53 protein-coding genes, 1 tRNA gene and 2 rRNA genes (1 of these 56 running past the window's edge) are annotated in these 57,671 nt (G+C 40.2%); 31 read left to right on the forward strand and 25 right to left on the reverse strand.

What is annotated here, in order from left to right; genetic code table 11:
- Positions 1-107: 107 nt before the first annotated feature.
- The 4 genes from J536_RS13115 (at position 108) to cysK (ending at position 4,857) form a co-directional block, all read left to right on the forward strand.
- A tRNA-Ala gene (locus tag J536_RS13115) sits at positions 108-183 on the forward strand.
- A 360-nt stretch (positions 184-543) separates the two neighbouring features.
- Positions 544-3,434 (forward strand): 23S ribosomal RNA (locus J536_RS13120).
- Between the two features lie 186 nt (positions 3,435-3,620).
- Positions 3,621-3,735, forward strand: a 5S ribosomal RNA gene (gene rrf, locus J536_RS13125).
- Positions 3,736-3,858: 123 nt separating this feature from the next.
- On the forward strand, positions 3,859-4,857 hold the full coding sequence (cysK, locus tag J536_RS13130; protein ID WP_005065649.1) for a cysteine synthase A: 999 nt from the start codon (positions 3,859-3,861) through the stop codon (positions 4,855-4,857).
- 55 nt (positions 4,858-4,912) lie between these two features.
- Here cysK and J536_RS0104490 read toward each other — a convergent pair whose 3' ends face one another.
- The 4 genes from J536_RS0104490 to J536_RS13145 form a co-directional block, all read right to left on the reverse strand.
- Entirely contained in the window at positions 4,913-5,521 is a 609-nt protein-coding gene (locus J536_RS0104490) for a lytic transglycosylase domain-containing protein (protein WP_080630986.1), read from the reverse strand.
- Between the two features lie 280 nt (positions 5,522-5,801).
- The gene (locus J536_RS13135; RefSeq protein WP_005065652.1) at positions 5,802-6,035 is read right to left on the reverse strand and encodes a DUF2798 domain-containing protein; all 234 of its coding nucleotides are present in this window, start codon (positions 6,033-6,035) and stop codon (positions 5,802-5,804) included.
- 4 nt (positions 6,036-6,039) lie between these two features.
- Positions 6,040-6,606, reverse strand: coding sequence for a flavodoxin family protein (locus J536_RS13140; protein WP_005065655.1), 567 nt, complete (start codon positions 6,604-6,606; stop codon positions 6,040-6,042).
- A gap of 18 nt (positions 6,607-6,624) precedes the next feature.
- The gene (locus J536_RS13145) at positions 6,625-7,110 is read right to left on the reverse strand and encodes a DUF2938 domain-containing protein (RefSeq protein WP_005065657.1); all 486 of its coding nucleotides are present in this window, start codon (positions 7,108-7,110) and stop codon (positions 6,625-6,627) included.
- An 81-nt stretch (positions 7,111-7,191) separates the two neighbouring features.
- On the opposite strand from J536_RS13145, the gene J536_RS13150 reads away from it, so the two are divergent.
- From J536_RS13150 to J536_RS13165, 4 genes are all read left to right on the forward strand, one after another.
- Positions 7,192-7,596, forward strand: a complete 405-nt coding sequence (locus J536_RS13150; RefSeq protein WP_005065659.1) for a helix-turn-helix domain-containing protein — start codon at positions 7,192-7,194, stop codon at positions 7,594-7,596.
- Positions 7,597-7,746: 150 nt separating this feature from the next.
- Positions 7,747-9,006 carry an esterase-like activity of phytase family protein gene (locus J536_RS13155; RefSeq protein WP_025469756.1) on the forward strand — a complete coding sequence of 420 codons (1,260 nt, stop codon included), beginning with the start codon at positions 7,747-7,749 and terminating at the stop codon, positions 9,004-9,006.
- A gap of 211 nt (positions 9,007-9,217) precedes the next feature.
- The gene (locus J536_RS13160; protein WP_005065662.1) at positions 9,218-11,596 is read left to right on the forward strand and encodes a YgiQ family radical SAM protein; all 2,379 of its coding nucleotides are present in this window, start codon (positions 9,218-9,220) and stop codon (positions 11,594-11,596) included.
- 314 nt (positions 11,597-11,910) lie between these two features.
- Entirely contained in the window at positions 11,911-12,411 is a 501-nt protein-coding gene (locus tag J536_RS13165) for a DUF2726 domain-containing protein (RefSeq protein ID WP_005065664.1), read from the forward strand.
- Between the two features lie 147 nt (positions 12,412-12,558).
- Here the strand turns inward: J536_RS13165 and J536_RS13170 are convergent, their stop codons facing one another.
- Positions 12,559-12,912 (reverse strand): RidA family protein, encoded by a 354-nt coding sequence (locus J536_RS13170; RefSeq protein WP_005065666.1) that lies wholly within the window; start codon positions 12,910-12,912, stop codon positions 12,559-12,561.
- Positions 12,913-13,105: 193 nt separating this feature from the next.
- On the opposite strand from J536_RS13170, the gene J536_RS25150 reads away from it, so the two are divergent.
- Positions 13,106-13,222 (forward strand): hypothetical protein, encoded by a 117-nt coding sequence (locus J536_RS25150; protein WP_002121660.1) that lies wholly within the window; start codon positions 13,106-13,108, stop codon positions 13,220-13,222.
- Between the two features lie 4 nt (positions 13,223-13,226).
- On the opposite strand, the gene dinB is transcribed toward J536_RS25150, so the two are convergent.
- From dinB to J536_RS13190, 4 genes are all read right to left on the reverse strand, one after another.
- A complete protein-coding gene (gene dinB, locus J536_RS13175) occupies positions 13,227-14,282 on the reverse strand; it encodes a DNA polymerase IV (RefSeq protein ID WP_005065667.1) in 1,056 nt (351 codons plus the stop codon).
- 1 nt (position 14,283) lies between these two features.
- Complete coding sequence (locus J536_RS13180) at positions 14,284-15,042, reverse strand: GH25 family lysozyme (protein ID WP_005065669.1); 759 nt, start codon at positions 15,040-15,042, stop codon at positions 14,284-14,286.
- Positions 15,043-15,118: 76 nt separating this feature from the next.
- Positions 15,119-16,510: a multidrug transporter subunit MdtD gene (gene mdtD, locus J536_RS13185; protein WP_005065671.1), complete on the reverse strand. Its 1,392-nt coding sequence runs from the start codon at positions 16,508-16,510 to the stop codon at positions 15,119-15,121.
- A 171-nt stretch (positions 16,511-16,681) separates the two neighbouring features.
- Positions 16,682-17,305: a TIGR00730 family Rossman fold protein gene (locus J536_RS13190; protein ID WP_002121666.1), complete on the reverse strand. Its 624-nt coding sequence runs from the start codon at positions 17,303-17,305 to the stop codon at positions 16,682-16,684.
- Between the two features lie 326 nt (positions 17,306-17,631).
- Here J536_RS13190 and J536_RS13195 point away from each other — a divergent pair, with 326 nt between their 5' ends.
- The 6 genes from J536_RS13195 to J536_RS13220 all read left to right on the forward strand — a co-directional run bounded on the left by J536_RS13195 (position 17,632) and on the right by J536_RS13220 (position 26,202).
- Positions 17,632-19,221, forward strand: a complete 1,590-nt coding sequence (locus tag J536_RS13195; RefSeq protein WP_002121643.1) for a TerC family protein — start codon at positions 17,632-17,634, stop codon at positions 19,219-19,221.
- A 72-nt stretch (positions 19,222-19,293) separates the two neighbouring features.
- Positions 19,294-19,761 carry a YchJ family protein gene (locus J536_RS13200; RefSeq protein WP_005065674.1) on the forward strand — a complete coding sequence of 156 codons (468 nt, stop codon included), beginning with the start codon at positions 19,294-19,296 and terminating at the stop codon, positions 19,759-19,761.
- Positions 19,762-19,806: 45 nt separating this feature from the next.
- A complete protein-coding gene (locus J536_RS13205; protein WP_002121256.1) occupies positions 19,807-20,451 on the forward strand; it encodes a trimeric intracellular cation channel family protein in 645 nt (214 codons plus the stop codon).
- Positions 20,452-20,533: 82 nt separating this feature from the next.
- Positions 20,534-21,853 (forward strand): MFS transporter, encoded by a 1,320-nt coding sequence (locus J536_RS13210; protein ID WP_002121171.1) that lies wholly within the window; start codon positions 20,534-20,536, stop codon positions 21,851-21,853.
- 152 nt (positions 21,854-22,005) lie between these two features.
- On the forward strand, positions 22,006-24,225 hold the full coding sequence (gene parC, locus J536_RS13215; RefSeq protein ID WP_005065677.1) for a DNA topoisomerase IV subunit A: 2,220 nt from the start codon (positions 22,006-22,008) through the stop codon (positions 24,223-24,225).
- A gap of 297 nt (positions 24,226-24,522) precedes the next feature.
- Complete coding sequence (locus tag J536_RS13220; RefSeq protein ID WP_002121274.1) at positions 24,523-26,202, forward strand: long-chain-fatty-acid--CoA ligase; 1,680 nt, start codon at positions 24,523-24,525, stop codon at positions 26,200-26,202.
- Positions 26,203-26,242: 40 nt separating this feature from the next.
- On the opposite strand, the gene J536_RS13225 is transcribed toward J536_RS13220, so the two are convergent.
- Positions 26,243-26,635, reverse strand: coding sequence for a hypothetical protein (locus J536_RS13225; protein ID WP_005065679.1), 393 nt, complete (start codon positions 26,633-26,635; stop codon positions 26,243-26,245).
- Between the two features lie 106 nt (positions 26,636-26,741).
- Between J536_RS13225 and J536_RS13230 the strand changes: the two genes are divergently transcribed.
- Positions 26,742-27,140: an MAPEG family protein gene (locus J536_RS13230; RefSeq protein ID WP_005065682.1), complete on the forward strand. Its 399-nt coding sequence runs from the start codon at positions 26,742-26,744 to the stop codon at positions 27,138-27,140.
- Positions 27,141-27,267: 127 nt separating this feature from the next.
- Positions 27,268-27,792, forward strand: a complete 525-nt coding sequence (gene ppa, locus J536_RS13235; protein ID WP_002121243.1) for an inorganic diphosphatase — start codon at positions 27,268-27,270, stop codon at positions 27,790-27,792.
- A gap of 106 nt (positions 27,793-27,898) precedes the next feature.
- Here the strand turns inward: ppa and J536_RS13240 are convergent, their stop codons facing one another.
- Positions 27,899-29,185 carry an OprD family outer membrane porin gene (locus tag J536_RS13240; RefSeq protein WP_002121245.1) on the reverse strand — a complete coding sequence of 429 codons (1,287 nt, stop codon included), beginning with the start codon at positions 29,183-29,185 and terminating at the stop codon, positions 27,899-27,901.
- A gap of 736 nt (positions 29,186-29,921) precedes the next feature.
- On the opposite strand from J536_RS13240, the gene J536_RS13245 reads away from it, so the two are divergent.
- On the forward strand, positions 29,922-30,110 hold the full coding sequence (locus J536_RS13245) for a hypothetical protein (protein ID WP_032063099.1): 189 nt from the start codon (positions 29,922-29,924) through the stop codon (positions 30,108-30,110).
- Between the two features lie 38 nt (positions 30,111-30,148).
- Positions 30,149-30,961 (forward strand): TorF family putative porin, encoded by an 813-nt coding sequence (locus J536_RS13250; protein WP_017385855.1) that lies wholly within the window; start codon positions 30,149-30,151, stop codon positions 30,959-30,961.
- Positions 30,962-31,002: 41 nt separating this feature from the next.
- Here J536_RS13250 and J536_RS13255 read toward each other — a convergent pair whose 3' ends face one another.
- Positions 31,003-31,881, reverse strand: coding sequence for a dihydrodipicolinate synthase family protein (locus tag J536_RS13255; protein WP_032037741.1), 879 nt, complete (start codon positions 31,879-31,881; stop codon positions 31,003-31,005).
- A 15-nt stretch (positions 31,882-31,896) separates the two neighbouring features.
- Positions 31,897-32,673, reverse strand: coding sequence for an aldolase (locus tag J536_RS13260; protein ID WP_032037740.1), 777 nt, complete (start codon positions 32,671-32,673; stop codon positions 31,897-31,899).
- Between the two features lie 111 nt (positions 32,674-32,784).
- On the opposite strand from J536_RS13260, the gene J536_RS13265 reads away from it, so the two are divergent.
- Positions 32,785-34,218 (forward strand): PLP-dependent aminotransferase family protein, encoded by a 1,434-nt coding sequence (locus tag J536_RS13265; protein WP_005065689.1) that lies wholly within the window; start codon positions 32,785-32,787, stop codon positions 34,216-34,218.
- A 24-nt stretch (positions 34,219-34,242) separates the two neighbouring features.
- Here the strand turns inward: J536_RS13265 and J536_RS13270 are convergent, their stop codons facing one another.
- The 3 genes from J536_RS13270 to J536_RS13280 all read right to left on the reverse strand — a co-directional run bounded on the left by J536_RS13270 (position 34,243) and on the right by J536_RS13280 (position 36,672).
- On the reverse strand, positions 34,243-34,788 hold the full coding sequence (locus J536_RS13270) for an NADPH-dependent FMN reductase (protein WP_005065691.1): 546 nt from the start codon (positions 34,786-34,788) through the stop codon (positions 34,243-34,245).
- Between the two features lie 103 nt (positions 34,789-34,891).
- Entirely contained in the window at positions 34,892-36,379 is a 1,488-nt protein-coding gene (locus J536_RS13275; protein ID WP_032063100.1) for a YifB family Mg chelatase-like AAA ATPase, read from the reverse strand.
- A gap of 65 nt (positions 36,380-36,444) precedes the next feature.
- A complete protein-coding gene (locus J536_RS13280) occupies positions 36,445-36,672 on the reverse strand; it encodes an accessory factor UbiK family protein (protein ID WP_005065695.1) in 228 nt (75 codons plus the stop codon).
- Between the two features lie 278 nt (positions 36,673-36,950).
- Here J536_RS13280 and glnK point away from each other — a divergent pair, with 278 nt between their 5' ends.
- The 6 genes from glnK to J536_RS13310 all read left to right on the forward strand — a co-directional run bounded on the left by glnK (position 36,951) and on the right by J536_RS13310 (position 42,416).
- The gene (gene glnK / locus J536_RS13285) at positions 36,951-37,289 is read left to right on the forward strand and encodes a P-II family nitrogen regulator (protein ID WP_000780326.1); all 339 of its coding nucleotides are present in this window, start codon (positions 36,951-36,953) and stop codon (positions 37,287-37,289) included.
- A gap of 57 nt (positions 37,290-37,346) precedes the next feature.
- Positions 37,347-38,741 carry an ammonium transporter gene (locus tag J536_RS13290; RefSeq protein ID WP_032063101.1) on the forward strand — a complete coding sequence of 465 codons (1,395 nt, stop codon included), beginning with the start codon at positions 37,347-37,349 and terminating at the stop codon, positions 38,739-38,741.
- Positions 38,742-38,864: 123 nt separating this feature from the next.
- Positions 38,865-39,323 (forward strand): transcriptional regulator NrdR, encoded by a 459-nt coding sequence (gene nrdR / locus J536_RS13295; protein WP_000543541.1) that lies wholly within the window; start codon positions 38,865-38,867, stop codon positions 39,321-39,323.
- Positions 39,324-39,338: 15 nt separating this feature from the next.
- Complete coding sequence (gene ribD, locus J536_RS13300) at positions 39,339-40,424, forward strand: bifunctional diaminohydroxyphosphoribosylaminopyrimidine deaminase/5-amino-6-(5-phosphoribosylamino)uracil reductase RibD (protein WP_005065700.1); 1,086 nt, start codon at positions 39,339-39,341, stop codon at positions 40,422-40,424.
- Positions 40,421-41,713 (forward strand): DNA adenine methylase, encoded by a 1,293-nt coding sequence (locus J536_RS13305; protein ID WP_002121221.1) that lies wholly within the window; start codon positions 40,421-40,423, stop codon positions 41,711-41,713. The genes ribD and J536_RS13305 overlap by 4 nt, the downstream gene beginning before the upstream one ends.
- Before the next feature lie 43 nt (positions 41,714-41,756).
- Positions 41,757-42,416 (forward strand): riboflavin synthase, encoded by a 660-nt coding sequence (locus tag J536_RS13310; RefSeq protein ID WP_002121149.1) that lies wholly within the window; start codon positions 41,757-41,759, stop codon positions 42,414-42,416.
- 60 nt (positions 42,417-42,476) lie between these two features.
- On the opposite strand, the gene J536_RS13315 is transcribed toward J536_RS13310, so the two are convergent.
- The 4 genes from J536_RS13315 to J536_RS13330 form a co-directional block, all read right to left on the reverse strand.
- Positions 42,477-42,695 carry a hypothetical protein gene (locus J536_RS13315; protein WP_005065703.1) on the reverse strand — a complete coding sequence of 73 codons (219 nt, stop codon included), beginning with the start codon at positions 42,693-42,695 and terminating at the stop codon, positions 42,477-42,479.
- A gap of 132 nt (positions 42,696-42,827) precedes the next feature.
- Positions 42,828-43,466 carry a hypothetical protein gene (locus tag J536_RS13320; RefSeq protein WP_002121184.1) on the reverse strand — a complete coding sequence of 213 codons (639 nt, stop codon included), beginning with the start codon at positions 43,464-43,466 and terminating at the stop codon, positions 42,828-42,830.
- A 38-nt stretch (positions 43,467-43,504) separates the two neighbouring features.
- Positions 43,505-43,912, reverse strand: a complete 408-nt coding sequence (locus tag J536_RS13325) for a DNA polymerase III subunit chi (protein WP_002121193.1) — start codon at positions 43,910-43,912, stop codon at positions 43,505-43,507.
- Positions 43,905-45,353, reverse strand: a complete 1,449-nt coding sequence (locus J536_RS13330) for a leucyl aminopeptidase (protein WP_005065706.1) — start codon at positions 45,351-45,353, stop codon at positions 43,905-43,907. Before J536_RS13330 ends, J536_RS13325 begins: the two co-directional genes overlap by 8 nt.
- 143 nt (positions 45,354-45,496) lie before the next feature.
- Here J536_RS13330 and lptF point away from each other — a divergent pair, with 143 nt between their 5' ends.
- The 4 genes from lptF to J536_RS13350 all read left to right on the forward strand — a co-directional run bounded on the left by lptF (position 45,497) and on the right by J536_RS13350 (position 50,541).
- Positions 45,497-46,597: an LPS export ABC transporter permease LptF gene (gene lptF, locus J536_RS13335; protein WP_002121169.1), complete on the forward strand. Its 1,101-nt coding sequence runs from the start codon at positions 45,497-45,499 to the stop codon at positions 46,595-46,597.
- The gene (gene lptG / locus J536_RS13340) at positions 46,597-47,667 is read left to right on the forward strand and encodes an LPS export ABC transporter permease LptG (RefSeq protein WP_002121203.1); all 1,071 of its coding nucleotides are present in this window, start codon (positions 46,597-46,599) and stop codon (positions 47,665-47,667) included. The genes lptF and lptG overlap by 1 nt, the downstream gene beginning before the upstream one ends.
- A gap of 126 nt (positions 47,668-47,793) precedes the next feature.
- On the forward strand, positions 47,794-49,341 hold the full coding sequence (gene gpmI, locus J536_RS13345; RefSeq protein WP_005065710.1) for a 2,3-bisphosphoglycerate-independent phosphoglycerate mutase: 1,548 nt from the start codon (positions 47,794-47,796) through the stop codon (positions 49,339-49,341).
- Positions 49,342-49,356: 15 nt separating this feature from the next.
- Positions 49,357-50,541 (forward strand): S41 family peptidase, encoded by a 1,185-nt coding sequence (locus J536_RS13350; RefSeq protein ID WP_002121269.1) that lies wholly within the window; start codon positions 49,357-49,359, stop codon positions 50,539-50,541.
- 3 nt (positions 50,542-50,544) lie between these two features.
- Here the strand turns inward: J536_RS13350 and J536_RS13355 are convergent, their stop codons facing one another.
- Genes J536_RS13355 through J536_RS13365 form a run of 3 tightly spaced genes read right to left on the reverse strand, consistent with a single transcriptional unit; the run spans position 50,545 to position 54,196 of the window.
- On the reverse strand, positions 50,545-51,957 hold the full coding sequence (locus J536_RS13355) for a sigma-54-dependent transcriptional regulator (RefSeq protein WP_005065713.1): 1,413 nt from the start codon (positions 51,955-51,957) through the stop codon (positions 50,545-50,547).
- 24 nt (positions 51,958-51,981) lie between these two features.
- Positions 51,982-53,550, reverse strand: coding sequence for a sensor histidine kinase (locus J536_RS13360; RefSeq protein WP_005065716.1), 1,569 nt, complete (start codon positions 53,548-53,550; stop codon positions 51,982-51,984).
- Between the two features lie 10 nt (positions 53,551-53,560).
- Positions 53,561-54,196: a response regulator gene (locus J536_RS13365; RefSeq protein WP_002121174.1), complete on the reverse strand. Its 636-nt coding sequence runs from the start codon at positions 54,194-54,196 to the stop codon at positions 53,561-53,563.
- A gap of 212 nt (positions 54,197-54,408) precedes the next feature.
- Between J536_RS13365 and pbpG the strand changes: the two genes are divergently transcribed.
- On the forward strand, positions 54,409-55,455 hold the full coding sequence (gene pbpG, locus J536_RS13370) for a D-alanyl-D-alanine endopeptidase PBP7/8 (protein ID WP_005065720.1): 1,047 nt from the start codon (positions 54,409-54,411) through the stop codon (positions 55,453-55,455).
- A 107-nt stretch (positions 55,456-55,562) separates the two neighbouring features.
- On the opposite strand, the gene thrC is transcribed toward pbpG, so the two are convergent.
- Both thrC and J536_RS13380 read right to left on the reverse strand, forming a co-directional pair.
- Positions 55,563-56,702, reverse strand: coding sequence for a threonine synthase (thrC, locus tag J536_RS13375; RefSeq protein ID WP_002048893.1), 1,140 nt, complete (start codon positions 56,700-56,702; stop codon positions 55,563-55,565).
- 54 nt (positions 56,703-56,756) lie between these two features.
- A protein-coding gene (locus J536_RS13380) for a homoserine dehydrogenase (RefSeq protein WP_002121263.1) crosses the window boundary here: on the reverse strand, positions 56,757-57,671 show its 3' portion. Its footprint extends 387 nt past the window's final position; 915 of the gene's 1,302 nt are visible here — the last part of the coding sequence; its start codon lies off the right edge, out of view — the gene reads right to left on this strand; the stop codon is at positions 56,757-56,759.

A 57,671-nucleotide genomic window follows, 5' to 3' on the forward strand; every position in this document is an offset into this window, starting at 1 on the left:
CACACGCTTGATAAGCGTGGGGTCACAAGTTCAAGTCTTGTCAGACCCACCATGACTTTGACTGGTTGAAGTTATAGATAAAAGATACATGACTGATGATGTAAGCTGGGGACTTAGCTTAGTTGGTAGAGCGCCTGCTTTGCACGCAGGAGGTCAGGAGTTCGACTCTCCTAGTCTCCACCAGAACTTAAGAGAAGTTCGGATTACAGAAATTAGTAAATAGAGATTTCGGTCTTGGTTTATTAACTTCTGTGATTTAAGTATCACGGTATTAAGCATGACCTGACGAAGGCGTGTTTATTCATTAACAGATTGGCAAAATTGAGTCTGAAATAAATTGTTCACTCAATAACAAAGAGAGAAGAAGTAATTCTGATCTTAGAGTTAATTGAGAACTAGCAAATTAACTGAATCAAGCGTTTTGGTATATGAATTTAGATTGAAGCTGTACAGTGTTTAAGTACACAGGCAACAGATAGTAGTGATGAAGAATCGCACGGACAACACTCACTTGTAGGTGTTGACGACTGTTTGGGGTTGTATAGTCAAGTAATTAAGTGCATGTGGTGGATGCCTTGGCAGTCAGAGGCGATGAAAGACGTGATAGCCTGCGAAAAGCTCCGGGGAGGCGGCAAATATCCTTTGATCCGGAGATTTCTGAATGGGGAAACCCACCTACTTTAAGGTAGGTATTGCAACATGAATACATAGTGTTGCAAGGCGAACGAGGGGAAGTGAAACATCTCAGTACCCTTAGGAAAAGAAATCAATTGAGATTCCCTCAGTAGCGGCGAGCGAACGGGGATCAGCCCATTAAGTTATGTGTGTTTTAGTGGAACGCTCTGGGAAGTGCGAACGTAGAGGGTGATATTCCCGTACACGAAAGGGCACACATAATGATGACGAGTAGGGCGAGGCACGTGAAACCTTGTCTGAATATGGGGGGACCATCCTCCAAGGCTAAATACTCCTGACTGACCGATAGTGAACCAGTACCGTGAGGGAAAGGCGAAAAGAACCCCTGTGAGGGGAGTGAAATAGATCCTGAAACCGCATGCATACAAGCAGTGGGAGCACCTTCGTGGTGTGACTGCGTACCTTTTGTATAATGGGTCAGCGACTTATATTCAGTAGCAAGGTTAACCGTATAGGGGAGCCGTAGGGAAACCGAGTCTTAATAGGGCGTTTAGTTGCTGGGTATAGACCCGAAACCAGGCGATCTATCCATGAGCAGGTTGAAGGTTGGGTAACACTAACTGGAGGACCGAACCCACTGTCGTTGAAAAGCCAGGGGATGACTTGTGGATAGGGGTGAAAGGCTAATCAAGCCTGGTGATAGCTGGTTCTCCCCGAAAGCTATTTAGGTAGCGCCTCGGACGAATACCATAGGGGGTAGAGCACTGTTTCGGCTAGGGGGTCATCCCGACTTACCAAACCGATGCAAACTCCGAATACCTATGAGTACTATCCGGGAGACAGACTGCGGGTGCTAACGTCCGTAGTCAAGAGGAAAACAATCCAGACCGCCAGCTAAGGCCCCAAAATCATAGTTAAGTGGGAAACGATGTGGGAAGGCATAGACAGCTAGGAGGTTGGCTTAGAAGCAGCCACCCTTTAAAGAAAGCGTAATAGCTCACTAGTCGAGTCGGCCTGCGCGGAAGATGTAACGGGGCTAAAACTATGTGCCGAAGCTGCGGATTTGACATTAGTCAAGTGGTAGGGGAGCGTTCTGTAAGCCGATGAAGGTGTATTGAGAAGTATGCTGGAGGTATCAGAAGTGCGAATGCTGACGTGAGTAACGACAAAACGGGTGAAAAACCCGTTCGCCGAAAGACCAAGGGTTCCAGTCCAACGTTAATCGGGGCTGGGTGAGTCGACCCCTAAGGCGAGGCCGAAAGGCGTAGTCGATGGGAAATTGGTTAATATTCCAATACTTCTGTGTAATGCGATGAGAGGACGGAGAAGGTTAAGTCAGCCTGGCGTTGGTTGTCCAGGTGGAAGGATGTAGGTATGTATCTTAGGCAAATCCGGGGTACTCTATACTGAGATCCGATAGCAAGCTGTACTTGTACAGTGAAGTGGCTGATACCATGCTTCCAGGAAAAGTCTCTAAGCTTCAGTTACACAGGAATCGTACCCGAAACCGACACAGGTGGTCAGGTCGAGTAGACCAAGGCGCTTGAGAGAACTCTGCTGAAGGAACTAGGCAAAATGGTACCGTAACTTCGGGAGAAGGTACGCTGTTGTTGGTGATGGAACTTGCTTCCTGAGCTGACGACAGCCGCAGAAACCAGGCCGCTGCAACTGTTTATTAAAAACATAGCACTCTGCAAACACGAAAGTGGACGTATAGGGTGTGATGCCTGCCCGGTGCTGGAAGGTTAATTGATGGGGTTAGCGTAAGCGAAGCTCTTGATCGAAGCCCCAGTAAACGGCGGCCGTAACTATAACGGTCCTAAGGTAGCGAAATTCCTTGTCGGGTAAGTTCCGACCTGCACGAATGGCATAATGATGGCGGCGCTGTCTCCAGCAGAGGCTCAGTGAAATCGAAATCGCTGTGAAGATGCAGTGTACCCGCGGCTAGACGGAAAGACCCCGTGAACCTTTACTGCAGCTTGACACTGAACTTTGACCTTACTTGTGTAGGATAGGTGGGAGGCTTTGAAGTTGGAACGCTAGTTCCAATGGAGCCGTCCTTGAAATACCACCCTGGTAATGTTGAGGTTCTAACTCTGTCCCGTTATCCGGGACGAGGACCGTGTCTGGTGGGTAGTTTGACTGGGGCGGTCTCCTCCTAAAGAGTAACGGAGGAGTACGAAGGTGCGCTCAGCGTGGTCGGAAATCACGCGTAGAGTATAAAGGCAAAAGCGCGCTTAACTGCGAGACCCACAAGTCGAGCAGGTACGAAAGTAGGTCTTAGTGATCCGGTGGTTCTGTATGGAAGGGCCATCGCTCAACGGATAAAAGGTACTCTGGGGATAACAGGCTGATACCGCCCAAGAGTTCATATCGACGGCGGTGTTTGGCACCTCGATGTCGGCTCATCTCATCCTGGGGCTGAAGCAGGTCCCAAGGGTATGGCTGTTCGCCATTTAAAGAGGTACGCGAGCTGGGTTTAGAACGTCGTGAGACAGTTCGGTCCCTATCTACCGTGGGCGCTGGAAATTTGAGAGGATCTGCTCCTAGTACGAGAGGACCAGAGTGGACGAACCTCTGGTGTACCGGTTGTGACGCCAGTCGCATCGCCGGGTAGCTATGTTCGGAAGGGATAACCGCTGAAAGCATCTAAGCGGGAAGCCTACCTCAAGATAAGATTTCCCTAGGAATTTATTCCTCTAAAGAGCCGTTCGAGACTAGGACGTTGATAGGTTGGATGTGGAAGCATAGTGATATGTGAAGCTGACCAATACTAATTGCTCGTGAGGCTTGACTATACAACACCCAAGCAGTTGTATATGAAGCATCAATCGATTCATAAACATGCAAAGCAACTTGATTTAGTTATACTACTAGCTAAAATGAACAAATAAAGTAAGATTCAATCAGCCCATCTGTAAAGATTTGGAAAACGCAACGTATCACACAGTGAATAAAACGAAGCAAGTATCCATACCAGTTGTGCTGGCGACCATAGCAAGAGTGAACCACCTGATCCCTTCCCGAACTCAGAAGTGAAACCTCTTAGCGCTGATGGTAGTGTGGGGTTACCCATGTGAGAGTAAGTCATCGCCAGCTCATTATTCTAAACACCCCCGTTCCAATGAATGGGGGTGTTTTTTTATTGGGGGAATTTGTATCGTCAATTCTTTATATGATTATAATGGAAGAAATTCATATCAAGTCTAATAAGGATATAACATGTCTACCGATCAACAATTCCCAACACCCAATAATTTAGGTATTGCAGTTTATACAAATAATGCAGAAGCTATTGGTAATACTCCTTTAGTTCGCATCAACCGTTTAATTAAAACTGGTGCAACTGTATTAGCGAAAGTAGAAAGTCGTAATCCTGCCTTTTCTGTGAAATGCCGTATTGGGGCTGCACTTATTGCAGATGCAGAAAAAAGAGGTGTGTTGAAAGAAGGCATGCATATAGTTGAACCAACTAGTGGTAATACAGGGATTGCATTGGCTTTTGTTGCGGCAGCGAAGGGGTATGCAATTACTTTGACTATGCCAGCCAGCATGAGTCTTGAACGTAGAAAAGTATTAAAAGCTTTAGGTGCTAATTTAGTTCTAACTGAACCGGCGAAAGGGATGAAAGGGGCGGTTGATGAAGCGGTACGATTAGCAACTGAACAGCCAGATGTTTATTTTTTGCCACAACAATTTGAAAATCCAGCCAATCCACAAATTCATGTGGACACAACTGGCCCAGAAATTTGGCAAGCAACAGGTGGGCAGGTTGATATTTTAGTTGCTGGCGTAGGTACTGGAGGTACGATAACGGGTATTTCTCGTTATTTTGAACAGGTCCAAAATAAGCCATTGTACTCAGTAGCAGTTGAACCTGCTGAGTCTCCAATTATTACTCAAACTAAAAATGGTGAAAGTATTACGCCTGCACCCCATAAAATTCAGGGGATTGGTGCAAACTTTATTCCAAAAAATCTTGATTTAGATTTGGTTGATGAAGTCTTACCAGTGAGTAGTGAAGAAGCAATTCAATGGGCGAGAAACTGTGCAACTCAAGAAGGTATTTTGGTAGGTATCTCAAGTGGAGCTGCCTTGGCTGCTGCAGCTAAAATTGCAGAGCGTCGTGAAAATGCTGGTAAAACAATAGTTGTTATTCTTCCTGATAGCGGAGAACGTTATTTATCTTCTGTTTTATTTGAAGGTTTATTTGACGAATAAAATTAACTATGTAAAAAAGCCCATTAATAGATGGGCTTTTTTATTTGATCTGAATTTATAATGCACTTTTTAAATTTTTCTGATGACGTTTCACAGATCGAGCATATTTTTTTGCTTTGTGTCGTGTCCAGAAGCTTCGCTCATATCCAGTCGGTCCCACATTATAATAAGCTGTTGCTTTGAACCAACTATCAGCTGACTGATAATAGTGATTTAAGATATAAGCCCCACATTGGATATTAGTAGTTTCATCATACAAATTCCCAGCACAAGTTTGTTGCCAATAACTCGGAATAATTTGAGTTAAACCGACAGCACCAGTAGGAGAGCGAGCATTACTATTGTAACTAGACTCTTGCCTGATGACTGCTGCGAGTAAAAGAGGGGGGACATTATATTGGTCAGCACTTTGAATAATCATTGGAGATAGCCGATTGGCTGTACTCGCTGGAACAGAATAAGCTTTTTGTAAGCCAGACGAGAGTTTATTGGAGCGCCAAGAAAATGAGCCACTGTTAGGTCCTAAGCTTGTACACCCTGTCATTATTGTCATCAATGCAATAATAAAAAATTTGAAGCTAAGGCGGTGTAATTCTGATGGTTCAAAATGATCTTGAGCTAAAGATGAGGTAAGCAAAATACAAAACCAATAATCAAATTTCAAATAAAATGATGGTATTCAGCCGTACTTATCGGATCAATATAAGTTCTGTTGCTCAGCACATCTATAAAGTAAGAATTTTGTATAATTAAAATGAAAAAACCCCGACATCCTGTCGAGGTTTCTTCGTATTCAGCTTTATGTAGTTAACTCCTGTCAACTACCGCTTCCTGCGTTCTTATTCTTCTTCAATGAGACATCCTGTCTCTCTATGATTTATATACTATGAAAAAATACTAAAGCTGAATATCCGCAAATCACCGCAAGTTTTGTACGTTTTAACTTACAGTCGTTTTTTTTCAACTTTCTTAGATATGATGTCGACTAATTTCTGGGCTATAGGAGCACAAATCAATACACTTGGGAAAGCTAATATCCATGCAATGATCCAAGCCGATAACCATAATGAAACGAAGTGATGATTTAGCCCTACAGCCTTGAAAGTTGAAATACCTGAAACTATAAAAGACATCATTCCTGATAAAATTAAGAGGAATAAAAGTTTCTGTGCTTTCATGGCCTTATATTCCTTGATAAGCATTTAAGGTCAATGCAAAATTTTCTCCAAATTGTTGAGCAGTTTTAATATCTCCTTCATCAAAACCATCTGCATTACTGCCATGTTCAGCTTGAGCCATTAAGCCTGACCATGAACCGAGACGGTTGGCTGCTTGCGTATAAGGAATGCCTTTGTGCTGTTCAGGCATGATTGGATTACCGACCCATAACATGCCGTGTTGCATACAAAAGGTGAAAATCGAAATTAACGTCGATTGTTTATCACCAGCAGGAAGGGAGGAAACGGTAAATCCAGCCGCTAATTTTCCTTTAAAACTTTGTTTTTTCCATAATGGACCAGTTGCATCCATGAGTTGTTTTAATTTGGAAGATACACCACCTAAATAAGTGGGGGATCCCCAAATTAAGCCGTCATATTGGATGAGAATTTCTGGGCTGTTGATAATATCTTCAGTATTGAGTAAATCTGCTTTCATATTTTTATGGCTCAAAATACCAGTTTGAATTTGCTGAGCAATAAATTGGGTGTGGCCTTGGCGGCTATGGTAAATGATGGCAATAGTTTTCATGAGTAGTCTCCTCTTTATTTAAATTTGAAATAGTTTTGCAGTGAGATATAAGCCACAACCAAAAACAATATGGTTCATCAAACTTTTTAGACAGTTTAAAAAAGGATGAGGTGTTTTTGATGAAGCAAAGCCACCACCCATCGCAGGTTGCATAATAAAAAATGGAATGAGGACGGTGACTACACCAAATAGAAGTGCTGAATAAAACTGAGGTTGGCTAAGCCAAGTTGAACCAATAATGAAAAGAAAACTCAATGCAAAGATAATCCCAACACTATAGTGAGCAATCCAACCCAATAAATACTCATGCTTAATTGAGGGGCTTTTTGCAATAGATTGATGAATAAGTTTCCCTTGAAATATCCAACCAACCCAGCGACCGAGGAAGGCAAAATTTAAGGTCGGAATTTTGAATATCTTTAATATGAACAGCCAGATATCCATAAATATAGTTGCACCAATACCAAGACATAAAGCTTGAAAGAACAACGTAGAGGTATTCATTTTTACACCTTGCTTTTATACGTATGAAACGTGATAAATTTATTGTGCAAGTTCAAGTTCACTTGAAGTCAAGAGGTTATTATGGATATTGGTGAAGTTTCTAAGAAGGCAAAAGTCACAACTGCAACGCTACGCTTTTATGAAGAGAAAGGACTAATTAAATCGATAGGGCGGCAAGGCTTACGTCGACAATATGGCAAGAAGGTAATTGATCAATTGGCATTAATCTCTTTAGGTCGCGCTGCGGGTTTTTCTTTAAATGAGATCGCTGCAATGTTTGGACAAGATGGTAAGCCTGAGCTTGATCGGCAAAAATTAAAAGATAAAGCTGAACAATTAGAGCAAATGGCAAAACGATTGCATTTTATCAGCCAAGGATTAGAACATGCTGCTGTATGTCCTGCTGAAAATCATATGGAATGTCCAACTTTCCAAAAATTTTTAAAAGCAGCAATTGCTGGAGAATATCAGCCAACAAAACTTTAATCAGTTTTCAGCAAAGAAGTCGAATTTTTAAGGTTGTATTAAATAGTTAGTCTTGTCATATTTTTGCCATAAAGATTTCATCTTTTTGAAGTAAAAATTTCATATAAGCTTGATTAAATTTGCTTAATTTTTTACCAAATGTATAAAACCATGAGCAAAAAAACATTAGCGGTATTATTATGCTGTGCCAGTTTAGGATTGGCGGCATGTAATGATGATAACGACCACGAACAAACTTCACCTACTGAAAACGTTACCGAACCAACCTTAATTTCTTTTGCTAAGTTACCTGTAGAAACTTATGCTGCTGGTCCAGACTCTGGCGCATATGTGAAAGGTGCAAATGGAATTTATCCTCCATTTAAAGGTCAACCTGTACAAGGCTTTTCTGCTGCATTAAAAAATGAAGATGGCAGTTATATGGCAATGGCCGATAACGGTTTTGGCACTCAAGATAATTCATCAGACTTTTTACTTCGTATTTATAAAATAAAGCCTGATTTCAAAACTAAAGCTAAAGGCACGAGCCAAGTTACTGTACAAAGCTTTATCCAACTGCGTGATCCGAATAAATTAATTCCATTTAATATCATCAATGGTAATACACCTGAGCGTTTATTAACGGGTGCTGATTTTGACCCAGAGTCGATGCAGCGTACTAGTGACGGGACCTACTGGATTGGAGATGAATTTGGTCCATATTTACTCCATTTCTCAGCAGATGGCGTGTTATTAGATGCACCGATTGCTCTGCCAAATCCGTTAAATCCGACTCAAGAATTACGTTCACCACAAAATCAGTTTAATAAAGCACAAATTAATTTTGTAGAACCTCTAGTTCAACAAAGTGGCGGTTTTGAAGGAATGGCGATTTCGCCAGATGGGCAGTATCTTTACCCTCTTATAGAAAAGCCAATTAAATCAATTCGAGAAACGGAAAGACAATTATTGATTTCTCAATTTGATGTGAAGAAAAAAGCGTATACAGGAAAATATTATTGGTTCCAGTTAGACAGTAAGGCAACCAATATTGGGGATTTCCAACTCTTTAATAATAATGAGGGTATTATTATTGAACGTGATGCCACGCAGAATAATTTAGGAGGTTATAAAAAATTAATTCGTATTAAATTAAATGAGTCAGGCCAGCTAGTCAGCCGCGAAGACTTAGTCGATTTAATTAAAATTGCTAACCAGAATATGTTGTATGGCACAGCTAGAGCAGGGGATATTGGTACGGGACAGGTTTTTGCTTTTCCATTTGAAACCATTGAAGATGTGATTATTGAAAATGGCACAACGCTGACGGTTTTCAATGATAATAACTTCCCTGGTTCGACAGGACGTAACGCAAAACTGGCTGACGATAACGAGATTATTCAGATCCGTTTGCCAAAAGCTTTGTTCTAAGTTCTATAAATAAAAATTAAAACTGCGGCGGATTTTGGTCCGCCGTATTTATTCCAAGAAAAAATATTGAATAAACTTTAATCAAATTAATTTCTATATTGTTGTTTTCGCATGTTTTATAAACAGGGAAAATGAATGAAATTCATGTTAAAATGATCGGCTTTCATCTTTAGATGTCTCTCCTTCATCTGCTAGCCGAGATTCGCAAGCCATGTCTACTGCCTACACCATGCAGACTGCGCCCAAAGCGCTGTTTGATTACGACAAATATTGGGCGTCGTGTTTTGAACCCGCACCATTTTTGCCGATGTCACGAGAAGAAATGGACCAACTCGGCTGGGATGCGTGTGACTTTATTTTAGTCTGTGGTGATGCTTATATTGACCATCCATCATTTGTATCAGGTGTGATTGGACGTGTGCTTGAGGCACAAGGTTTCCGTGTCGGAATTATTGCGCAGCCAGACTGGACCAATGTTGAAAGCTTCCGAGTTTTAGGTAAGCCAACAATTGCTTGGGGTGTAACCGCAGGTAATATGGATTCGATGATTAACCGTTATACGGCAGATCGTAAAATCCGTTCGGATGATGCATATTCTCCAAATAATGAACCAAATAAACGTCCAGACCGCGCAGCAACAGTTTATTGCCAACGTTGTCGAGAAGCATTCCCTGATGTACCTGTGTTATTAGGTGGTATTGAAGGCAGTTTACGCCGTATCGCACACTACGATTATTGGTCAGATAAAGTCCGTCGTTCGATTTTGATGGACTCAAAAGCTGATTTGCTGATGTATGGTAATGGTGAGCGCGCCATTATTGATGTAATGCATCGTTTGGCTAAAGGTGAGAAAATCCACGAGATTACAGATGTTCGTGGTACGGCATTTATTATTAATAAACATAACAAAGCATCAAAAGCAAAGTTTGTTGAAGTTGCGAGTAATGATGTAGATACGGTTGGGCGTGTTGATCCAATTATTAACCCATATGTCATGACAGAAGATATTGATGGCTGTGAGGTTGAAAAAGAAAAGGGTAACTCTTTAGCTCAGTATCAAAATTTCCAAAAAGAGATTGTTGCAAATCCGATTGTGCGTGAAGGCGACAAACTTGATGACGACACTCAAATCGTTCAATTAAAGCCGGCACCGTCAAAAGCGATTAAACACAAATTGCCACCACGAGAGTTGGCGGTTATTCGCTTGCCTTCTTTTGAAGAAGTGGCAAATGATCAAGTGCTTTATGCGCATGCAAACCGTATTTTGCACCTTGAAACTAATCCAGGTAATGCTCGTGCACTCGTTCAACGCCATGGTGAACGAGATGTGTGGATTAACCCGCCTCCAATTCCTCTAACTACAGAGGAAATGGATTATGTGTTTGATTTACCTTATGCACGTTTGCCACATCCTACTTATGGTGATGCTCGTTTCCCTGCATTTGATATGATCAAATTCTCGGTCAACATTATGCGTGGCTGTTTTGGCGGCTGTACATTCTGTTCAATTACAGAACATGAAGGGCGTATTATTCAAAACCGTTCGGAAGACTCGATCTTACGTGAGATTGAAAAAATCCGTGATACTGCACCAAACTTCACCGGTATTATTTCAGATTTAGGTGGCCCAACAGCAAACATGTACCGTTTGCACTGTAAAGATCCTGAAATTGAGAAAAACTGTCGTAAACCTTCTTGTGTATATCCGGGTGTTTGTCAAAACTTGCATACGGATCATGCACCTTTAGTGCAGCTTTATCGTAAAGCGCGTGCCATTAAAGGTGTAAAGAAGATTCTGATTGGTTCAGGTTTACGTTATGACCTTGCGGTACTCAACCCTGAATATGTCAAAGAATTAGTACAGCACCACGTAGGTGGTTATTTAAAAATTGCTCCTGAACATACCGAGCAAGGCCCGTTATCTAAAATGATGAAACCGGGTATTGGTACGTATGATCGTTTCAAACAAATGTTTGACCGTTTCAGTAAAGAAGCAGGAAAAGAGCAATATTTAATTCCTTACTTTATTGCAGCACATCCGGGTACTTCAGATTATGACATGATGCATCTTGCAATTTGGTTGAAAAAGAATGGTTTCCGTGCCGATCAGGTACAGACTTTCTATCCATCGCCAATGGCAACTGCAACAACCATGTATTATTCGGGCAAAAACCCACTTGCTAAAGTCGCTCGCTATACTGAAAAAGTTGATATTGTAAAAGGTGAAAAACGCCGTCGTCTGCATAAAGCATTCTTGCGTTATCATGATCCAAACAACTGGCCATTACTTCGTGAGGCCCTAAAAGAGATGGGTCGCGCAGATTTAATTGGTAATTCGAAGCAGCATTTAATTCCGACTTATCAGCCAAAAGGCACAGAAGGGGAATATAAGTCTGCTCGCAAGAAAAATTCGTCTACAGCAGGTGATTCGGTTAAACGAAATAACCAGCAAACGAATAATCATTCGAATCAAAAGCGTCCACAAAAAGGACAGGTTCTAACGCAACATAATGGTTTACCTCCCCGTGAAACAGGAGAAAAAAGACCGTTTGGCGGGAAAAGTAAACCTAAATCTAAAGTTCGTGGATAATGATAAAACAGGCTCTTAAATAGAGCCTGTTTTGTTTTTTATAACTCTATTTAAATCGTATAATGAGATTTTTGAGGATTTAAAGTACAAAAAACGTAACGAATAATGATAAATAGCCAAAATCTGACGAGCTGCACTTGATTGTTATTGATTCTATGATTATAAATAATGTGAGGGTGGCTAAATTTAAGCCAAGCTTGATAACTACAAGTGAAATTACTAAGTGAACCTTTTAAAAAACGGCTGTGTCGTTATCAATTAAAACAAAGTGTGATCTAGCAAAATCATTATAAAAAACTTAAAGGATTAGGCCCATGTATTATTTAATCACGATCTTATTATTATTTCTGGTTGTTGTTATGGCAGTGAAAAGTCTGTCACGAAGGCATCAACATGATAGTGCTTTAAAGCGCCGTGCAGTGTTAACTAGCCATGAGCAAATGACCTTAACCAGACTACAAACTGTTTTGCCCAAATTTACCGTATTAGCGCATGTATCTTTTGATGCACTTCTAACTACAAAATACGCGCATACACGTCGTAAATATCAAAATATGTCAGCTGATTTTGTTGTGCTTGATCAAAATTATCAGGTAATTGTAGTCGTTGTTCTAGGGGAAAACGGTTTACGCCGAGCGCATCAACAATATGAGCGTCGCCTATTACAATTGGCTGGCTATCGTGTGCTTCATTATAGTAGTGTGCCTGATTATCATGACTTAAGAAGAGATTTATTGAGTTCTGAATCAGAGTTAGCAACTTTGCATGCGACACCCCAGCTAGAAAGAATGTCAAATGCTTTTGTGAAGCCTTAAAAATTCGACATTAGCGCAACTAATCTGAGAGCTCATTTAAGAATATCTTAATAAAATGCTGAAATTCAAAATTTTAAAATTACTAAAAAATTGAGCAATATCACCCAAGATATTGCTCAATTTTACATGGATTTATAATTATAAAAATTATGGAAGTACCGCAACAACCGTCATTTCTACAAGTACATCTGGTGCATAGAGTTTTGATTCTACACATGTACGTGCTGGTGGATGTCCTTCGCTAATCCATGCATCCCAAACCGCATTCATAGCTGCATAATCTTTTTCAATATCTTTTAGGAAAATCATGACAGAAAGGATATGGGTTTTATCTGTTCCAGCTTCTGCCAATAGACGGTCAATATTATCTAAAGTTTGTTGAGTCTGCCCTGTGACATCTGCGCTTGTATCATCGGCGAGTTGCCCAGCTAGGTGTACCAAATTACCTGAAATCGCAACTTCGCAGTAGCGTGAAGTAACGTGTAAACGCTTTACCGTCATAAAAATGCTCTAAAGTGGCTTTATTTAATAGTTTTGATTTTATGAAGAGTTGCTAGGTCGGTGCAAGCAAGTAGAAAAGAATTTCAGTAGATTATTGTGAGGAAGGGATATCTAAGCCATGTATCAGAAGAGCCCTGCAATATTCGGATTTGGTCGTCACGCCAATCACAGGACGATATGCCGAAAGTAAAGGTTGCTTTGGCATGTTGCAAATACATGGGTAATGAATATGCGTGGATTAGGTTACTCTAAAGTTTCAGTAAAAGGGAGTCTATTTTGTTTAAAAGTTGCTCTTTTGAGTGAAAAGTAGTCAATTACCAGAGGTTAAGCTGGAAGTCATCCGCTTGGGTCTGTAATTGATAAACGCCTATACCAATCAGGCGAAACTGGAAATGTTCGGGAATCTGCATTTCATTTAATAATAAAAATAAAACTTGGATTAAGTCCTGTAGCGACTGGATCGGTCTTTTAAAGCTTTTACTATGTTGTAAAGTCTGAAAATTCTTAAGTTTAAGCTTAATATTGACACCACGTGCATTGAGCTGTTTTTTCTCTAGTGTTTGCCACACTTTTTCAGCTAATCCATGCCAATAGGGCTGACATTGAGCCAAAGTAAAATCACTGTCAAAAGTTGTTTCTTTCGAAATTTGTTGGCGAGCTCTTTCAGCTTGAACGGGTTTATGGTCAATGCCCTGAGCATATAGATAGAGTTGTTGTCCATACTTACCAAAGTGGTGAACCAAAACAGCTTCTTCAATTTTCTGTAAATCACCCAGCGTATGTAGCTGAAGCTGCTGCAATTTTTCCTGGGTGACTTTGCCCACACCAGGAATCTTTTTAAGTGGAAGGTCTTGAATAAAAGTAGCAACTTGCGAAGGTTTGATTACACATAAACCATTAGGTTTGTTCCAATCCGAAGCAATTTTTGCCAAAAACTTATTTGGTGCTACACCAGCCGATGCAGTAAGCCCAGTTAATCTAAAAATATCTTCTCGAATGTGCATAGCAACTTCAGTTGCACTCGCAATTTGTTTTAAATTTTCAGTGACATCCAAATAAGCTTCATCTAAAGATAAAGGCTCAATAAGTAGCGTATATTGCTGAAAGATCGAGTGAATTTGAGCGGAGACCATACGGTATTTTTCAAAATTTGGTTCAATAATGACAACTTGAGGACATAGTTTTCTTGCCTGACTCATCGACATGGCAGAACGCAAACCAAATTCACGGGCAGGGTAGGAGGCAGCAGCAATCACAGCTCGCGGATGATGCGAAGAAATAACGACGGGAAGATGCTTTAGATCAGGACGCTCTCGCAATTCGACTGATGCATAGAAGGCATCCATATCAATATGAATGATTTTGCGCATATTATTGTGCTTTCACGATGCCTTGCTGCTGTAAAAATTGATGCCATTCCTTGACTGAACCCTCATAAACATTTAAGTCTACTGGTTTTGTCATGCCTTCAATTTTACCTTGATTACTATGCTGCCAAAAGAGCCATTTTCTTTTGTCTTTCAGCTCAGGTTTTCCTTCGTAATCTCTGACCCACAGCGGTGTATTAGGAAAACTTCCTATTAATACAATGTGGTAAAAAGTTTTGGAAATATAAAAAACAGGCTGTTTGCCATAATGCTGTTTTAAGCGATCATGCATGATGCCTATTTCTTTAAGTAATTGTTCTTTGGTGTGCGCATTAATACAGTTACCGTCATATTCTAGATCGATAACAGGAGGAAGGGCATCGGCTTTGTTGGGTACAGTCGCAATAAAGTTATCCGCTTGCGTTTTACCATCACGGCATAGACGATAAAAGTGATAAGCGCCTACATGAAAACCATGTTCACGTGCCTTGAGCCAGTTTTCCTGAAATTTTGAATCTTTGTAATCGCCGCCTTCAGTCGCTTTTAAATAGACGAATTGGAATTTTTCCGGTGATATTTTTTTCCAGTTAATATCACCTTGATGATGAGAAACATCGAACCCTTGCACCGGATAATCCTGCGCAACAGCTTTTTGTTGATAGAACAAACCAAAATAAGCTAAGACTCCCATAACACAAGCTAAGCCAATTCCGATTAGGGTATTGTGCCGTGATGTGAAAAAAGTTTTAGCCAGTTTGCTCATTCAAAACTCATTAAAATTTGAAGTCGACATCATAGCGTGATTCACAAGAGAGAAACCATGCTAAAAATGCAACCGCTTATACAGACGTATCCTTTGGAATTTGCCAGAAAATAAAAGCAGTAATGACATTGATACAACCGAGGCAAATTAAAGTGACATGGAATGCAGTGGTTACATGAGCTGGGCCATAATAATGAGTAAAGATATTGATGAGTGTACCTGCCAGTGCCACGCCAATACTCATTGATAGCATCATGATCATCGACAAGAAACTATTACCGCTACTAGCATCTTGTTGAGGCAAGTCTTTCAAGGTTAATGTATTCATGCCAACAAATTGCAGTGAATTTAATGTGCCAAACAAGAAAAAGTGCAAGGCTCTAAACCAAGTTGGAGTATCGACGGTCATGATTGCAAAAGAGGCAATACATAGCCCAACTAATGTTGTGTTAATGAGTAAAAAACGTCGATAGCCAATTTTTTGAATAATAGGTCTGACAATTGGCTTTGAAAATAATGAGCCCAAGACCAAGGGAATCATCATTAAACCTGCAATAAAGGGTTCAAAACCAAAAGCAACTTGTAGCATGAGTGGTAAAACAAAAGGCAAAGCATTACCACCAAAGCGAGCAAAGAAATTACCTAAAATACCAATTGCGTAAATTTTGTTTCTAAAGAGTCGGCTACGAAATAATGCATTTTGATGAGTATGTGAATGGTAGGCATACCATAGTGTTGCGATTATTCCGACGACTAATAGCGAAATACTAAACCATTTTGAATATTCAGGTGAGGCTAGATGTTCGATCCCTAAAGACCAGCCAATCATGGCCACGACTAATAAGATGAAGCCACCCAAATCAAATGTTTTGACTGAGGGTTCTTTTACATTTGGCATGACTTTTAGTGTCATTAGTATGCCAAGTATGCCCATAGGAATATTAATCAGGAAAATCCAATGCCAAGTTGCAACTTCAACCAACCATCCGCCCAAAGTTGGACCAGCCAAAGGCCCGAGTAAACCCGCAAGGCTCATTAAGCTCATCGCAGCTAAGAACTGAGTTCGAGGAATAATTTTTAAAAGTGATAATCGGCCAACAGGAAGTAGTAAGGCGCCGCCTATGCCTTGGATGACCCGGAAAAATAACAGCTCATTGAGACTCTGAGAAAGACCACAACCTAAAGAAGCCAGAGTAAAAATTACGATTGCCGACAAGAAAATATTTCTAACACCAAAGCGGTCTGCTAACCATCCACTTAGAGGAATACAGGCAGCAACCGATAATACATAGGCCACCACTACACTGTGCATGCGTAAAGGATCTTCATTTAGATGATGAGCCATTGCAGGAATCGCGGTATTTACAATGGTTGTGTCCAAGGCCTGCATAAAAAAGCCAATAGAAACCAAAAGAACGAGTAGTCGATATTCGGGTTGCAAGGCTTGGTGAGTCGGCGTGGCATTCATAACATTTGAAAATTAACGTTTTGGTCTAGTGTAAAACAAATTGAATTTAAAAGAAGTAAGCCAATGTTGAATACCCCTTTACTAAATCTAAGTTCTTTTGAAGGCAGAGGTGAAAATAGTTAAAACAAAAAAAGCGGCAGAACCGCTTTTTTAAGTAGAGTAGGGGAACAACTAGACAACAAATCTTTTTGGCATTTTTAAGTTTTTAATGACGTTATAAATTTGGTTAACATCATCACATACAATTAATTTAGCTCGATGTTGAAGGGGAAGGAAACCTTCTTGAACTGCATGATCTAATTGAGCAATAAGAGCGTTATAAAAGCCATTTACGTTATATAAAATCATGGGCTTTTGATGTTGGTTGAGTTGGCCCCAAGTGGCTATTTCCAATATTTCTTCAAATGTTCCTAAACCACCCGGCAACGCAATAAATGCACTTGCACGTTCTGCCATCATGGCTTTACGTTCATGCATGGTTTCTACGACATGTAATTCAGTTAGGCCTGCATGAGCGACTTCATAATCAAGCATAAATTCAGGGATCACACCGACAGCTTCTCCGCCGTTTGCGAGAACGCTCTCTGCGACTTGTCCCATTAAACCGATACTGGCACCGCCATAGACTAATCCAAAGCCTTGTTCAGCGATTCCATGAGCAAGTTCAATTGCTTTTTCTCGGTAGATTGGGTTATTTCCTGCACGTGAACCACAATATAATGCAATAAGAGGTTGTTTTGTTTTTACAGCTGTTATTGGTGAATCATTTACTGCCATTGTTAATACGCTATTCATTGTTTTATTTTTACCTTATCACGTTCATATTTCTTGTCTACAGTAAGCAAAAGATATGACAACTTTATAAGCAGATTTATAAGAAAGATTCATGTTTTGTATGGGTTTGGTGAATGCTGGTCATGAACAAATAAAAATGATGAATTTATGTTAAATCTTGCCTATACTAAAAATTCGTTTAACAACATATGAACAAATATGGGTAGTGGTTGTAGTCGCTCCGTTTTAATTTCTTGTCTTAAAAAAACATTTTCCCCCCTTTGTATAGGCGCGCCTGTTGTGTTGCCAAATAAAGATAAAATCCAAACAACACAGGAGCAGGATCAATGATCTTTGAATGGATGTCTGATCCCTCTGCTTGGGTGGGTTTAGCAACTTTAATCGTTCTTGAAATTGTATTGGGGATCGATAACCTCGTTTTTATCGCGATTTTGGCTGAGAAATTGCCGCCAGAGCAACGAGCTAAAGCACGTATAGTTGGTTTGGTGCTCGCGTTAGGAATGCGCCTTGTACTCTTGGCCTCGATTGCTTGGGTCGTGACGCTGACTGAACCACTCTTCCATATTTTTGATCATCCATTCTCTGGTCGTGATTTGATTTTGTTATTCGGTGGTGTGTTCTTATTATTTAAAGGCACCATGGAATTGCATGAACGGATGGAAGGAAAACAACTTCATAAAGAAGATAATCCGGTTCATGCTGCATTCTGGATGGTCATTGTCCAGATTGTTGTGCTTGATGCTGTATTCTCGTTAGACAGTGTGATTACAGCTGTAGGTATGGTGAAAGAGCTGTCAGTCATGATGGTTGCGGTTGTGATTGCTGTCGGAATCATGTTGTGGGCATCAAAACCACTCATGGACTTCGTCAATAAACATCCAACAGTTGTCATTCTGTGTCTTGGCTTCTTGATGATGATCGGTTTCTCTTTGGTGGTGGAAGGCTTTGGTTTCCATATTCCGAAGGGCTATTTATATGCTGCAATTGGCTTCTCGGTTTTGGTAGAAGTTATCAATCAGAGCATGCGTCGCAATCAGGAAAAGCTAGTTACCACTACAGACTTACGTTATCGCACTGCCTCTGCGGTTTTACGTATGTTAGGCAGTAAAAATAGTAGTTCTTCAGATACTCAATCTTCTGATAAAGAAGATGTATTAGCGACGCAAGCTTTTGCTGATGAAGTTTTTGACGAAGAAAATGGTGCTTATCACAGTGTGCTTGTACAAGGTGTGCTTGGTTTATCAGAGCGTCCTGTAAAATCTGTTATGACTCCACGCCCTGAACTTGAGTGGATTGACTTAGACGATGAACCTGAAGTTTTAAAAGAACGTTTAATGTCGATGACACATTCTCGTTTGATCGTTGCACGCGGTGAACTTGATAATATTGAGGGTATTGCGCTTACGCATAAAGTTTTAAACAACTTTATTGAAACAGGTGTAATTGATTTCCAAAAGCATCTACGTGAACCTGTGATTGTGCATGAAAATGCTCAAGTACTTATGGTGATGGAGCAATTACGCCAAGCACCTTTACAAATGGCGATCGTATTAAATGAATATGGTTCAATCGAAGGTATTGCAACACCAATTGATATCTTAGAAGCAATTGCGGGTGAATTCCCTGATGAAGATGAGTTAGACGCTGCTGCTGAAAGCTTGGCAGATGGTTCATTAATGCTTGAAGGTTCAACTGATATTCGCCATGTATCACTTTTATTAGGTCGTGATCTCGTTGACGAAAGTGAACAGTATTCAACTTTATCGGGCTACTTGTTATTCCATTTAGGCCGTTTACCGGAAAATGGTGAAGCTGTTGAGGCAGACGGTTATCGCTTTGAAGTGATTACGATGGAAGGTCATAAAATTGAGAAAGTTCATATTGTTTCTATCGAACAAGATGAATCAAAAGATTAAATGACGTTTTAAGTCTAGAAACATCATAAAATAGCTCAACTCTGAGCTATTTTTTTATTTGAGACACACCAAATGACCCAACAAACTTGTCCATGTGGAAAAGGCCGCTATATAGAATGTTGTGAGCCTTTACATTTAGGCACAGCCAAAGCACTAACGGCAGAGCAGCTTATGCGTTCACGTTATAGCGCTTTTGCATTACAGCAAATTGATTATATTGTGCAAACGACTGCTTTAGGTCAGCAAACAGCTCTTGATAAAGATGCTATCGCAGAGTGGAGCAAACAAAATCAATGGTTGGGTTTAGAGGTGGTTAACGCCAACGAAAAATTAGATAAAACTCATGCACAGGTTGAGTTCAAGGCTCATTATCATGATGGGCAAAAAGCTCAAATTCACCACGAGGTTTCACATTTTGTTTATCACCAGCAAAAATGGTTTTTCCTCGACCCAACGGTCGATATGCAGGTCACCATGAAACAACCTTGTATATGTGGTTCAGGAAAAAAATTTAAGCAATGCTGTGCACAATTTCTGTAAGTTTATCTTAAAATACGCCCACTGTTTGGCCTGAGGGAAAGGGCGATGTTACTCACCGTTATTTATATTATTGCGATTACTGCGGAAGCCATGACAGGAGCATTATCTGCTGGTCGACGGAGTATGGACTGGTTCGGTGTCGTACTGATTGCCTGTGTGACTGCTTTAGGTGGTGGTTCGGTGCGAGATGTATTGCTTGGTCACTATCCTTTAACTTGGGTAAAACATCCTGAATACTTAGTTCTGACCTGCTGTGCTGCATTTGTCACGATTATTATTGCCAAATGGATGCGTCATTTACATAACATCTTTTTGGTGCTCGATGCTTTAGGCTTGATTGGTTTTACGATCATTGGTTGCCAGATTGCCTTACAAATGGGACATGGTTTTGTCGTCTCGGCAGTAGCTGGAGTGTTGACTGGAGTATCTGGTGGTATTTTACGTGATATTTTATGTAATGATGTTCCATTCGTTTTCCGCCGTGAACTCTACGCGAGTATCTCTTTTGTGGCAGTCATCTGTTACTGGGTTTGTCAGGATTTAGGATTAAGCCTAGAGTTAACCGTTATTTCAACTTTAATTTTTGGCTTTACCTTACGTCTGATTGCAATCTATTTTGGCTTAGAAATGCCTAAATTTATTTATAAAGATGATGATGCAGAATCGGCTTCTTCAACCGATGAACATTAATCATGCAGAATTCGATGTGAGCATGATATAACAATAAAATATATTGTCTTGCTCACTTATTTTTTCCAGTAGAGTTTTTCCTATGGATCTGGTTTCACGTATACAAAATCTTCCAATTGGCAAATTTCACTACACATTACTGTGGGTGGTTGGTTTAGGTTGGATGTTTGATGCGATGGACACCGGTATCATTGCTTTTATCATGACAACGCTTGTTAAAGACTGGGCATTAACACCAGCCGAAAGCGGTTGGATTGTGAGTATTGGTTTTGTAGGAATGGCTATTGGAGCTGTTTGCTCAGGAGCTTTAGCAGATCGCTTTGGCCGTAAGACAATATTTGCAGTTACCATGGCCATCTATAGTATTGCGACTGCCTTATGTGCTTTTGCTCCAGATTTGAAGTGGTTATTAATTTTCCGTTTTATTGTTGGTCTTGGGCTTGGTGGACAGTTACCCGTTGCAGTGACATTGGTGAGTGAATATATACCTGCCCATGTACGTGGTCGTTTTATCGTCCTACTCGAAAGTTTTTGGGGTTTGGGCTGGTTAGTTGCTGCACTCATTTCTTATTTTATTATTCCTAAATTTGGTTGGCACATTGCATTTCTTATGGGTGGCCTCCCACTGATTTATATTTTAGTAATTTGGAAAAAACTCCCTGAATCCATACCTTACCTGATTAACCGTGGACGTGTTGAAGAAGCACATGCATTGGTTCAAAAATTAGAAGCTCAAGCAGGCGTTCAAATTGTTCACCATATTGAAGTCGTGCCTGTAGCCATGCGACAAAAAGTCTCTTTTAAACAACTTTGGAGTGGTCAATTCGCTCGCAGAAGCTTAATGCTTTGGCTCATCTGGTTTGGAATTGTGTATTCCTACTACGGTATCTTTACGTGGCTGCCAAGTTTATTAGTGAAACAGGGCTATGACATCGTTAAATCTTTTGAATATGTTTTGCTTATGATTTTGGCGCAGCTACCAGGCTACTTGGCAGCGGCATGGTTTGTAGAGCGATTAGGTAGAAAAATTACACTCGCTGCATTTATCGGTTTTTGTGCGTTGTCTGCATATTTCTTTGGACAAGCCGATAGTGTAAATAGCATTATGTTTTGGGGTTGTCTCATGTCCTTCTTTAATTTGGGTGCATGGGGAGTGTTATATACCTATACACCAGAGCAATATCCAGCCAACATTCGAGCTTTTGGTTCGGGCTGGGCATCGGCAATGGGTCGTTTAGGTGGAATTTTGGCGCCGATAGTTGTCACTCATATGATGGTTTCCAAAAATGGGTTTAGCCATGTTTTTATGATGTTTACTATTGTTTTACTTTTGGTTGCAGCTGTAATTTTAATATTAGGTGAAGAAACCCAAGGTAAAAGACTAGAGTCGATAGGTCTCTAGTTTTGTCTAACTTTATAGCAAGTAACTAAAAATATAGAGAGATGAGACATAATTTGACGCTCAGGTGACAGAGTCCCTCTTGTGTCTGTAACATAGCCCACTTAGCATAAGACTCATTTAAAATAACGACTGATTTGGAAGATAAGCTGACTATGACCAGCCTTGCGCATCAAGCGACAGAAAACCGCTCTGTAGCCGAATTTACTGAACAGGCTTACCTGAATTATGCCATGTACGTCATCATGGACCGTGCATTGCCACATATCAGTGATGGCTTAAAACCTGTACAGCGCCGTATTGTCTACGCCATGAGCGAGTTGGGCTTAAAAAGCAGTGGTAAGCCAAAAAAATCGGCCCGTACTGTAGGTGACGTACTAGGTAAATATCATCCTCATGGTGATTCGGCATGTTATGAAGCCATGGTGTTGATGGCTCAGCCGTTTAGTTATCGCTATCCTTTGATTGAAGGTCAAGGGAACTGGGGTTCACCAGATGACCCTAAATCCTTTGCAGCGATGCGTTATACCGAGGCAAAACTTTCTGCCTACAGTGAGTTATTACTAAGTGAGTTAGGACAAGGCACGAGTGAATGGCAAGATAACTTTGATGGTTCATTAAAAGAACCGATTACTTTGCCAGCACGAGTTCCTAATATTCTGCTGAATGGTACAACTGGTATTGCGGTTGGTATGGCGACTGATATTCCGCCACATAATTTGCGTGAAGTGATTAAAGGAACAATTGCCTTAATTCGTAATCCGCAAACATCAGACGAGAAATTGGCTGAATATATTCCAGCGCCAGATTTACCAACCAAAGCTGAAATTATTACTCCGCCTGAAGAATTACTCAAAATCCAGACGACTGGACGTGGTAGTTACCGCATGCGAGCGGTTTATACCATCGAAAAAAATGAAATCGTGATTACCGAATTGCCGTATCAAGTATCGGGTTCTAAGGTGATCACTCAAATTGCCGACCAAATGCAGGCCAAAAAGCTACCATTAGTGGTGGATGTGCGTGACGAGTCGGATCATGAAAACCCAACACGACTCGTGATTGTACTTCGTTCTAACCGTATTGATGCTGAAGCGGTGATGAGCCACTTATTTGCGACTACCGATTTAGAATCAAGCTACCGTGTTAATTTAAACATGATTGGTGAGGATGGTCGTCCTCAGGTTAAGTCGATTCGACGTATCTTGCTTGAGTGGATTGAGATCCGTAAAAAAACGGTTACTCGCCGTTTGGAATATCATTTAAACCGAATTGAAAAACGTCTACATATTTTGGCAGGCCTTTTAATTGCTTATCTCGATATTGATACGGTTATCCGTATTATTCGTGAAGAAGATCAGCCTAAACCTGTATTGATGGACCATTTCAAAATTGATGAGATACAGGCAGAAGCAATTTTAGAACTCAAGTTACGTCATTTAGCAAAACTTGAGGAGATGGAAATCCGTCAAGAACAGGATGAGCTCTCAGCAAAAGCAGCGATTATTCGTGAACAATTAGAAAACCCAGAATCTTTAAAAAACCTGATTATTGGCGAATTAAAAGAAGATGCGAAAAAGTTTGGTGACGAACGCCGTTCTCCAATTGTTGCACGTGCTGAAGCTGTTCAAATTAGAGAACAAGATTTAATGCCGGCTGAAGCAGTAACGGTAGTTTTATCTGAGGCGGGATGGATTCGTGCTGCAAAAGGTGCGGATGTTGATGCAGAGAATTTAAACTATCGTGCTGGTGACCAATATTTAAGTCATGCGGTGGGTAAAACCAATCAACGAATTTATTTCCTTGATGAGACAGGGCGTAGTTATGCCTTGCCTATTAGTAGTTTGCCATCAGCAAGAGGTTTAGGCGAGCCATTAAGTTCGAAACTTGCTCCTGCAAGTGGAGTCGCGTTTATTCAGGTCTATTTAGATGATGAAGAGTCAGAACTTATTGCTGCTAGCTCATCAGGTTATGGCTTTAAAACTCAAGTCAAACAGTTAGATACTAATGCCAAGGCAGGAAAAAGCTTCTTGTCGGTACCTGAAAAGTCAAAAGCGCTACCGTTAATATCTGCCCAAAACATGACACATTTGGCTGTACTCAGCTCAGCAGGTCGACTCTTGATTATTGATTTGTCAGAACTGCCAAATTTAAATAAGGGTAAAGGTAATAAGTTGATACAACTTGAAGCGGAAGAGCAGATTTTATCCATGACAACCCTGAACTTAGATGAAATAATTCAGGTGGTTGCAGGTCAACAACATCTAAAACTAAAAGGTGATGATCTACAGAAATACATGGGTAAACGAGCTTCAAAAGGGCACCTCTTACCACGTGGATATCAAAAAGCAAATAAACTGTTGATTCAGAGATAAAGCTAGCGTCGAGCAACATAAATACGCTATATATGGCAATAAGTTCAAGCAATGAACTGAACTTATTGGTATTGGATAATGATTAAAAGGACAGCAATTTGGAGTACGCAATTTGTACTCCATGCAAAAAATTTGACAGGGTCAAATTGTCAAAACTTCTGTCTCATAATCTTGTTCGAAAGTGTCATGAATGTGCCAATAAGTTTTAAATATGTTCTGGCACCAAGAAGCTAAAGAATAGCTGGGGCATTGAATAACAGTTATTACTAAGGATTACGAATCGGAGATAATGGCATTATGGAAAAGATTTGGTTTGCAGAATACCAAAAAACAGGGATTCCAGAAACAGTAGCATTGCCTGCGGAAAATACCTCTCTTGTTGATATTTTTGAGAGTAATTTCCAAAAATTTGGTTCTCGTGATGCCTTTATCTTTATGGATAAAGCGATGTCATTTAACGAGTTGGAACTTGCAAGCCGTAAGTTCGCGACCTATTTGCAAAATTTGGGGTTAGCAAAGGGAACTCGTGTGGCAGTGATGATGCCAAACGTATTGCAATATCCTGTAGTTGCATTAGCTGTGTTACGTGCAGGCTTAGTATTAGTGAATGTAAACCCACTTTATACTGCGCGTGAGCTTGAGCATCAATTAAATGACTCGGGTTCAGAAGTACTCGTGATTATCGAAAACTTTGCCAGTGTTTACCAAAGCATTTTAGGTAAAACTCCTGTGAAGCATGTTGTAGTTGCGACAGTAGGAGATATGCTTGGTACGCTTAAAGGTACATTAGTAAATTTTGTATTACGTAAAGTACGTAAGCAAATTCCTGCTTGGAATATTCCAGGGTACGTTAAATTTAATACAGCATTAAATAAAGTAAGTCCGAGTAATTATAAGCGTCCAAATTTAACTTTAAGTGATACTGCCGTGCTTCAATATACGGGTGGTACTACAGGTGTTTCAAAAGGTGCGGAATTAACACATCTTAATTTGGTTGCCAACCTTTTACAGTGTGATGGTATCTTCCAAAGTAAATTTGGTGCAAATGATGGTGCTAAAGGCGACCGTATTGTTTGCGCATTACCGCTTTATCATATTTTTGCGTTCATGGTTTGCGCGATGTACGGTATGTATAAAGGTCAGGCAAATATCTTGATTCCGAACCCACGTGATTTACCAGCGGTAATTAATGAATTACGTAAATATCAGCCATCATTCTTCCCAGCAGTAAATACATTATTTAATGCTTTAGTAAACAATGAAGAATTTAAACAACTTGACCATAGCAATTTAAAAATGGCGATGGGCGGTGGTATGGCAGTTCTACCTTCTACAGCAGAAGCGTGGAAGAAGATTACTGGTACAACCATTATTGAAGGTTATGGTTTGTCTGAGACTTCTCCGGTAGCGACTGCAAACCCTCCTGCATCTACTGAATTTAGCGGCACTATTGGTATTCCGTTACCTTTAACTGAAGTTGCTATTTTAGATGATGACGGTAAAGAAGTTGCCTTAGGTGAGCAAGGTGAAATCTCTATTCGTGGTCCTCAAGTCATGAAAGGCTATTGGAAGCGTCCTGATGAGACTGCGAAAGTCATGACTGCAGACGGTTTCTTCCGTACTGGTGATATCGGCGTTATGGATAGCCGTGGATATACTAAAATTGTAGACCGTAAAAAAGATATGATTTTGGTTTCTGGCTTTAACGTTTATCCAAGCGAAATCGAAGAAGTTATTGCTAAACATCCAAAAGTATTGGAAGTTGCAGCAATTGGTGTTCCTGATGAAAAATCAGGTGAAGTGCCAAAACTCTTTATCGTGAAAAAAGATCAAAGCTTAACGACTGAAGAAATTTTGAACTTTGCTAAAGAAAACTTAACAGGTTATAAACGCCCTCGTTATGTTGAGTTTATGGATGAATTACCTAAATCAAACGTAGGCAAAATCTTACGTAAGGACTTACGTAAGCCAGCCTAAAAAGTTAATAAAAAAGCGCCTTAGGGCGCTTTTTTTGTTTTTACATTTTGTTGTGGCTTTTCATAAACCAGCGGTCTATGTAAGGACGACCAATTCCTACCATCCCAACAAAAACTAGCATTGTGCCCAATTGCAAACGCAAATGAGTTAAATCGAGCTGACCATAACTTAAATAATTATCTACTAGGCAATATAGGGTAATCACAATTAACCAATGCCATAAAGGAAGCCGTTTAATACCGACTGCAATAAAAGTAATTGTTAAAATAACAAAGGTGCCCAATGTCGATTGCCAATTTAGATTTGCACAAATCACACTCAATAAAAAAGCGACAATAGGAAATACGATTTTTAATATACGGTCTACCTGAAGCTGATTTTGTTTTTGCTTGTCTAAGACGTCAAACAATTCTTTTTGATCAGGTTGTTGCATACATGGCCCTATTAATCAGTGATGACAAGTGATTGCATAAAATTTCAGGTAAAAACGCAATGTTATGATAGCATGATCAACAGTATTTTCAGTGATGGATGGCACTATGCAGGGCATCAGCGGCATTATCTATATTATTTTAGTGGCATGTTTGCTGCCATACGCATTTACCGTAATTGCAAAATTTACAGGTGGTTTTCAGCCCGTCGATAATCAAAACCCAAGAGCTTTTTTGGCTAAAACAACAGGTCTTGCTGCTCGCGCTAATGCCGTACAACAAAATAGCTTTGAAAGCCTACCTTTATTCTTAACTGCTATTTTAATGGCTGAATATATGGTTGTTCCGGAATATTTTATTCTGAGATTAGGTTGGGCATATATTATTTTAAGAGTTATTTATGGTATTTGCTATTTAAGTAATTGGGCAACTTTGCGCTCGATTGTTTGGTTCTTATCTATATTGTGTCCAATCTTATTACTTGTGGTCACGATTAAACTGACTTGAGTGTCATTCTGTCATCATTCATATCAACTTTCGCGTGTGCCCATTGTATAATCGGCATCATTTTGATGATATCCACGCTATAATCGAGTGGATTTTACATCTGACTTCATAACGAAAGAGTATTGATATGAGTTACAGCAATATCCCAGCAGGTAAAGATGCGCCAAATGACATCTATGTCATTATTGAAATTCCTGCAAATGCAGCACCAATTAAATATGAAATCGATAAAGATTCTGATGCATTGTTCGTAGACCGTTTCATGGGTACAGCAATGTTCTATCCAGCGAACTATGGTTATGTTCCAAATACTTTGTCTGAAGATGGCGACCCATTAGACGTACTTGTTGTAACTCCTCATCCTGTTGCTGCTGGTTCAGTCATTCGTTGCCGTCCAGTGGGCAAATTAAATATGGAAGATGACGGTGGTATTGATGCGAAATTAATCGCTGTTCCACACGAAAAATTATCTCCACTTTATAAAGACGTGAAGGAATATACAGATCTTCCTCCGTTATTGATTAGCCAAGTTGAGCATTTCTTCAGTCACTATAAAGATTTAGAACCAGGTAAGTGGGTAAAAATCAGTGGTTGGGAAGGTGCTGATGTTGCTAAAGCCGAAGTATTAAAAGCAATTGAAGCTGCTAAATAAGCTTTAATTTATAAGCTCAGAATGTCTCAATTGATATTTTGAGCTTAATAAAAAACCTACATCTGTTACCAGACGTAGGTTTTTTTATGCTTGATAGATTTGTGAATTAGAATAATTTCACAGGAATATCAAGGAATAAACGCCATTCATTGGTATCACCAATGTACGCACCTTGGTATGAGTCGCTTGCACGATAATACGAGTTACGGATACGGAGGCTTGCATCTTTAGCGAAACCACTTTGAACTGTGTATTTCACTTGGTTAAAGAACTCACGTTCTTGAGCATCATCAGTTACATTTTTAACTTTGATGTCCCAACCATATACAAATGCAGTTGTCCAGTTTAGACCAGGTAATACACCTAATTTACCAAAATCGAGACTGTACTGGATTTGTGCAGATTTTTCATCATTACCGATGAAGTCAGACATGTAAGAGTTTGGCAAATAGATACTTTGGAAGCCGTCAGCATTTTGACCATAGTCATAACCAACATTACCGCTGTTTTGTTGGTAAGCAACCATGATGTTATGTGGGCCCGTATTATAAGCCGTAGAGATAGCCCAAATGTTATTTTGACGATTAGATAGATCATCAGTAGTTTGAGAATAAGTAAAAGCACCTTCATCAAACTTAGTATGATAACCGCTGAAATCATATGTTAATGAACTGTCATTCGCCAATGGCTGTTTAAAGTTCACATTTACATAATGGCGATCAAGCTTATTCTTGCTGTCTAAACCATAGTAAGATGCATTTAAATTATCATCAAACTTGTATTTAGCACCCCACACAATTGCACGATCAAGACCCTTACCATTTACGTCAGCATCGGTATTGATTTGATCAGACATTTGGTTTTTAGTAAATTTACCAGCAACAACTTCAAGATTCTTGATTTCATGGCTAGTTAATAAAGTACCTGTAAAATATTCAGGAACCATACGTCCAGTATTACTTGCAAGAACAGGTAGGTCGAGTACTTGAGTACCGTAACGTACTGTTGTATTCGAGAAACGTGCTTTAACGCTACCACCACCACGAGCCCAGTGATCATAAGCGGAGCCATCATTATGTAATGGGATCATTTGGTTACCGGCATTTTTATTTTCACCGATCTTAAATGAACCATCACCCACAGCGCCAACACCGAAACCAATAATACCAGGGGTAAAGCCAGAATCAATACTTACAATTGCTGATTGAGCAAATGAGCTAGTATCTTTTGCGCCCTGTTTTTTGTCACGGTTGATGTAACCTGTACGGAAGAGAATAGAACCGTTCGCATCTTCAACAAATCCTTTTGCCTCACTTTGCTCGCTTGCCTGAGCTGAGGAAATTATTGCCGCAGAAATGAGAACTGCTAATGTAAGTTTTTGTGCTTTTAGCATATTTAAAGAACCTCATAAAAACGATAAATCCTGTGCCTTGTTATTGTTCAGGGCCTAGGATTTCCATCAATTGTATAAGTAATCTGTAAAAAAGATATATTTTTGTTCATTTTATTTTATATATGCTATGCAGGATTTGATTAATGTGGTAGGGGTTGTTTAATAAATTTATAATTCGTCTTTTATACTTAATCTATTGTTTAAAATAAAAAAAGTAATTTAATTTTTAGTGGATTTTTACCATTTATTTTGTATTTAAAGTTCAAAAAATAGTTGATTCTTGTGTTCATTTTTTACTCTTTTTTGTTGGATATGTTTACTTTTTAATCTTATTTTAAGTTTCTTTTTTCATCACTTTTATTTTTATACCCTTTAAATTGTTACTATATAACGTTATTTTAAAAATGGAATGTACAAAAATAGATCACTACTGGCGGATAACAAAATATGTTTAGATTGATCAAATTTAGTGCAATAAATTGCTTGTATTTTGTGCACTACTCTTTTTATCCATATTATTGCTTAAAAAAGACCCAAAATAGTACATCTACTTTAAACAAGTAATAAATAAACAAATCCAATGAGTAGAAATGCGCAATCACAGATCATTACAAGCATTGTCTTCCAGAAATTTACATACTTTTTATATCTCGCCTCTAAGATTAAATAGAAAATTTATGTGCAACAAATGAATACTTCACGCCTCGCTCATTAATTTCCGATAAGGGGTTCTCGTATGTTTAGTATTTTTTATCGCATAAGAATTTTATTTTATCACTATGTTTTTTATAGATATATTTTTATAAAAATTACACAGCAATTTTATAATAAAGTGAGTTTGATCTCAAAATTAATGAAGAGCACTGATAGCAAATTTGTACTTGGCACAGCAATTGCTAAAGCTCAAGTAACACAATTTGTTTAATTCCTATAAATCGTGCGTTCATTGTGGGGGAGATCAAAATGATGAAATTTGCACTTAAGGCAGTAACTCTTGGTATCTTTGCAGCAGGGTCAACTATGGCTATGGCTGAAGATGCTCCATCTTTTTATGGAATCACGGCAACAGGTAGTGTGGCAGCGACTACAGACTACCGTTTCCGTGGTGTTACCCAATCGTCAAATAACCCAGCTATTCAAGGTGGGTTCACTTTTTCTCATAAGTCAGGTGCTTATGTTGCGCTTTGGGGGTCAAGCGTAGACTTTAATACACCTGGCGTTTCAACTGAAACCGATATCTCTTTAGGTTATACAAATACGTTAAAATTGTCTGATACGCTTGCACCAACTTATGATGTGGGTGTAATTCATTATGGATACATTGGTTCTGACTCAAAATTTACTAACCCATACAATGGTGATACTGGCTTCGACTTCACCGAATTTTACGGAAAATTAACGTTTGCAGACTCTTTATTTAAAGGTGATGCACTTAGTGTGGGCGTAAGCTATTCAGATGATTACTGGGGCCACTCTGATGAGTTCTGGTATTTCAACGTCGGTTATTCAGCACCAATTGCAGACACAGGATTTACTGGACTTGCTTCAGTTGGTTATAACAAACTCAAAAACAAAGACTCTTTACTTGTAGTTGCGGGTGGGCCAGGTGAAGACGATAGCTATATCGATTATAAAGTTGGTGTGAATTATAACATCTTGGGTATTGTTGCTGAGCTAGATGTTGTTGGTACAGACATTAGTACTTCTGGTATGACTGATGCTGGTAAGAAACCTTATGACACGGGCTTGGTGTTTAGTTTAACTAAAACATTCTAAGTTTGAGTTTTAAAAAAGCGGGTGAGTAACCCGCTTTTTTATTAGTTTTCTATTTCAGAAAGTAGCTGTTTTAACTGGTTAAGCTCAATATCCGTAGCTTTAGATAATGGCTTGCGTGGTAAGCCCGCAGAGACACCTTTTAGTTGTAAACCAGCTTTAATCGTTTTAGGTAAACCACCATTTACAATAAAGCGTAGTAGAGGAAGTTGCTGATAAAATGAATTCTGGGCCTGTTCCAATTCACCATTTTTCACATGTTCAATAAGCTGTTGAGGTCGCTGACCTAACAGGTTCGGTGCTGCTGTACACCAACCGCTTGCTCCCGCACATAAAGCTTCTAAAGCTAGAGGGTTACACCCGTTATAAAAAGGGAGTTCTCCTTTTGATAGCTCATAAATTTTATGCATGCGCTGAATATCACCGCTACTTTCTTTCACCATCGTAATATTTGCACTGCTATTAAACATACGCACAATTAACTCTGGAGACATATCAACACCGCTAGTCGCGGGGTTGTTATAAATCATAATTGGTAGTGTGGTTTCTTGGGCAATTGATTGATAATATTCAAAAATCTCTTGGTCTGTTAGCTTCCAATAAGATATAGGAATCACCATGAGTGCATCTGCACCGTAGCTTTGAGCGATTTGGGCTTTTTTAATGGCTTGATCAGTCGTGAGTTCTGAAATTCCAATAATGACAGGCACGCGTTTATTAATACTTTCAATTGAAGTTTGCGCGACTAAGCACCATTCATCCCATTCAAGATAAGCGCTTTCACCTGTACTGCCTAAAGGCGCAATCGCATCGCAGCCGTTTTCAATAAGCAAATCCAGCATCTGTTTTAAAACAGGAAGATTAATGGTGTTGTCATCAGAAAATGGGGTAACAGGGTAGCCAATAATGCCGTTTAGTTTCATGGTGGAAATCTCTTTTTAAATACAGCCAGAATGTTTTTTCAAAGCTTTACGTGCGTAGTAGGTAAAGTTCACTTTGTTGCGTTTATCGGTAGACACCCAATCATGAGCTTCTGTTGCTAAAGCATGGGGGATGGGCTGGATTTGTCCGGCAGACATGGCTAGCAGTTGCAGTTGAGCTGCTCGTTCAATTAAAAGAGCCAAGTTGCAGGCTTCTTCAATGGTTTTTCCTGTAACCAGTTGACCATGATGAGACAACAAAACAGCGCGGTTTTTACCCAGCGCAGAAGAAATCAAAATACCTTCTTCATTACCTACAGGGACACCTGGCCAATGACCTACAAATGAGCAGTCTTCGTAAAGTGCGCAAACGTCCATTTGGGAAACCATAAGTGGAACCTGTAGCATCGATAGAGCCGCTACATGAGTCGGATGCGTATGGATAATGCAATTCACCTCTGGGTGTTCTCTATAAATCCATGTGTGAAAACGATTGGCTGGGTTTGCCATTCCTTCTTGATTGATGGGTTCTAAATCTTGATTCACCTCAAGTAAATTTGAGGCAGTAATTTCATCAAAACCTAAACCAAAACGTTGGGTAATAAAGGACTCTTTATTTTCACTACGGCAGGTAATTTGGCCTGCTAAACCAGCATCATGGCCATGGTCAAATAAAATACGGCAAGTGAGTGCAAGCTTTTGACGATCAGTTAAATCTGAGTCGCTAATCCACTTTTGCATGTCTTGCTGTGCGTGTTGCATCAGGTCTTGTTTGTTTACAGAAGCAGTCTTCATCTCTTCTCCAGTCCAGTTGACCAAATTAAGTAGGTGAAGGCAGAATAGAAAACAACTGGGTTAATAAATACATCCAGTTTATATAAGTTGTATGGTCCAGATGGAGCAAATATGCTAAGACCTTGGCAAGTAAATTTTCGTATCGATGAAAGAGAAGAAAAAACGGTTTTTCTAAAACTGACTAACTTGATTAGTCAGGAAATTTTATGTGGCCGTTTAGTGCAGGGGACGATGCTGCCGGGGTCTCGTAGCTTGTCAAAAGAACTAGGAATTAATCGAAAAACCGTACAAGCAGTCTATGAAGAGTTAGAGGCACAAGGATGGCTTGTGACCCGTCCCCGAAAAGGCACATTTGTGGCGGATGTTTTGCCGGAAAAACAGCTTCAAATAGAGCCAGTATCTGAGCGAACAGTTAATGATAAACCAATCACTCAAGAAGTGATTCAACGCCCACATAACGATGGTGTGCCAGATCCGAGGCTTATTCCCTACGAACTATTTTCGCGGGCATACCGGCATGCACTGATTAAAATTACGCAAAACCAGTACATGGGATATGGTGACCCACGAGGGATGGTTGAGCTAAGACAGGCTTTACAACAAATGTTGTCAATGGAACGTTTTATGAATGTTGCTGAAGATGAGATTTGTATTGTACGTGGTAGCCAGATGGGAATTTTTCTTGCCTCTCGAGCATTACCCAATCGGCAGGGCGTTATCGTTATTGAGGAATTGTATTATCCATCTGCTTTTAAAGCATTTCAATCAAATGGCTTTCAAGTGGTTTCTGTCAAATTAGATGAACAAGGTATCGTCATTGACGACCTAAAACGGATTTTACAAGAACATTCGGTTGCTGCTATTTATACAACTCCACATCATCAATATCCTACAACTGTCACCATGACCATGTCTCGCCGTCTTCAACTCTTAGAGCTTTCAAAAAAATGGGGGTTTCACATTATTGAAGATGATTATGACCACGAATTCCACTATGACAGCCGGCCTATGCCACCCTTAGCAAGTTTGCCTCATTCTGAGTTGGTCATTCATGTAGGTTCATTGTCTAAGGTCTTTGCACCCGGTGTCCGATTGGGATATATGGTAGCGTCCCCAACAATCATTCAATCCATTACTGAAGATATTTTATTGATTGATCGGCAAGGCAATAACATTACGGAACTTGCTTTAGCAGATTTAATGCAGCGAGGGGAGATCAAGCGACATATCCGTAAAATGAAAAAAATATATCAACTACGCCGAGACCATGCATTAACTGAGTTCAATCGAATTTTTGCAGAGAGTGTTCAGATACAGCCACCCGCAGGTGGAATGGCTTTGTGGGTGAAATTCCAGAAACCATTTACTCAAGATCAGCTTATGAAATTAAAAGAACTCAACATTGATACAGAGCAGAAGTTTAAACAGGGGGAGCCTTCTAACCATTGTGTTCGTTTTGGCTTTGCTGCTTTATCAGAAAAGGAAATCACTGCTTTAATCGAGAAGCTAAATGAGATTCTTAATAAAAGAACAGTGAACTCATAATCCGCTCTTTTATTTTAAGAAAGTTCACTCTAATTCATTTCTACATTTTTGAATCTCTGAGACAAAGGTAAGCAGAAAGGGAGTAATTTGTGACTTATATTTTTCGGTTTGTAGCATCTCGCTAATTTGTTCAGGAGATTTGCCGATGAGAGAAATCCTTAAAAATAAATCTTCAAAGAAATTGCTACTAACAGTCGACAATACTCTTCTTAAAGAAACTAGCATGTCGTCGCCGCGGCTAGATGCATGAACCAGGACAATAGGTATATCTATAATTTCGGTACGGGAAACCATCCAATCAATTGCATTCTTGAGACCACCTGGAATACAACGGATATATTCTGGACTTGAGATGATAATGCCATCTGCATCAGAAACAGATTTGATGAAATCTTCCACTACAGTAGGCGTTTTTTCTCCTTCATTATCTGGAGAAAAGACAGGCAGATTATTAATATGATCAAAAACTGTCAATTCAATGTCGGACGGTGCTATATCCTTCATTGCTCTTAATAGAGCAGTATTTGTAGATTCTTTTCTTGCACTACCTGAGATAGCCAAAATTTTCATAGCATCCTCTTTACTTGTATTAATACATAGGGAGTAATAAATTCTCTTATTAATAACTTCTATAAATATTAAAAAAGCGGACTCATCATCCGCTGTTTTTATTTTAAGAATGATTGCCTCGATAAGAGAGCGCTTCTGTAAGATGAGGACTTTGGATCATCTCACTTTGCGCCAAATCGGCAATGGTACGAGCAACCCGTAAAACACGATGATAAGCACGAGCCGACAGATTCAAACGTTGTTGAGCCATTTCAATCATTCGTTGAGAAGTACTATCAAGTACAGCATATTGCTCAAGTTGTTTCGGTGAAAGTGCTTGATTTAAACAATCTTGTCTTTGCATTTGTTGTTTATAAGCATAAATCACACGCTGTCTTACAGCCGTAGAGTCTTCAGCAGGCGTTGGATCTTGCAGTTCTTGAGCTTTTAAAGGCGGTACATCAATATGTAAATCGATACGGTCAAGTAATGGTCCTGATATACGGTTTTGATAGCGCTTAATACTCTCTGGCGAACATTGGCAACGGCTGTCTTGATTAAACGCATAACCACATGGACAAGGGTTCATTGCTGCAATGAGCTGAAAGTTTGCAGGATAGGTAATTTGCCGAGCTGCACGTGAAATAATGATTTCTTTTGATTCAAGTGGCTGACGTAAGACTTCTAGAACTTTTCTGTCAAACTCAGGGAGTTCATCTAAAAACAAAACGCCTAAATGAGATAAGGTAATTTCACCCGGTTTAGGATGCGAGCCGCCCCCAACTAGTGCAATGGCTGATGCTGTATGGTGGGGCGCCCGAAATGGACGCTGTCCAAAGGTATGTGGTGTATTTGAAATAGAATAAATACTCGCGACTTCAAGCGTTTCCTGATTAGAAAGCGGTGGCAAAATTGAAGGAAGACGTGAAGCGAGTAAAGTCTTACCTGTACCTGGTGGTCCTTTAAAGAGCAGCGAGTGCCCGCCTGCGGCGGCAATTTCTAGTGCGCGACGTGGACGTAGCTGACCTTTTACATCTGCCAGATCAAATTTATAAGGCATTTGGTTTGAGGTCGTTGCAGGTTCAATCGAAGATAGTGATTTTATGCCCAAGAAATGATCACAAACTTCTTTTAAATGGCTCACTGGATAACATTCAAGATTCGGTAAATGGCTAATATCCTGACTGTTATCGAGAGGTAAAAGCATTTTATGCTTGGCCTGTTGACACGCCATTGCCAAAGTTAAAGTGCCTGACACTGGCCTTACATGACCATCTAAAGCTAATTCACCAATTAATTCAAAATCTTCGGCACAGTTTTCTGGGAGCTGGCCAGATGCAATTAAAATACCTATAGCAATAGGTAAATCTAGACGTGATCCATCTTTGGGCAAATCTGCTGGTGCAAGATTAATGGTCAGCCGTTTTGTTGGAAATTGAAATCCACTATTAATAATGGCTGAGCGAACTCGGTCTTTACTTTCTCTTACCGCCGCCTCTGCTAGGCCGACAATAGTAAGAGAAGGTAAGCCTTGACTCACATGTACCTCGACCTCAATCAAAGGTGCATGTAAACCTAAAAGTCCCCGTGTATAAATTTTAGAAAAAGACATCTTATTGTTCCATTATGGTGCTTCATTTTTAATCGTTGTAAAGTATAAATGCGCTACGTTGGTGCTTATTTTTTATTCTTTAAAGTTTCTTCTAACAAACTTACTTGTTTTTGTAGCCCTTCTAAACGTTGATTGGCTGATTGAAGTGCAGTCTTTTGACGGTCGATCTCTTGTTTGGAAACAAGATCCAACTTTTCGACCGCTTCATTTAATAATGCACGTAAATTTTTTTCCAAATCTTTTTTAGGCTCATCAATTTGTTCCAGAATGGCCTGTAGCAAAGTTTCTAGCATGAAATATCCAAAGTGTTGTATTACCTTATGCTTTACAGTTTAACACTGCTTAAGCGCTGGATATAGGTTTCAATTTTTTTAGTGCAAATAGATCATTAAATCAGCATACAACACTACTGAAAATTCATTTTATTTTTGATAGCTCATCTACATCTTGCTCACTAAATAGGTTATAAAGAAAGTTCATGCAAAAGATTCATTTCCCTCAACCTTTGAAATATTGGCATGAAAATTGAACATAAAACCTTACTGGTGAAAAGAAGCCGAAGGAAACAAACATGAAGCTTGTAACTGCAATTGTAAAACCGTTTAAATTGGATGACGTGCGTGAAGCACTCTCTGACATTGGTGTACAAGGGATTACCGTAACTGAAGTTAAAGGTTTTGGTCGTCAAAAAGGGCATACTGAACTCTACCGTGGCGCGGAGTATGTGGTTGATTTCTTACCTAAAGTAAAAATCGAGATTGCGATTAGTGATGAAATGGTCGACGCAGTAATTGAATCAATTACACGTGTCGCAAGCACTGGAAAAATCGGCGATGGTAAGATTTTTGTGACTAACCTGGAACAAGTAATCCGTATCCGTACGGGTGAAACTGGACCGGATGCTGTCTAAATTGGCACAAAGCTTGCTGAGTAGAAAATAACTCGCAAATGAGGTTGGGGGACACGAATGAAAAAAATGCTTATGGCGCTCAGTCTATCAGGCGCTCTTTTGGGTGGTACTGCCGTTTGGGCAGAAGAAGCTGTAACAACACCAACATCGGAAGTTGCGGCTGCATCAACATCTCCAGCTACTGCAACTACTGCAGAAGCACCAGTTGCTGAAACTCCAGCAGCTCCAGCACCGACACCTACGCTTGATACGGGTGATACCTCTTGGATTTTAGTTTCAACCGCATTGGTTCTATTAATGACCATTCCGGGATTGGCATTATTCTACGGCGGTATGGTACGTAAAAAAAATGTACTCAGTACGATGATGTTCAGCCTTTCAGCTGCAATCTTGGTAAGTTTGCTGTGGGTGATTGCTGGTTATTCAATCGCGTTCTCTGGCACAGGTGCATTTTTTGGTGATTTGTCTAAAGCAATGCTAAACGGGGTAGCGTTTGATGCATTAAGTGGGACAATTCCTGAAAGTCTCTTTGTTATTTTCCAAATGACTTTTGCCATTATTACAGTGGCGATCCTTAGCGGTTCTATTGCAGACCGTATGAAATATTCAGCTTTCATGGTGTTTATTGCAGTTTGGGTGCTCGTTGTTTACGCACCAATTACCCACTGGGTGTGGGCTGCAGATGGCTGGTTATTTAAAGCAGGCGCATTAGATTTTGCTGGTGGTACAGTTGTACATATCAACTCAGGTGTTGCAGGTCTAGTTGCTGCTTACATGCTTGGAAAACGTATTGGCCTTGGCCGCGAATCTATGGCTCCGCATAACCTGACTTTAACTGTAGTGGGTGCAAGCTTACTTTGGGTGGGTTGGTTCGGCTTTAACGGTGGTAGTGCTCTAGGCGCTGGTGCTCGTGCAAGTATGGCAATTTTAGTGACTCAAGTTGCCGCTGCCGCTGCTGCATTCTCTTGGTTAGTTGTTGAACGTATGATCCGTGGTAAAGCATCTGTATTAGGCGGTGCTTCTGGTGCGGTAGCTGGCTTAGTTGTGATTACACCAGCAGCAGGTTTTGTTGGGGTAGGCGGTGCTTTAGTCATGGGCCTTATTGGTGGCGTAGTGTGCTTCTGGGGTATTACAGCACTTAAACGCTTACTTAAAGCCGATGATGCTTTGGATGCGTTTGGTTTGCATGCGGTAGGTGGTATTGTCGGTGCGATTTTAACAGGCGTATTCTACAGTGACGAAATTATTAAAGCAGCGAACGTTGCATTAGCTCCAACATTCGCTGGCCAATTATGGGTACAAGTTGAAGGCGTATTGGCAACCATGGTTTACAGTGGTATCGCGACTTTCATTATTCTTAAAGTGATTGATCTTGTGATTGGTATTCGTGTTAATGCTGATGATGAACGTATGGGGCTGGATTTAAGCCAACATGGCGAACGTATCGAATAATTCGTAATATATTCCAATCAAAAAACAGTCTTCGGACTGTTTTTTTGTCTTATAGAATGCTGGTTCTGTAAGTGTAGAAATTTTGCTACACTAGGTCAAAGTAATCGACCCTATAAATCCGCTATGCATTGTCCATTTTGCAACGCCGCAGATAGTAAAGTCATCGATTCACGTTTAGCCGCCGAAGGCTGTCAGATTCGTCGACGTCGTGAGTGTGTAAGTTGCGGTGAACGTTTTACCACTTTTGAAAGCTATGAAGTGGTAATGCCTCGTGTGATCAAATCGAATGGAAAAAATGAACCTTTCGATGAGGCCAAATTACGCCGTTCGTTAATGCATGCTTTGCAAAAACGTCCGGTCACACAAGAGCAGATAGAAACAGTTTTAAGTGATATTCAGTTGCAGATTCGCCGTTTAGGTGAGCGTGATGTGAAATCTAGAACAATTGGCGAAATCGTCATGCAATCTTTATTTGCCCTTGACCATGTTGCTTACGTCCGATTTGCTTCTGTCTATCAAGATTTTCAGGATGTTGAAGCGTTTCGCCGTCAAATAGAGCAAATGCAGCAACGTGAACACTAATCATTTGAGATTTTTATGTCTGAGTTGAAACAAGATCAGTATTGGATGCAGCAAGCCATTGAACTTGCCAAACGAGGACTATATTCGACCAAGCCTAATCCAAATGTTGGTTGTGTGATTGTCAAAGATGATCAGTTAATTGGCCAAGGTTTTCATCCTAAAGCGGGTCAGCCACACGCAGAGGTTTTTGCCTTACGCGAAGCGGGTGAACATGCACAAGGTGCAACAGCTTACGTTACGCTTGAACCATGTGCACATTATGGCAGAACCCCTCCTTGTGCCGAAGCATTGGTAAAAGCCCAAGTTAAAAAAGTAGTGGTTGCTTGTCCTGATCCAAATCCATTGGTGGCGGGTAAGGGTGTTCAGATTTTGGAAAATGCCGGAATTGAAGTAGAAGTTGGCATTTGTGAAGATTTAGCATCAAAACTTAATCAAGGTTTTTTAAAGGCAATGTCTACAGGCATGCCTTATGTACGTTTAAAGGTAGCCTCAAGTTTAGATGGACGTACTGCAATGGCATCAGGTGAGTCGAAGTGGATTACCGGTTCGGCTGCACGCCAAGATGTACAACATTGGCGTGCCATTTCTGGAGCAGTGATTACAGGTATTGAAACTGTGATTGCAGATGATTGTCAGCTTAACGTGCGTTCACTCAATAATTTTGATATCGAGACAGTTGCTCAGCCAAAACGTGTTGTTTTAGATCGCCAAGGACGTTTACCACTTAACGCTAAGATCTTAGAAAATCCTGAAACTGTGATGGTAATGGGGCCGTATCGTCAAGAACTTGCTGATTTAGGCGTGATACAATTAGAAATTCAGCCTTTAAAAATGCTGTTACAGACCCTATCTAAGCAACATCAAATTTATGATGTGTTGGTTGAAGCTGGCGCAACATTGTCTACTGCCTTTTTGCAAGAAGGTTTGGTGGACGAATTGATCAGTTATATTGCCCCGACCTTATTGGGGAAAAGTGCAAGGGCCATGTTCAATGCAGAATTTGAATATATGGCAGAGCAACTTCGTTTTACACTTCTTGATGTGACACAAATTGATCAAGATATACGCTTAAGGTTAATCCCTACGCAAGAGAAAGTATGAATTCAGAGCCTTCGGTTTATCACAAACGTCGTCATGCAGCCCGTACGACAGACGAATATCTTTTCCATCAGCTTGTGCCGTACTTGGGTAACAAGCGCCGATTGCTCCATCTAATTTTAGAAGCCCTTGAAATTACAGGGACACTGAATAGCAAGAAAAAGAATCCACCGATTTTTGCCGATTTCTTTGCCGGCAGTGGCGTTGTATCTCGTTTAGCACGTCAAAATGGTTACCGAGTCATTGCAAACGACTGGGAACCTTATAGTCATGCTTTAAATCATGCGATTTTAGCCTGTGTAGATGCACCTGCTTTTAAAGAATTAGGTGGCTATCAAAAGGCAATCGATTATTTAAATCGCTTACCTGAAGTTAAAGGTTGGGTAACGCATAACCTTTGCCCACGTAACGATGATGTATACGATCCAACCCGTGACCGTTTATTCTTTAAACGCCGTAACGGTATGCGTATCGATGCAATTCGTCAGCAGATTGCAACATGGCAGGCACAAGGTGCAATTAATGATGTAGAGATGAGTGCTTTGCTTGCGCCATTGCTCTATTCAGCTAGTTTTGTCAGTAACACGAGTGGTGTATTTAAAAGCTTCCACCAAGGGTGGGGCGGACGTACTCAAACTGCGTTAGAACGAATTGAATCATTACTTTGGTTAACACCGAGCCGTTTTTGTGAGATTGGTGATCGCAAACGTCCGGCTGCTGAAATGTGGTGTGTAGATTCACAACATCTAGCAAATCAAATGAGTGGTTTTGAGGTTGATGTTGCCTATCTCGATCCACCATATAACCAGCACGCATATAGTAGTAATTACCATGTTTTAAATGCATTAACTTTATGGGATCAGGTGGATTTACCTTCACCGGATACCAAAGGTTATAAGAGTGGTATTGATAGAGCATGGCGTAAAGAACGCCCAAGTCCATATAACTCTTCTAAACATGCAAAAGATGCGTATGAGAAATTACTTTCAACGATCAATGCACGCTATATTCTGACCAGCTATTCAACTGATGGTAATATCGAGCCGAAAGATTTACTTATGGCCAATCTGGAACGAGGCAAAGTGACCTTGTTAACACAAGATGTTCCGCGTTATCGAGTGAGTAAACAACGACAGTCTGAACGTGCACGGGTGCTTGAGTTTATTGTGATTACTGATACTCATGCTAAGTCAGGACCACCATTACGTCAGTTATTAGGCCAGCTTTACCACTTCGCCGAGCTAGGTGGTGTAGATACCTCAGGCAATAGTACACAGCTCGCACTTTGGTAAGCGCTGCAATTTAAGCAGTGTAAAAAGATTTGGAGATTGAGCCATGTTTACAGGCATCATTGAAAGTTTAGGTAAAGTTGAAAGCCTGCAAAGTGTAGGTGGTGATGTACGTCTACGTATTCAGACAGATCTGGATATGTCTGATGTACATTTGGGTGATTCGATTGCAACCAATGGTATTTGTCTTACAGTGATTGAATGGGGCGATAACTGGTACGCGGCAGATGTTTCTCGTGAAAGTTTAAATCGAACAACATTGGGTAACTGGAAAGTTGGGCAACGTGTCAATGTTGAAAAGGCAATGTTACCGACAACGCGCTTTGGTGGGCACATTGTAAGTGGTCATGTTGATGGCGTAGGTGAAATTACCGTAGTGCGTGAAGATGCTCGATCAATCTATTATGAAGTTACAGCACCGACAGAACTTGCTAAATATTTGGCGGAAAAAGGCTCTGTAACCGTTGATGGAATTAGCTTAACGATTAACCACTTGCGTGGAAATATTTTAAGCTTGAATTTGATTCCGCATACTGCAGAACGTACCAATATTGGAACGTGGCAAGTAGGCAGTAAGGTCAACCTTGAAGTCGACGTGTTGGCGCGTTATATCGAGCGTTTATTGCTAGGTGATAAAGCAGCTGAGCAAAAAACTGAGTCAAATATTAGTATGGCTTTTTTAGCTGAAAATGGTTTTTTAAAATAAAAGCCAAATCGTCAAAATAAAAAAACCGGACATATGTTCCGGTTTTTTTATTTTTAAAAATTAATGCTTGGTGAGAGTAACCGAATGTGTGCCGACCCATGGTTTAGTATGCGGAGTACGTGTAATTGAAAACTCACCTTTTTCCGACGCTCGTGTCAACAAGATTGAAAGCGAATTAAAGTCGTTATGACTCATATAAAGTTCTTGTGCTGAAAATGTCCATTGCTCACCCTGATTAAGCTGCTCAAGTTGCTTTGAAATCTGATGCGGAATGTCCATTTCTTACCCTCATTAATTATCTTAAAATCACTACTTTCTATTCTCATAATCAATTGATCTACAAGAATAATATTTATGTCTATTTTGTGACATATAGGTGTCAGTTTTATGACAGAAGAAGTTTTAAAAACTTTACTTCTCTATTTTTTCATCAGAAAACTTAGAGTTCTTTAAAATGTATTCAATTTCTTCTTGAGCTGCCGAATGTAGTTTGGCTCGGAAAGCCGTTACAGACTCTTCAATTAAGTTTTCAGCTTCAAGTTCTAAACGAATGCGTAAACTTTCAAGCTCAGATAAGATTTGATCATCGGTGATACTAAGTTTTACGCCAGCAGAGTAATTGACGGCTGGGGTTTCAGGGTTTTTCTGATAACGTGCAGTTTGTTCTGCAACTTCTTGTTCTAAATGACTACGTAATGTCTGTAATGTTTCAGTCTGTTCATTAAACTTGCGAATTTCGTCTGCTTGCAACTCCGCAGCATAAGCAGCTTCTGATGCACGTTTATCAGCAAGTGCTTTTTCTAAAGCGAGTTGACGACGGATACGTGCTTGCTCAATAAGCTCTGCCTTAAGGTCCGCGTAAGCTTGTTCAATTTTTTGCTGTGATTCTAACTGCGCTTTTTCGTCATTTAAAACCCAAAGCTGAATAGGGGTTTGTGGTTCTAATAAGTCACAAATACGTGCCAGATCCTGTTGATAGGCATGACGGACAGCTTCAGGCGCATTTAACCATCTTTTTTTAAAATCTTGCCCGACATTTAATGCCACCATGCTTCTCCTTTGTTCAACAGTATTTACATTTTAGCGCGTTATAATTTAAAGGTCCGCGGTTCTATACCCAAACGGCGATACATTTTAAATTTTTCTCGGCCAATTTGCTTGGCTGTTTCATTATTTTCAACAATTTCTATAATGTGGCTAAAATGATCAACTTGTTCAAGTGCATGATTGTTAAAATTAAATACTAACAAGCCTTGTTCAAGCGGTTGTTTAGCCGAAATACATACAGCAGCTTCAGCTTGGTCAATGCCATGCGCAATGAAACTTGCAGGGTCGAAATCCCATAATCTTTCATCAAGAGTTTGTTGTAGCTGCACATCTGGGCAATACCACCAGATTTTAGGATGCTTCTGTAAAATCTTTCGGCATAAACGGCAAGCACTATCGACTTGCCGTTCTTCACTGGTTTCAAACAGATAAAAACTAACTTTAGCCATTCGTATTTACACGATTCGCTAAAAATTGCATGAGTAATGGTACTGGACGACCTGTTGCACCTTTAGCTGGACCAGATAACCACGCTGTTCCTGCTACATCTAAATGAGCCCAACGGTACTCACGTGTAAAGCGCTCAAGGAAACATGCTGCCGTAATCGCACCGCCGTATGGACCGCCGATGTTTGCAATATCAGCAAATGGTGAATCAAGTAATTCTTGATAATCCTCAATCACTGGCATACGCCATACACGGTCAAATGATTGCTCACCCGCTTGTTGAAGTTCAGCTGCTAAAGCATCATCTGGTGAGAACAAACCACTCAGTACTTTACCTAAAGCGACTACACATGCACCTGTTAATGTTGCGATATCAACCACGACTGCTGGATTGAAGCGTTTGATATAGGTCAATGTGTCGCACAGTACCAAACGACCTTCTGCATCGGTATTTAAAATTTCAACAGTTTGACCGCTCATGGTTGTCACAATATCACCTGGGCGAGTTGCTTTACCTGAAGGCATGTTTTCTGCAGCTGCAATTGCTCCAACGACATGAATAGGGAGTTTCGCTTCACATAGCGCACGAATGGTACCTAGTACAGAGGCTGCACCGCACATATCGAACTTCATTTCATCCATGCCTAGGCCTGGTTTTAAAGAAATACCGCCTGTATCAAAAGTAACGCCTTTACCGACAAGTACAACAGGTGCTTCATCGATTCCAGCTTGGTATTCAAGTGTTACGATACGACCCGGGCGCTCCGATCCTTTGCTGACTGCAAGGAAAGCATACATGCCTAAATCAGCCATTTGCTGTTCATTTAAGACAGTCACTTTGAGTAAATCAGGGAATTCTGCGGCTAAAGCTAATGCTTGTTCTGCCAAATATTCAGGGAAGCAAATGTTACCCGGACGATTTCCAAGGTCACGTGCATACGACTGACCAGACTGTACGGCATGCACTAAAGCCAGTTGTTTTTCATCAAGGCTCGTCGTTGAACTAATTAAATCAACCTGTTGTAACACAAATTCATTTTTTTTCGATTTAAACTCATCATAACCATAAGCTGCTTGAGTTAAGCTTAAAGCGAATAAATAATGGTATTCGACAGGTAACGCAGCAATATCAATCGCGATATGCTTAAATTTATTTTGTGTCGATTTGATAATGGTTTGGGCAAGTTTAGCGAGCTTAACTGCCTGAAGTTCGGCTGTTTTTCCTAAGCCAAGTAATTGGCTATGAGGTTGATTTGAAACCTGACCGAATAAAGGCAGAGTTTCATTGAAGTTGCCTTTGAATTGGGTGGCAGTAAGAACGCTTTCTAGGTTATTGATTTGATATGTGTTGATGTTGCTTTGTAGCTGTTCTGAATCAACTAAAACCCACAAAGATTCATTAGATGTCTGTTCGGGAAAAGTTGTATAAGTTGTAAATTTCATGGCTGCCGTGATTGCCTATAGAAAGTTATGTTGGATTAAAACATTGAAACACTTTCAAGCATAGCGTTGCAATGTGCGGTTTTATATTTTTAACATTCGGGTAAACTAGCACACGTCCCGATTAGCCTTTTGGAAGTATTACTTTGATTATTCGGCGTTATCTCGTCAAGCAAGTTGTCTCTACCTCATTGGTGGTCATTTCTTTACTGACCTTAATCATGATGGGTGGTCGTCTGATCAAATACTTTGGTGTGGCGGCGCAGGGGCGTTTAGATGCCAGTATCTTATTTAGCATCATTGGATATCGTTTACCTGAATTTCTAACACTCATTTTACCATTGGGTTTTTTCATTGGTTTAATGTTGGTGTTTGGTCGTTTATATGTTGACCATGAAATGGCTGTATTAAATGGTAGTGGTGTAAGCCGTCATCAATTAGCACGATTACTCATTCCAATGACGCTTGTTTATATGGTTTTTCAGTCTGTGCTTATGCTCTGGATGACGCCGTGGGGACTACGTGAGTTTGAAAAACTGACAACTACACAAGCTGTCCGGACAGGTTTCGATTTGGTTCGACCAAGAGAGTTTATTTCCTCTGGGCCATATACGATCTATGCAGGTTCATTGTCAGAAGACCGAAAGAATTTGAAGGACATTTTCTTTTATCAGCGCGCTGCTAAAGAAGATAAGCCAGATGTTATGATTTTGGCAAAAGAAGCGACTCGTGTAGAAGTTGCAAATGACACCGCCAATGTCGTTGATCTGGTACAAGGTCGTCGCTATGAAATATTTCCGGGACAACCAAAATATACACAAGCAGAGTTTCAGTCTTATCGTCTACGTTTAGAAAATGACAAAGATGTTAAGTTTGAGAGTGGCGATGTAGAAGCACTATCAACAACAAAACTCTTTTCAAAAACAAATGATCCAGTCATCAGAAGTGAGTTGGGATGGCGTTTATTTGGGCCATTCACCATTGTTATTGCATTAATGCTATCAGTGGCATTGTCTGAGGTGAGCCCACGACAAGGCCGTTATTACCGTCTTATTCCGGCGATTTTTATTTTTTCCAGTCTGATCGTATTAATGATTGCAATCAAGACTCGTATTAGTAAAGAAGAACTCGATATTTGGGCTTATCCTGCCGTGTTAGTTGTGTATGGCGTTGCTGCCGCCTTATTCTCACGTAAGCAGAAGTTAGGACCAAAAATCAAGAAACAGATCAAGCGAGTGAAATTATAATGTTAGCACGTCGAATAGTCGCCAAATATGTGACGAAAACCACTGCGCTTGCGATGTTTGGCACCACAGTTGTTTTGTCCATTCTTCAGGTCTTATTTACATATCTTGGCGAGTTGGGTGAGCTCAAACCAGACTATAACGCATGGCAAGCTCTCGTCTATGTCTTGTGGGGAGCTCCTCGCTATCTCTATGAAATTTTACCTATCTCTGCCTTGATTGGTGCTGTGATTGGACTGGGCTCATTGGCAACGAGTAGTGAACTCATTGTTATGCGTTCAGTGGGTGTTAGCTTATGGCGTATTGTCGGTTGGGTTATGCGCTCAGCTTTACTGCTTATTATTTTGTCGTTTGCTTTAAGTGAATGGGTTATCCCTTACACGAATGAAAAAGCACAAAGTGTTAAAAGCCATCGTTCAGTAGCTGCTTTAGGTGAAGTTAAAGGTTATTGGTCACGTGAAGGGCAGCGATTTATCTATATCGACTATGCTAATTCTCAAGGCAATTTAAGAGACATTCAAGTGGTCGACTTTGACCAGAATTATTACTTGCAATCATTAATTAATGCTCAGCAAGGACAGTTTATTAAAAATGGTCAATGGGCTTTGAAAAAAGCTGAACAAATGGACATTTTGGCGGCAGGCAATGCCATCAAAACTGACCATGAAGAACAATCGCTTGCTTTAGCATTACAGCCTAAATATGTGCATATGGTGACTTTAGATCCTGAAGATTTATCGCCAAGCCAACTGATTAGCTTTATGCGTTATATGGATGAATATAGTCAGGTACCAAAGACGTACCAATTGGCTTTCTGGCAAAAAGTTGCTTCGCCATTTTCACTCATTGCATTAGTTCTAGTGGCGTGTTCTTTTATTTTTGGACCGTTACGCCAACAATCAATGGGTTTCCGTTTGGTGATCGCATTGTTCATTGGTTTGAGTTTCTATTATTTGCAAGATTTCTTGGGCTATGCGAGCTTGGTTTATTCCCCATCTCCAGCATGGTTCGTACTTGTACCTATCTTGCTAATGTTTGGTGCCGGAAGTTATTTGCTTTACCGCGCTCGTTAGAAATAAGTGATATTTATAGTTTTCATCAATCGCGGATATTGGTGAAAGCCATAGGAATAAATAGAGTCTTGGCCGAAAATTCGGTAAGATATTGTGACGAAATTGTAGACAAAAGAGAAATTGATTATGACGGATGCAACTGCTGGCAAGATCCCTCACGTTCTGGTCATTATGGATGGTGTTGGACACCGTGAAGCGATTGAAGATAATGCTTTTCTTGCAGCAAAAACACCAAATTTGGCGGCAATGAAAGCCAAGCATCCGAATAGTCTAATTTCTGGTTCAGGTGAAGATGTTGGATTGCCTGATGGACAAATGGGGAACTCTGAAGTCGGCCATATGAATCTTGGCGCTGGCCGTGTGTTATATCAAGACTTTACCCGTATTACTAAAGATATCCGTACTGGTGACTTTTTCAAACATGAAGTGTTGATCGATGCGGTTGAAAAAGCCAAAGCTGCTGGCGGTGCTGTTCATATTATGGGGCTACTTTCAGAAGGTGGCGTCCATTCACATGAAGATCATATTGTGGCGATGTGTGAGCTTGCATTAAAACGCGGTGCAAAAGTTTACTTACACGCGTTTCTTGATGGTCGTGATACACCTCCACGTAGTGCTCAGCCGTCTTTAGAAAAATTAGATGCATTATTTGCTCAATATCCGGGCCAAGGCCGTATCGCAACCATGATTGGTCGCTACTTTGCAATGGACCGTGACAACCGTTGGGATCGCGTTGAGCAAGCTTATCGCTTGTTGACCGAAGGTGAAGCACTTCGTACTGCGCAAACAGCGGTTGAAGGGTTGGAATTAGCTTATGCAGCCAATGAAAATGATGAGTTTGTAAAAGCGACTCGTATTGGTGATATTGCTAAAGTTCAAGATGGTGATAGCGTTGTATTTATGAATTTCCGTGCTGACCGAGCTCGTGAAATTACTCGCGCATTTGTAGAGAAAGACTTTGCTGGTTTTGAACGTAAAGTTGTACCGAATCTTTCTAAGTTTGTGATGTTAACGCGTTATCAGGCGAGCATTGATGCGCCCGTTGCATATATGCCAGAAGCCCTCAAAAATTCATTGGGTGAGTATCTGTCTTCTTTAGGTAAAACCCAGTTACGTATTGCTGAAACTGAAAAGTATGCGCATGTAACATTCTTCTTTAGTGGTGGCCGTGAAGATGAATATCCAGGTGAAAAACGTATTTTAATTCCATCTCCAAACGTTGCGACATATGACCTTAAGCCAGAAATGAGTGCTTATGAAGTCACTGATGAGTTGGTTAAAGCGATTAATTCGGGTGAATACGACTTATTAGTTGTGAACTATGCAAATGGTGATATGGTCGGTCATACAGGTGTGTTTGATGCTGCGGTTAAAGCAGTTGAAGCGGTTGATACTTGTTTAGGTCGTGTCTATGAGGCAGTTATGGCGAAAAAAGGCCATATGCTCATTACTGCTGACCATGGTAACGTTGAGCAAATGCAAGACTACGAAAGTGGGCAAGTGCATACTCAACATACAACCGAGCTTGTACCGTTTATCTATGTTGGTCCAACACAAGCAACAATTGCAGAAGGTGGTGTGCTTGCAGACGTAGCACCGACAATTCTCAATTTAATGAAGATTCCTGTTCCCGCCGAAATGCAAGGACGTAATCTGATTACACTATCTGCATAAGTTAAAGGTGATTGGATGCTGCAACACATTAAATATAAAAAACTTATTGTAAGTATGTTGCTGTGTTGCAGCCAATTTACCTTTGCAGCGCCAGTTGTAAAAGAAAAAATGTCACCTTTGCATTCGGATTCGGAAGAACCGGAACATAGCTATGCAGAGGTGCCGATCGAGTCGATTCAACAGTTTGTGCAAATCTATGGAATTGTTCGAGATAACTACGTTGATGTGAAATCTGACGATGCCTTGTTTCAACAAGCCATAAAAGGGTTAGTGAGTGGGTTAGATCGTTATTCGCGTTATTTATCGGCAGAAGAATATCGCCAACTGATTCAATACACAGAGGGTGATCTTGCATCAGTTGATTTTGCATTAAGCCCTGAATCACATGCTCATAAATGGATGATTCGTGATCTTAAAACCGGTTCTGATTCCTATAAATTAGGTTTGAGAAATGGTCAGACGATTCTCAAAATTGATAACCAAGATTTAAAAAATTTAAACCAAGATCAGGTGCTTGGACTACTTTACGGTTCTATAGGAAGTACACTTCAAGTACAAGCAGAAGAGCTAAACGGAAACATTAACTTAGTCCGTAATAAAAAAATAGAAACCGATATAGAACCTGTAATGTTACATAATCAGGTGCTCGTACTCAAAATTAGAGTATTCCAACAAGACACTGCTAATGAAATTAAAAGATTAATTGAAGAAAACAGTTCTCCACGTTTAAAGGCTGTTTTAATCGATTTGCGAAACAATCCGGGTGGGTTGTTATCGGCAGCAGTTGAGTCAGCAGATTTATTTTTAAATAACGGAATTATTGTTTCGACCAAAAGCCGTTCGGAAGGTAACCAGCAGTTCCAGGCTTTGCCCGGTAATGAATTTCAGAATATAAAACTGGGTATATTGATTAATCATCGCTCTGCATCGGCGGCAGAAGTTTTTACTGCGGCCATGAAAGAACACCAGCGTGCTTGGGTGATGGGTGAAAAAAGTTATGGAAAAGGTGTAGTGCAAAAGCTATTTCCTTTGCCAAGTGGGGCGGCTCTACAAATGACGGTCTCACACTACTACACGCCAAATGGCAATATGATTGAAGGTCAGGGTATTCAACCTAACCAGACCTATCCATTACCTGCAGAAATGAAAGAAGACGTATATTTAGAGCGCGTTGCAGATTTATTCCTAAAGAGGAAGTAATTTTTATACTTCCTCTCCCATTTCAGTATCTAAGCCAAACTTTTTGAGTCGATAGCGCAAAGAACGGAAAGTCATTCCTAACTTTTTAGCCGCTAAAGTTCGATTCCAATGCGTCATGTTCAGAGCATTCAGTAAAATATCTTTTTCGATATTTTCTAAGTAGCGTTCTAAACCTTCCATTGGAAATTTTGGGTGAGTCTGAACAGCCGGTGTTTGATTTAGTTGTTTCGTTACGATTTGCGGGCTCACGCTACTGCCTCTAAGAGGAGGCGCTAAGTGTGTTAAATCAATGGACTCATCATCACTTAAAGTAATAGCCCGTTCAATCATATTTCTTAATTCACGAACATTACCCGGGAAGTCTTGCTGCAATAAGTAAGTCTCAGCGCTCGCCGTTAATTGCTTGCTTGAAATTCCCCATTCCGTACAAACCTTTTGAATAAAATGATTGGCCAATAGCAAAATATCTCCACCACGGTCACGCAGTGGCGGCAGCATAATATCCATAACATGAATACGGAAAAATAAGTCCTGACGGAATTTACCTTGTTGAACTAATAAATCTAAGTCTTGGTGACTCGCACTGATTACTCGAAAATCAACATCAATTTCCTGATCTGAACCTACAGGGCGAATCTTTTTCTCTTGTACTGCCCGAAGCAATTTAACTTGCATACTTAAAGGCAATTCGGCAATTTCATCTAAAAATAAACTGCCGCCGTGTGCCGATAAAATCAGACCTTGTTTGTCTTGAGTCGCGCCAGTAAAGCTCCCTTTTTTATGCCCGAAAAGTTCACTTTCCATGAGCTCAGTTGGGATTGCTCCACAGTTAATTGCAATAAATGGTCCTTCACTGCGGTTGCTTAATCGGTGAATCAGATTCGCAACAACTTCTTTACCCGTACCAGACTCGCCTGTAACAAATACAGGAGCTTGGGAGCGGGCTATTTTTTTAATAGCTGTCCGTAAGTTTTGTATAGGTGGTGAACGCCCAATTAATAAGTCATTTTCTAATGTTGTTTCACCGAACTCATGCTCTGGTTTTGGCTGGTTAAGCGCCTTTTTTAACAATTGATCTAAATGAATTTGGTTAATCGGTTTGCTGACAAAATCAAAAGCTCCCGCTTTTAGTGCTGCAATTGCAATATCCATATTGCCGTATGCAGTTAAGACTGCAATGGGTGTGTGTGGGTAAGTTTGAGAAACATGTTGAACCAATTCTAAACCACTACCATCAGGTAGATTTAAATCGGTCAAGCACGCATCGTAATGAAACTGAGTAAAGAGCTGTTTGGCCTGTTCAACCCGATAAGCAAGATGTGTCTTAATCCCCATTCGTGCAAGAGTCATTTGCATTAACAGGCACAAATCTTCTTCATCGTCTACAAGCAAAACGAGTGGTTGCTGTTCTGCCATTTCCCCAAAAACCTAATAAAAAAATCAATATATTATTGGGCATTCTATTCTGAAGCATGCCCCTTGTTTTTGCTCTACATAAGTGAGCTTTGCATGGTTTGCCTCACAAAAACTATGAGACAAATATAATCCTAAACCAGTTCCATTAATTTCGGTACTAAAAAATGGTTTAAATAATTGAGATATATCACGTTTTGAAACCCCTTCACCGTAATCGATCACATCAATATAAATTTTATTTGTTTGTGAATGGATATTGATCAGAACATCGGGAGAGTGGGGTGCATTGTGGCGTAGAGCATTCCTAACAAGGTTAATGAGCACTTGTCTGAGTTGCTTTTCATCAAACAATAGCTTTAAGGATAAATCAGAACTTTTAAGCTGGATCGCATGTTTAACATCAGATAAATCTTCATCTAATAACGTTTTTAAGAAGTCATTTAATTCAATCTGGATGGGATACGTTCTTTCACTGCGGGCAAGTCCTAACGTATCTTGAACAATACTATCAATGCGTTTCGTTTGCTTGCCAATCATATTGCGTAAAGTATTTTGCTGTTCCGCGTCACTATCTTTGAGTAATTCATTTGCTTGAACAATGGCTGCAAGAGGATTACGGATCTCATGTGCAATACTTGCTGAGAGTTGTCCTAAAGCAGCAAGTTTGAGTTGTTGAGCTTGCTGATTAATCTGCTGCGCATCTTGTAAGATGAGTAGTGTTAATGCTTGCTGCGGCACCAAAAGATGTTGCACTTTAATATTAATAGAGTAAGCCGACAGTCGAGACTCAAAAATAAATCGATCACCTTCTTTTAAGTTATCAAACTTAAGAATTTCAAATAAGTCAGCATGCCATTTTGCTAAGGGATATTTTTCACTGGCAAATTGAGGTGGAATTCCTAAAAGAGAGCAGGCGGCTGGGTTACTTAAAACAATGTCGTAGTTTTCATCTAGAACTAAATAGCCCTCTTCAATTTGTTCCAAGATATAGCGGTTAATATTTTGTAGTTGATAGAGTTCTATTGATTGATGGAAAGTTAGCGCTTCAAGTAATTTAAAGCGCTGGACCGCAATTTGTCCGATTCCATGTACTACAAAAAACAAGAATGCCAATAAGGCGCTATTACCAATCGTATTTAAATTATTGTAGTCAAATAAACTGCCAACGAAGCGTTGGTAAATAACCGCAATGACTGCAAGTAATGTAATGAGCAACGACATTCTTGCGCTAAGTAAAATGGCCGAAGTAAATATGGCAATAACATAGAGCAAGCTGAGTTGAAGATTGGGTTCGCCTACTGAAAATGTAAGTAAACTCAGACAGATAATATCAACTACAAAAAATAAAATGAGCTGCCTTGTTGCCTGAGTGGCAATAAACTTGAAGCATAAAAGTTGAAGAAGGCTTAAGAGCGAATAGCCGAGTAGTGTATAAGAATATAAAGTGGGTTGTTGTAGACTATTGTCGATTTGAGCATCGGTTAAAACCAAAATAATATTCAGGCTAACCGCAATAATAAGGCGATATAAACCATACCACGTGCCCAAACGAAATATCGTATGGGACAAGGATGAGTTTACGGGAAATTGCATGTAAGTCTGATTAAGGCTTGATCAGACCGTAACGAATCGCGAGATGAGTCAGTTTAACATCACTATCAATGGCTAGCTTTTCAAAAATACGGTAGCGGTAAGTATTCACTGTTTTAACACTTACAAAAAGTTTGTCTGCAATTTCTTGAGCGCTAATACAATTTACAACCATCATTGCAACTTGCATTTCTCGTTCAGAGAGAGAATCAAAAGGTGATTGCTGTGTATCGGATAAATAAGAACTTGCTAATTGCTCCGCAATATCGGCACTAAAGTATTTGCCGCCTTGCATCACTTTATTGATAGCCCGAACCATTTCGGTAATTGGAGCACCTTTGGTGATGTAACCTTTAGCTCCTGCTTTAAGCAAAAGAGAAGGGTAAGGTTCTTCTGCTAAGCCACTGACTGCAATCACTTTTGTATCTGGTGCGGTTTGCAGTAAACGACGTGTTGTTTCTACGCCGCCGATGCCAGGCATATTGACATCAAGTAGCACAACTTGAGGATGTTTCTGACGAACAATAGCAATTGCTTCTTCACCCGATTCGGCTTGTCCAATGACCTCTACATCGGCATGATCTTCTAACATACGGCAGATACCTGTACGTACAAGTTCATGGTCATCCACAACTAAAACTGTAATCAAGAAGACCTCCTTTCTTTCAAAAAACAAGTTTTTTGTTACATAAAGCAAAATTAGCTTGCAATGGAATGACAAAATTAGCAATCCTATTCTTATATAGTGAGCGAATAGTTGTGCACAATTGTGTCGGTAAAAGCGTTATACCTTATACCTCAAATGTAAGGCATAATTATAGTAAGCGCAAATGTGTATCACCCTGAGTCGAGTATTGTGCCGTGAAAAATTCTAAAAAGTCTTTAATGCATGTGCTAAGCATGTCTATTTTGCTTAGTTTGAGTTCAACAAGCTTTGCAGAACTCGTCAATAACCCGTCCTCAGGGAATAGTGGTACTGCAAGCTTAAATTGGTCTTCAGCTGATGCTAGCCAATTTTTAAATGATGAAGATGACGAACCTACTCCGCAAGGTTCAACATCGGTAACCACAACTTTGCGTGGTGGTAGCGCACCTAAAATTGTAGCATCTGCACCGAAGATTGCTCCAATCCGTGATACGTCTGGTTACAATGCCCAGCCGAGTGTAAGTGCTCGAGCTGCACTTGTGATGGACGCGCAAACTGGTGAAGTGCTCTACAGTAAAAATACTAACGCTTCTGTGCCAATTGCATCTATTACAAAGGTGATGACAGCGGTTGTAACGGCAGATGCCCGTTTAAACATGTCAGAAGAAATTACACTTGAGCAAATTGATTTTGCTGGTGCAGGTGGTAAAAACTCAAGTTCAACCTTACGTGTTGGTGACAAGATGAACCGTGCAGAAGTTCTTCTGTTCGCTCTAATGAAGTCAGAAAACCCAGCAGCAGCAGCTTTAGCACGTACTTATCCGGGTGGGCGTCCTGCATTCGTAGCTGCAATGAATGCTAAAGCTCGTGCCTTGGGTATGAGTTCGACTCACTATTATGAGTCAACTGGTTTAGATCCGCGTAATGTGTCTTCAGCACGTGACTTAGGAATTTTGGTAAGTACAGCTTCTCAATATGGCTTGATTCGTCAATTCTCAACCACACCGACTTATGATTTTAACTTGGGTTATCGCGTGTTGAAATCTAATAATACCAATGCTCTAGTGCGTAATGGTGGTTGGAATATTAACTTGTCTAAAACTGGATATATTAATGAAGCAGGTCGCTGTGTTGTAATGCACACGACTGTAAATTCACGTCCAGCAGTCATTGTATTACTTGGTGAACCAAGTACACAGGCACGTAATAATGATGCAACTAACTTATTGGGTTGGTTAAGTAATTTACCAAAACGTATTTAAGTTCAATATTCTAAAAACGCTTCTATCAAGAAGCGTTTTTTTATGGCTATAAAAAAGACATAAAAAAACGGCTGTTTAATACAGCCGTTTTTTTGAAAAATCAGATCTTACATATTAGATAAAATCGAATCTTTTACTTGGTCCATTGTTGCATCAATTGACAACATCACTGCATCAGCACATTGTTTGATTGCAGTGTCAGGATCTTTCAAGCCATTACCAGTTACTGTACATACAATTACAGAACCTTCAGCAATTTTACCCGCTTTAATATCACGGATCGCACCGCCGATAGAAGCAGCAGACGCTGGCTCAACAAATACGCCTTCATACATAGAAAGTAAGCGTTGAGCTTCTAAAATTTCGCTGTCTTGAAGTTCATCAAACCAGCCTTTAGAGTCACGTACTACAGCTTTTGCATGGTTCCAGCTTTGTGGATTACCAATACGGATTGCAGTTGCAACAGTTTCAGGGCTTTCAACTGGAGCGCCACGTAAGAATGGAGCTGCGCCAGAAGCTTGGTAACCCACCATAGTCGGTAAACCTTCTGGTTTTGGACCAGTGAATTGATCAGTAGCAGCATCATAAATCACTTGTTCAAACTGATCAGCAGGTTGGTTTGCTACAGCTTCGGTATAACCCATCCAGTGAGCGGTGATGTTACCTGCGTTACCTACAGGTAAGCAGTGGTAATCAGGTGCACGGCCTAAAGCTTCAACGATTTCATAAGCAATAGTCTTTTGACCTTGCAAACGGTAAGGGTTGATTGAGTTTACAATCGTTACAGGCGCTTGATCAGCGACTTCTTTTACAAGACGCATACCATCATCGAAGTTACCACGAATTTGCATAGTGATCGCACCATACATCATCGCTTGTGCCATTTTACCCATCGCAATTTTGCCTTCTGGAATCAAAACAAATGCTTTGATACCTGCACGTGCAGCATAGGCAGCAGCAGCAGCAGAAGTGTTACCAGTAGATGCACAGATAATCGCTTTAGAGCCTTCTTCAACCGCTTTGGTTACAGCCATGGTCATACCACGGTCTTTAAATGAACCAGTTGGGTTTAAACCCTCATATTTCACATAAATTTCAACATCTTTGCCAATAATACGTGGAATATTCTCAAGTTTAATGAGTGGGGTGTTGCCTTCACCCAAAGAGATAGCACGAGTAGTTGCCGAAACTGGCAAACGGTCACGATAACGATCTACAAGACCAGTATAACGATTGGCATTAGACATGATGGTGTTCCAATTAGAGGTGAAGCGGGAGAGGGAATCTTTCCCTCAACCTGATTAACTATCGAGCGATTCTAAACGAATTCTTACGATTTCGCCACGAATTGCAGGTAATGCTTGGATTTGTGCAAGAGCATCATCCATTTTTGATTCAACGATTGGATCAGTCAGAATCACGATTGGAATAAGGTCTTTTAAACGAGATTGTTGCATGATCGCATCAATACTAATTCCAGCGCGACTTAAGATGGTAGTCACATCTGCAAGTACGCCAGTTTGATCTTCTGCATTTAAGCGGATGTAGTAACCTGTGGTCATTTCTTCACGGCTTAAAATTGGCACATTGGTTAATGCTTCAAAAGCCAACTGAGGAATTGTTCCTGCGCCGTCTTCGGTATAAGAGATGTCACGAACAATATCAATAACGTCGGCAACAACCGCAGAAGCTGTAGGACCTGCGCCTGCACCCGCGCCGTAATAGAGTGTTGGACCTACGGCATTAGCTTGAACTAAAACAGCATTTTTAACGCCGTTTACATTCGCAATCAGCTGTTCATCTGGAATAAGTGTTGGGTGAACACGTAATTCAATACCTTTTTCAGCACGACGTGCAATACCAAGATGTTTAATGCGGAAACCAAGATCTTCGGCATATTTCACATCTTGCGCAGTGATTTTGCTGATACCTTCGGTATAAACCTTATCAAATTGAAGAGGAATACCAAACGCACAAGACGCTAAAATGGTAAGTTTATGCGCAGCATCAATACCTTCAACGTCAAACGTTGGATCTGCTTCTGCATAACCGAGTTCTTGAGCTTCTTTTAATACATCATCAAATGCACGACCTTTCTCACGCATTTCAGTCAGAATAAAGTTACCTGTACCATTAATAATACCTGCCAACCATTCGATATGGTTTGCAGCAAGACCTTCACGGATCACTTTAATAATTGGAATACCGCCAGCAAC

The organism is Acinetobacter sp. 809848, assembly GCF_000581275.1.
GTDB classification, from domain to species: Bacteria; Pseudomonadota; Gammaproteobacteria; order Pseudomonadales; family Moraxellaceae; genus Acinetobacter; species Acinetobacter pittii.

Coding starts and splice junctions, on each gene's coding strand:
- J536_RS13155 (WP_025469756.1), top strand. CDS start 7,747: ATGAGCAAAAAAACATTAGCGGTATTATTATGCTGTGCCAGTTTAGGA.
- J536_RS13195 (WP_002121643.1), top strand. CDS start 17,632: ATGATCTTTGAATGGATGTCTGATCCCTCTGCTTGGGTGGGTTTAGCA.
- glnK (WP_000780326.1), top strand. CDS start 36,951: ATGAAGCTTGTAACTGCAATTGTAAAACCGTTTAAATTGGATGACGTG.
- J536_RS13135 (WP_005065652.1), bottom strand. CDS start 6,035: ATGAAAGCACAGAAACTTTTATTCCTCTTAATTTTATCAGGAATGATG.
- J536_RS13325 (WP_002121193.1), bottom strand. CDS start 43,912: ATGGCTAAAGTTAGTTTTTATCTGTTTGAAACCAGTGAAGAACGGCAA.
- J536_RS13315 (WP_005065703.1), bottom strand. CDS start 42,695: ATGGACATTCCGCATCAGATTTCAAAGCAACTTGAGCAGCTTAATCAG.
- J536_RS13270 (WP_005065691.1), bottom strand. CDS start 34,788: ATGAAAATTTTGGCTATCTCAGGTAGTGCAAGAAAAGAATCTACAAAT.
- J536_RS13220 (WP_002121274.1), top strand. CDS start 24,523: ATGGAAAAGATTTGGTTTGCAGAATACCAAAAAACAGGGATTCCAGAA.
- mdtD (WP_005065671.1), bottom strand. CDS start 16,510: ATGAATGCCACGCCGACTCACCAAGCCTTGCAACCCGAATATCGACTA.
- J536_RS13250 (WP_017385855.1), top strand. CDS start 30,149: ATGATGAAATTTGCACTTAAGGCAGTAACTCTTGGTATCTTTGCAGCA.
- J536_RS13360 (WP_005065716.1), bottom strand. CDS start 53,550: ATGCAATTTCCCGTAAACTCATCCTTGTCCCATACGATATTTCGTTTG.
- J536_RS13280 (WP_005065695.1), bottom strand. CDS start 36,672: ATGCTAGAAACTTTGCTACAGGCCATTCTGGAACAAATTGATGAGCCT.
- J536_RS13310 (WP_002121149.1), top strand. CDS start 41,757: ATGTTTACAGGCATCATTGAAAGTTTAGGTAAAGTTGAAAGCCTGCAA.
- J536_RS13160 (WP_005065662.1), top strand. CDS start 9,218: ATGTCTACTGCCTACACCATGCAGACTGCGCCCAAAGCGCTGTTTGAT.
- ribD (WP_005065700.1), top strand. CDS start 39,339: ATGTCTGAGTTGAAACAAGATCAGTATTGGATGCAGCAAGCCATTGAA.
- J536_RS13225 (WP_005065679.1), bottom strand. CDS start 26,635: ATGCAACAACCTGATCAAAAAGAATTGTTTGACGTCTTAGACAAGCAA.
- J536_RS13355 (WP_005065713.1), bottom strand. CDS start 51,957: ATGGCAGAACAGCAACCACTCGTTTTGCTTGTAGACGATGAAGAAGAT.
- J536_RS13240 (WP_002121245.1), bottom strand. CDS start 29,185: ATGCTAAAAGCACAAAAACTTACATTAGCAGTTCTCATTTCTGCGGCA.
- J536_RS13275 (WP_032063100.1), bottom strand. CDS start 36,379: ATGTCTTTTTCTAAAATTTATACACGGGGACTTTTAGGTTTACATGCA.
- J536_RS13260 (WP_032037740.1), bottom strand. CDS start 32,673: ATGAAGACTGCTTCTGTAAACAAACAAGACCTGATGCAACACGCACAG.
- J536_RS13205 (WP_002121256.1), top strand. CDS start 19,807: ATGTTACTCACCGTTATTTATATTATTGCGATTACTGCGGAAGCCATG.
- J536_RS13245 (WP_032063099.1), top strand. CDS start 29,922: ATGTTTAGTATTTTTTATCGCATAAGAATTTTATTTTATCACTATGTT.
- J536_RS13265 (WP_005065689.1), top strand. CDS start 32,785: ATGCTAAGACCTTGGCAAGTAAATTTTCGTATCGATGAAAGAGAAGAA.
- J536_RS13290 (WP_032063101.1), top strand. CDS start 37,347: ATGAAAAAAATGCTTATGGCGCTCAGTCTATCAGGCGCTCTTTTGGGT.
- J536_RS13210 (WP_002121171.1), top strand. CDS start 20,534: ATGGATCTGGTTTCACGTATACAAAATCTTCCAATTGGCAAATTTCAC.
- J536_RS13200 (WP_005065674.1), top strand. CDS start 19,294: ATGACCCAACAAACTTGTCCATGTGGAAAAGGCCGCTATATAGAATGT.
- cysK (WP_005065649.1), top strand. CDS start 3,859: ATGTCTACCGATCAACAATTCCCAACACCCAATAATTTAGGTATTGCA.
- parC (WP_005065677.1), top strand. CDS start 22,006: ATGACCAGCCTTGCGCATCAAGCGACAGAAAACCGCTCTGTAGCCGAA.
- J536_RS13140 (WP_005065655.1), bottom strand. CDS start 6,606: ATGAAAACTATTGCCATCATTTACCATAGCCGCCAAGGCCACACCCAA.
- J536_RS13320 (WP_002121184.1), bottom strand. CDS start 43,466: ATGGTGGCATTAAATGTCGGGCAAGATTTTAAAAAAAGATGGTTAAAT.
- J536_RS13230 (WP_005065682.1), top strand. CDS start 26,742: ATGCAGGGCATCAGCGGCATTATCTATATTATTTTAGTGGCATGTTTG.
- ppa (WP_002121243.1), top strand. CDS start 27,268: ATGAGTTACAGCAATATCCCAGCAGGTAAAGATGCGCCAAATGACATC.
- J536_RS13150 (WP_005065659.1), top strand. CDS start 7,192: ATGGATATTGGTGAAGTTTCTAAGAAGGCAAAAGTCACAACTGCAACG.
- J536_RS13330 (WP_005065706.1), bottom strand. CDS start 45,353: ATGAAATTTACAACTTATACAACTTTTCCCGAACAGACATCTAATGAA.
- thrC (WP_002048893.1), bottom strand. CDS start 56,702: ATGTCTAATGCCAATCGTTATACTGGTCTTGTAGATCGTTATCGTGAC.
- dinB (WP_005065667.1), bottom strand. CDS start 14,282: ATGCGCAAAATCATTCATATTGATATGGATGCCTTCTATGCATCAGTC.
- J536_RS13165 (WP_005065664.1), top strand. CDS start 11,911: ATGTATTATTTAATCACGATCTTATTATTATTTCTGGTTGTTGTTATG.
- J536_RS13350 (WP_002121269.1), top strand. CDS start 49,357: ATGCTGCAACACATTAAATATAAAAAACTTATTGTAAGTATGTTGCTG.
- J536_RS13190 (WP_002121666.1), bottom strand. CDS start 17,305: ATGAATAGCGTATTAACAATGGCAGTAAATGATTCACCAATAACAGCT.
- lptG (WP_002121203.1), top strand. CDS start 46,597: ATGTTAGCACGTCGAATAGTCGCCAAATATGTGACGAAAACCACTGCG.
- J536_RS13145 (WP_005065657.1), bottom strand. CDS start 7,110: ATGAATACCTCTACGTTGTTCTTTCAAGCTTTATGTCTTGGTATTGGT.
- nrdR (WP_000543541.1), top strand. CDS start 38,865: ATGCATTGTCCATTTTGCAACGCCGCAGATAGTAAAGTCATCGATTCA.
- J536_RS13170 (WP_005065666.1), bottom strand. CDS start 12,912: ATGACGGTAAAGCGTTTACACGTTACTTCACGCTACTGCGAAGTTGCG.
- gpmI (WP_005065710.1), top strand. CDS start 47,794: ATGACGGATGCAACTGCTGGCAAGATCCCTCACGTTCTGGTCATTATG.
- J536_RS13180 (WP_005065669.1), bottom strand. CDS start 15,042: ATGAGCAAACTGGCTAAAACTTTTTTCACATCACGGCACAATACCCTA.
- J536_RS13255 (WP_032037741.1), bottom strand. CDS start 31,881: ATGAAACTAAACGGCATTATTGGCTACCCTGTTACCCCATTTTCTGAT.
- J536_RS13305 (WP_002121221.1), top strand. CDS start 40,421: ATGAATTCAGAGCCTTCGGTTTATCACAAACGTCGTCATGCAGCCCGT.